Below are 44,590 nucleotides of genomic sequence, written 5' to 3' on the forward strand. Positions count from 1 at the left end.
AGCGTACATTCAGCCAGCGATGATGTGGCTGACACACCGCTTTCGCGAGCAAGCCCGCTCCCACAGGGGGTGTGTGGTGGTCATGGCATCTAAATCACTACGGCACCACGAGCTTCCAACAACTCGCGCAACACCGACCGATGACAATGCGCTTCATCCTCGCAATAACAGCCCACGGCCAGGGACGTCTGATGGGACAACGCGGCCAGCAGATCCAGCATCTGACTGGCAGCAGGCTGGCTCATCTCGGCCTTGAACTTGCGCCGGAACACCTCCCAGGCCTTGGCATCTTGCGCAGCCTTGGCCTCGGCCACCAACTGCGCACTGGGCGACAGCAGCGGCTGCCAGACATCATAAAAGTCCCGACGGGCGAATTCGGCTTTCGGTACGCCACGGGGAGGGCGGCGTACCGTGCCCAGGCGCAATCCTTCGTCGGGCCGACGGGGTGAACCGAGTTGAACGATATGGATCGCCATGGCTACTTGAGCCGCGATTCGTCAAACCACTCCAGCGCCGTGCGCCACAGGCAGATGCCCAGGAAGTATGCCGACATCAGCAGCCACAGCCCCATCACCAAAGGGTTGATCTGCGGATGGTTGAGCACCAGCGACAGGCTGCACAACAACCAGGTGGCCGTCACCGCAATGTTGATCGGCATGAACCGGCGCACGCGAAACGGGTGCAGGAATTTCATCCGGGTCACGGTCAGCAAGGCCAGGCCAATCACCGTGGCGAAGGTGATCCACGGCGACGGGGCGATGATGTACAGGCACAGGGCGACCACGTTCCAGGCGGCGGGGAAACCCTGGAAGTAGTTGTCGGTGCTCTTCATGTTGACGTTGCAGAAGCAGAACAGCGACGACACCAGAATCATCGACACGCTCAGCAGCAAGGTGTAGTCCGGCAACGGGATGTAGCGATAGATGAACAGTGCCGGGATAAACACATACGTCAGGTAGTCGATCACCAGGTCGAGGATCGAGCCATCGAAGCTCGGCAACACTGACTGCACGTTGACCTTGCGTGCCAGTGCACCGTCCAGGCCGTCGACGATCAGGGCGACACCCAGCCACAGCAGGCAATGGGTCGGCTGGTTATCCAGCAGGGACAGGGTGGCGAGGAAAGCGGTGACCACGCCAGTGGCGGTAAAGCCATGGGCGCCCCATGCTTTGAGCCTGGCGATGTACAGGGTTGAAATCACGGGGGCGTTCTCCAGTGAATGAAGCAAGCCAGTTGTCACCCCGCGTACGGGGCGGTGGCAAACCGGGTCGGGTTGCAGGTATCGACCGGGTATCCGGGAATAAGGTTCACCACCTATGAATCTTAGCTGCGCCACAAAGAAATACCCCGGAGCAATCCGCGGTAGCGATGGCGGGTCAGCCCAACGGTGCTGGCACATTCGCCTGCGGGGGCTATCGTTGCCTGACTGGATAAGCACCCTTCAAGAGGACAACCGTCATGAACACCAGCGATCTGCTCGAACAATTACTGCGCGCCGGTCAGGGCTCGATGGCGCAACAGGGTGGCGGTGGCGCGTCGGCCCAGGGCGGGCTCGGCGACCTGGGTGGATTGCTCGGCGGCTTGTTGGGCGGTGGTGCTGGTGCAAGTGGTGGCGGTGGTGGCGCTGGGTTGAGCGGTTTGCTCGGTGGCTTGCTCGGCGGCGGTTCGCCGATGGGCGGTGCACCGCAAAGTCGTTCCGCTGGCGGCACTAATTATGCGGCGCTGGCGTCCCTGGGCATGATGGCGTTCCAGGCGTACCAGGCCTGGCAGCGCAGTCAGGCGTCGGCTCCGCAGGAAACTCCACGGACCGTGGACTTGCTGGCCGGCCCGGAAGTCGAGGAGCATAGCCATGCGATTCTGCGGGCATTGATTGCCGCGGCCAAGGTCGATGGCCGCATCGATGACGCCGAGAAGCAGATGATCAGCACTGAAATCGGCCGTCACACCGACGATCCGCAATTGCAGCAATGGCTGGACGACGAGGTCGCCAAGCCACTGGACGCCAATGAGGTGGCGCAGTCGGCCACCGACCCCGGCATGGCCTCGGAGATGTACCTGGCCAGCGTGATGCTGGTGGACGACCAGCGGGATGCCGAGCGCAACTATCTGGATGAGCTGGCCGCGGCGTTGCAGATCACCCCGGAGCTGCAATTGCATCTGGAGCAGCAGGCCAAGGGTACTGCCTGATCGGGCGCGCCCGCCATAAGCAAAGCTTCGCGAGCAAGCCCGCTCCCACAAGGGATCTCCAGTGTTCACACGGACAATGTGGGAGCGGGCTTGCTCGCGAAGAACGATGACTCGGTCAACCTGCTGAAACACCGGCCGTACCCCGCGCCACGAGTCCGTCCGGGCTTTTTCAACGCCGATTGAATTATTGCGCCGCTCGCTGGCTCTGCTTGATTAGAAGACGTTTGCATTCAACGTCCTGGCGCGAAGCCGGTGAGCCATGCCCCGCAACCTCGATGACGACAACCGCATGCGTGACTTTTCGGCGACCTCCGAGCCCGCCGCCAAGCGCTCACGCCAGGGAAAATCATCGCCTCTGACCGGCGCGCGCAAAGCCAGGCTGCCGGAGTTGCTCAAGCCTGAGTTGGCGACCACCATTTGCGCCTACGCCGTACGTACCCGCGAGGGCATGCCGGTGTCGATGCCGATCTGGCGCGAAGAGGTGGGCGAACTCAAGGGCGCCAATCAATGGAACCTGCACAATGTGCATGAACGTCTGGTTGAAGTCGGGGGATAGGCCCTGGGCGGACATGTCCGGAACCCGGCAGGCGATCACAGCAGAGATGCGCCGGCGGGTGGGGATGAAGATGTGACCGCAATGGTCAGAAAGGAACTCCATGTGGCGAGGGCGAAAGCTCCCTCGCCACAAGAGTGTGTTACTTGAGGAACGCCTGGAAGTCGGTACCCAGTTTGTCGATCGCCGCCTTGAAGTCCTTGGCGGTAATCTGCTGGCTTTCGTTTTTCAGTTCGGTGCCGAACACCTTGCGCACCACTTTGGCTACGGTCTGGTTGCTCTTGGCGTCGACGAACTCGGCTTCGATGAACAGGGTGGTTTCCTGGTCACGGTGACCGGTGGCGGCCTGGGTTGCCCCGACTACGGCCGCGATGGGAACCACTTCATACCACTTCATGCCTTCGTTCTCGGCGTTCACCCCGGTAATCGCCGCGCGCATGATCAGAGGGCGCGAGCCCGCCGGTGCGGATGTGGAATTGGACACTACGCGATACTTCTGACCCAGGGAGGCCTTGGCCTTGCTGGTCATGTAGTTCTGAATGTCGGTCAGCGTCTGCTGGTTGACCCGCTCATCGGGTTTGGGGGCCGGGTAGAGCTCCAGTTTGTTGAACACCACGGTGTCATAGGCATTCGGGTTCCACGAAGGGCTGACCCAGCGCATCGCGGTTCCACCGCTCGGCGTTTCGACTTCCTGCAGGTTGTTGTAGTTGGACAGGAAGCCTGAATATTGCTCCTTCTCAGTCACTTTCGAGGTACAGCCGCCTAGCAGCAGACTGGCCAGCGTGGCGCCGACGAGCAGTTTTCGGGACAGATTCATAGTGGTGTTTACTCCTTGGAAGAAATCTTCGTTCTTTTGTTTACAAGACATCAAAATCGCCAGGTCATGTTCCCGCTCAAGGCTTGAATCCAGGCATTGTCGAATTGACCGGATACTCGATTGCCCGATACGGATTTGGTCTGCTCCACCGGCATGTCGCCGAGCCAGACCATGGCCCAACTGACGTTGACATCGGTGTCCTTGTTCAGAGCATAGGTGGCTCCTGTGGCAATACGCCAGGATTCGTTCATCGGCACCACCACACTGCGGTTGCTGTCCGAGACGGAGCTACTGTCGTAGGCCACGCCCAAGTTCCACAACCACTGCTCGGTGGCCTGGTATTGCGCGCCAAGGGAGAGGTGCCAGGTGTCCTTGAAGCCGGCGTCGACCGTTTTCGATTGCGCTCCAAACGCCGTGGTGTCGACCTCTACGGCGATGTCGCCGAACTTCGACCAGTCCTGCCAGTTGGCTGAAGCCAGCAGCGCCCATTGTCGGTCCAGTTGCTGGAACAGGCTCAGGGTGACGGTTTGCGGCACCTTCATGTCCAGTTCGGTGTTGGTGTTGTTCACGCGGTCCAGCAGACGTCCGTCGCCCTTCACATCGAGCCGGTCCTCGAAGTCCAGGTCGACCTGGCTGGTGTAGGTCAGGCCGATGCGCGTGCCGGGTTGCGGGGCGTAGATCACGCCAACGTTGGCGCCATAGCCCCAGTCGTTGTCGCGGTACTTGTATTGGCCGTCAGCGCGGTCAGTGAAGCCGAAAGGGGAGCGGTCGATGGCGGTGTCGGCCTTCAACATGCCGTACATGGCCTTGATGCCAAGGCCTACCGACCATTGTTCGTTGAAGCGATACGCCACGCTGGGCACCAGCGACAAACCGAGCAGGCTGGAGTTTTGCGCGAAATAGCGGCCGGACCAGTCGTTGTCATAATTGAGCGCCAGGCCGAAGTCACCGTACTGGCCGAAACCGACGCTCCAGTGCTCGTCCAGTTCATGGCTGATGAAGAAGCTGCCACCGGGCATCGGATCGAGAGAATTGCCACTGCCGCTGCCCGGGGTGTTGGTGCCTGCGTCACGGTCGAAGCTCAGGTCACCGTACAGGACCTGCAGGCCGGCGGTGATTTGCGTACCGGGCAGATAGCTCATGCCCGCGGGGTTGCTGGCGATGGTCGAGGGGCCTTGGGCACGGGCGGCGGCACCGGCGTTGGCCAGGCCGGCGTTATCGGTGCCGATTTCATAGAGCATGATGCCACCGGCCCAGGCTTGCTGGCAGCACAGGGCAAGTAGCGCAGAGGTGGGTAGGGCAGCTGTTTTTATTGGCATTGAAATCCCTCGGCAATTGTCCATTTCGAATACGGGTGGACTGCATCAGCCACCCGTGGATTCGGCTGTTACTTGGCCATCTCTGCCCGAGCCGCGGCGATCTTGGCTTTAACCGAGTCGAGGTTGAAGCTCGCGCCTTTTTGCATCGGCGGAAACTCGATCGCTGTTTCTGCCAGTTTGGCCACCTGTTGCTGGACGAACACGAAACGCCAGAACTGGAACTTGAACCAGTCGAAGTACTGTTGCGAACCCTGCGCGGCCTGATTTTCCGGCCAGCCCATGCGCTCGAACGGGTCGAGTCGAAGATTGGTCAGGATCGGCACGTCCACAGCAACTTTAGCCCCCATCCAGCCACCCGGTTGGTCAATGAAGCGATATTTGTAGTCGTCTATGCGCACTGCACCCAAGGCGCTCTCTCCAAAGTAGAAGATCTCATGCCGGTTCGACGGACCTTTTCCGGTGATCATTGGAGTTTGATCATAGCCGTCCAGATGAACTTTGTAGGTGGTGTCGCCCAATTGTTTGCCTTTGAGCAGTTCGGCGGTGATGTTCGGGTTGCCCGCCGCCGCGACCAGGGTCGGGAACCAGTCCATGCCGGACATGATGCCGTTGGCGACCTGGTTGGCCGGCACCTTGCCTGGCCAGCGAATGATCGCCGGCACCCGGAAGCCACCTTCCATGACCGTACCTTTGCCCATGGCGAACGGGGTGGTGCCGCCATCGGGCCAGGTGAAATTTTCTGCCCCATTGTCGGTGGTGAAAATGACGATGGTGTTGTCGTCCATGCCGTCTTTCTTCAGCTTCGCCATGACGTCGCCGACGATGTCATCGAGCTGCGCCATGCCGGCTTCCTGTTCCGACCAGCCATTCTGCGAGTTGCGCATGGCCTGGTACTTGTCGGACAGGTGCGTGACGATGTGCATGCGGGTCGGGTTGAGCCAGACGAAGAACGGTTTGTTGTCCTGTTTGGCCTTGTCGATGAACGAGAAGGCCTTGTCGCGAATCTCCTCGTCGACGGTTTTCATCCGCTCCGGATAGAGCGTGCCGGCGTCTTCGATTTTCTGCTTGCCCACCTTGCCCCAGCGCGGCATCACGGTCGTGTCATCGGTGGTGGAGGCCCAGCTGTGGACCATGTTGCGTGGGCCGACGCTGTCCAGCAGCTCCTTCGGATAATTGGGGTGCGCCGGGTCTTCCATGGCGTCGAGGTGATAGAGGTAGCCGAAGAATTCGTCGAAACCGTGGACGGTGGGCAGGAACTGGTTGAGGTCGCCCAAGTGGTTCTTGCCAAACTGGCCGGTGGCATAACCCATGGCCTTGAGTGCGGTCGCAATGGTGACGGCTTCGGCGGGAATGCCTACGGGCGAGCCGGCCTGGCCGACGGTGGTCATGCCCGTGCGAATCGGCAGTTCGCCGGTGATGAAATTGGCGCGTCCGGCGGTGCAACTGGCTTCGGCGTAATAGTCGGTGAAACGCATGCCTTCATTCGCCAGTTGGTCGAGGTTAGGCGTTCTGCCAGCCATCATGCCCTGGTTGTAGACGCCGATATTCGACCAGCCGATATCGTCGCCCATGATCACCAGGATGTTGGGGGCTTTGTCGGCCGCCAGGGTCTGGTTGGGAAACGCCATTGCAGACAGCAACAGGGGTATCGCAAACATCGAGGATAAGGTTGTCCGGTTCATGTCGAGCTCCTGCGCACTAGCGTGAGTACATCGAGACGAGCCCCCAACCGCCGTTGAAATGCGTTATCCCCCGCGATGAGCGTAGGTTTGAATTGCGAAATATCCAGTAATGAGTAGTCAGGAAGTCAGTGTTTCAGGGGCGTTGCATCGAATTGGCCTTCCGGCGAAGCAGCCGCTCAAGTCGAGCGGCGAGCGATACTCGCCGCCCTCCCTTCGTCATTACCGGTCGGCAGTGGCGGCCAGCAATGGTGCGATTTGCTCATCGGTCAATGCGGCATGCACGTCCATGCTCATCAGGTCGTTCCACTCCAGCACCCATTTCTGAATCGGCACCAAATCACTCGCCTCGGCAATGCCGAAGCCGGCCGAGCTCCCTACAGCGTGCCAGCGCCCGTGCATGGTGACGCCTGCGGGCGGTGCGCCACCGGTCTTGAGAAAACGCGCGATTGCGGCATCACGGTTGTCAGGGCTGATTGTCCAACTGACGATGAATAACATCGGCCACCTCCTGTTGCACCTTGGCACCTGCTGTCTGCGCGTACCTGGCTGGCGCCGGGGCCGAGGCCACGCTTGGGTTTCCAGTTCCGTCCTGGCTGGCTTGCGGCAAAATCTCCCAAGGAAGGCATAGCAGTGCACCGCGATTCATGTATGACCGCTGATCCTGTTCCGGTGCATTTTCGAGGGGGGTAACAGTCGCCTGTTTCACCAGCGCAACATGGGCAGCGGGCGCAGTGGCGAACGGAGCAATTGCCGGGCTGAAAGCTTCATCAGCATCGAGTGAAAACCGTGATCGGGAAAGGTCGACTGCACGGTTTTGATAAAGCTTCGGGGCAAGCCGAAACGCACCAGTCCCAGGGACACATCCACCAGGTCGGCCTGGCGGAAGTGTTCGACACTGTTGGCGTAAGCGCCGCGATACCGGCGCAGCTTGTGATGCTCAAGTATCAACGCGCAGACTTCATCCTTCAGTTCCGGACGTTGTTGGCTGTCGAGATGTTCGGTGGCCAGGGCAATGGACGGCGGCAGGTAGTCGAGGGTGTCATCGGTCCAGATACCCAGGTCATGAAACGCCGCCGCTATTTGTACCGCGTCCGGGGGCAGGCCTTCGGCACCGCACAGGGCGCCATGGAAATTCAGCACCCGGTAAATGTGGTTGCGGTAGCCCTGCAGGTCGGCACCGATGGCCAGGGCGAACGAGGTGAGAATCTCGTCGGTGATGGGGAATTCGAGAATGGGTTTCATCAGGTGTCACGCAACAGGTCGTTGGCATTGAGCAGTTCGTAGGCAATCTCCGGGCGCTTCTCCATGGCTCGGCGAATGGCGGCGGGGATGTTGGCGCGGGTCTTGCGGCACAGCCCCGGCAGTTCGCCAATCTGGATGCCGATGCCGCGCATGGTGCGCACTTCATTGAAGCCGGGGGCGATGTCCACGCGGATGCCCAACTGTTCGAGCATGCGCCGTTGCAGGTGCTCCAGATCGCTCAGGCTCTGCAGGTTTTCCAGGCGTTCGATCAGGCGTTTTTCTTCGTTGCGGGTCAGAAACAGAATGCGCAGGTCTGCCCCTGGTGTTTCCAGCAGCGGGTCACGCCCGCAGTCGCAGGCGCCGGGCGGGCAGGGTGAGCGGATCGCAGCGGTGGTGGTCATGGGGATCAATCATAGAGCGCTGTGATCGAATTTGCCCATAGGGATTTGGTGTGAAGGCGATCTAAAAATGTGGGAGCGGTGAAACTGCGTGACTTATTTCAGTACCAGCATCCGATAAACGCCATCCTCAACCTCGATCCCGTGGGTGTCATGGGTGAAGCCGGGGAAGGATTTGTCGAAGGCTTCCAGTGCCTTGAGATACGCCAGCAACGGACCGTCCGCAGGCCCTGCGTTCTCACCCGGCATGAGCAGCGGGATGCCTGGCGGATACGGCACGATACCGGTCGCGGCAAGACGCCCGGCGGCTTCGTTGAGCGTCACCAGCTCGATGTCGTTGCGCACCAGTTTTTCGTAGGCCTCCACCGGGCTGAACTCGGCTTTTGGCAGGGTGCCGAAGGCCTGGGACATGTTGGCGGTGGTCTTGTGTTTCTTCATGGCGGCGAAGATTTCGTCGGCCAGATCCTTCAGGCCCATGCCGGCATAGCGATGCTGGTTGGCGTTGTACAGGTCGGGCAGGCACAGCTCGAGCTCGGCGTTGTCGTCGTAGTCACGCTTGAAGTCGAGCAAGGCGTTGAGCAGCGTGCCCCACTTGCCTTTGGTGATGCCGATGGAGAACAGGAACAGGATGGTGAAGTCAGTGGTTTTCTCGACCACGATACCCTGACGGCCCAGGTACGCCGTGACCACGCAAGCGGGGATACCGGAGGCGAGCAGGTTGCCGTCGTCGCCCATGCCCGGGCTGAGCACCGAGACCTTGATCGGGTCGAGCATGCAGTAGCCGTCTTCGATGTCGCCGAAGCCGTGCCATACCGCGTTCGGGTGCAGGACCCAGCAGTTCGGGTCGGTTTTCAGCGTGGCCGGGTCGACCTCATGGAACGGCACGGTCGCTGCGCCAACCTCTACGGTCGGCGGCTGCCAGCAGGTGAAGAACCAGTCATCCTTGCTCTGCATCTCGTTGTGCATGCGCGAGAGGACCTGGCGGAAGCTGATGGCTTCTTCAATCGACTCGTTGGTGAGGATCTGCCCGCTCGGTGCTTCCATCATTGCCGAGCTGACGTCACAGGACGCCATGATCGCGTAGTTCGGCGAGGTCGAGGCGTGCATCATGTACGACTCGTTGAAGCGCGCATGTTCGATCGGGTTACGGCCGTCGCGCACGTGGATCATCGAGGCCTGGGACAGGGCGGCCAGCAACTTGTGGGTCGACTGGGTGGCGAACACGGTCGGCTTGGACTTGTCGTGATCGGCCGGGTTGCCGTGCATGGCATGGCGTCCGCTGTACAGCGGGTTGAAACGCGCATAACCGTACCAGGCTTCGTCGAAGTGCAGACGGTCAACGCTTTCGCCCAGCAGGTCTTCGACGCGGGTGACGTTGTAGGTCAGGCCGTCGTAGGTGGAGTTGGTGACAATGGCGTGCACCGGCGTCGGGTCGATGCCTGGCTTGACCAGCGGGTTGTTGGCGATGGCGGCTTTCACGCCTTCGGCACTCAGGGTCTGCGGCAGGATCGGGCCGATGATGCCGTAGCGGTTGCGGGTCGGCACCAGGTAGGTCGGAATCGCCCCGGACAGGGTCATCGCATGCTCGGCGGACTTGTGGCAATTGCGGTCGCACAGGGCAATCTGATTGCGCGTGACGCTGGCCATGAGGATGACGCGGTTGGACATCGACGAGCCGTTGGTCACGTAATACGTGCGGTGGGCGCCGAAGACCTTGGCGGCATAGCGTTCGCCCTGGCCGATAGGGCCGCTGTGATCGAGCAGCGAACCGAGTTCGCCAACCGAGATCGACAGGTCGGAACGCAGCAGGTTCTCGCCGAAAAACTCGTAGAAGGCCCGGCCTGCGGTGCTTTTCAGGAACGCGGTGCCGCCGGCATGGCCGGGGGTGTGCCAGGAGTATTCATAGTTGCGGGCAAACTTCACCAGCGCGCCGAACATCGGCGGCAGGGCGGCCTGGCGATAGCGTTCGATGGCCGCCAGGATGCGTCCGCTGAGGAAACGGGAGGTGTCCTCGGGCAGCCAGATGAAGTCGTCGGCGTGTTGCATGACCAATAACGGAATGGTCGACGCGGTGGTACGGTCGCTGATCAGGAACACCGGCACCCGGGTGTTGCGCTCGCGCAGCTTGACCAGCAGTTTGGTGCAGTCGGCGTGGCCTTCGCTGGTGTCCATTTCCCATCGGATGAGCACGCATTGAATGGCCGGGTCCGAGCGCAGGATCGAGGCGGCATCGGTGAGGCTTTCCGAGGCCAGTACGCTGACACCACGTCCCTCTACGTCGTGGACCAGTTGATCCAGGGCGCGGCCAAACACCGTTCGTTTGTCCGGCGGACTGCTGACCAGTAGCGCCAGCATGCCCAGCGAGTGTTTATATTCCGTCATGCTTGAACCTCCATAGTGGCTGTATTCAGATTATTCACCGGCACTGGCTCGGCAGTGAGGTGCTGCGCGCTGACGGTTTGCGTCGGTACGCTGTTGTTGAGTGCTTCGAGGCGGATCAGGCGGTTGTTGACGAAACCGAACAGGGTGTAACCAACGATCGTGGCCACGCCGCCCAGCATCAGCGCCTGCTCACCGGAACTGTACAGCGCCAGATAGCTGTAGGCCGCCGCGATCAGAGCAATGACGTTGGTCACCAGTGCCTTGCCTTCCGGCACGTTGGAGACTTTCTGCATGGTCATCAGCGCGGCCATGGACAGGATGTACGGCACCAGGTTGGTCACAACTGCGAGATTGACCAGGGTATCGAACTGTTTGCTCAGGTCGGGGCTGATGGTGAGCAGGGCCAGCGCGGTCTGTGCCGCCAGCAGCACCAGCATGCCGACAATCGGCGTTCCCGCTTTGTTGCCCTTGGCGAAGATCGACAGGAAGTAGCCGGTGTCGGCCGAGCTTTTGTACACCTGGGCGATGGTGAACTGCCAACCCAGCAGCGAGCCGATGCAGGCGAGCACCATGGCCGCCATCACGATGTCGCCGACCATTGGGGTGAACATCTTGGCGAACACCAGGCCGAACGGCGCGGTGGACGCGACCAGTTCTTCGTTGCCGACGATACCGAAGATGACGTTGGTGGAGACGATGTAGATCACCGCTGCCCCCAGGGTGCCGCCCAGCACCGCAATCGGTACGTTGCGCTCAGGGTTTTCCACCGCGTCGGTGTTGGCGCAAGCCGATTCCAGACCGAGGAAGGCCCACAGGGTAATGGCCACCGAGGCGCCTGCCGCTTCGAACCAGCCCTTGTCGTGGGGGTTCCAGCCAGCGGCGTATACGCTGCTGTCGAACCAGAACCAGCCCACCGTGGATACCAGTACCACCGGTGCAATCACACCCCAGACCGTGACCGCGCCGATCCGGCCGGTAATGCTCGCACCGCCAAAGTTGGCGAAGGTGGTGATCCACAACAGGGCAATAGTGGCCAGGCCTACTTGCAGTGAGTCGAGTTTTATCCCGAACAACACCTGGATATAGCCGACCGCGGTAATACTGATCGCCACGTTGGCAATCAACAGCGAGAGACCGTAGGTGTAGTTGGTGATGTAGTTACCTGCTTTACCGAAGGTGTATTCGGCGTAACCGCCCATGCCGCCGGTCTTGCGGCTGAGCATCCCGCATCGCGCAAAGGCATAGGCCAGAGCGAGGGAGCCGGTGGCCGTTATCAGCCAGGAGAGGATCGAAATCGCACCGACTTCCGCGAGTTTCGTCGGTAGCAAAATAATTCCTGAGCCCAACATGTTGACGGCGGTCAACATTGTCAGTTGCCCCACACTCATTTTCTTTGCGACTGACATTCCGTTGCCTCACTTAGTTGGCGATTGAGAACCTTAGCTATAGCAAAGGTTTGAAATCTCGCAAGAAATTGACGACCCCCATCCCGCTTTTTCATTTATTTGCAGAAAAGGCAGGATGCTGGCCCCCAAGTTTCAAAGTTCTCTGCAAAATTACTTTGTTTTCAGTCGGTTAGATAGGTCGAAATGCGCAAGATATGGATCGCGTTAATCCCGCTAATAGTTGCGGGTATAGCCAACTCGGCTCAAGCAAAAGAACTGGCCGCCAAAGATCAGTACATGTGCAGTTGGGGCGCGGGCACCGCTGCAAGGGCACAGGAACTCAAGCTTTCAGGCGTTTCCTTGTATGCCGCCCGGCAGAAAATCCAGGTCTACAAGTTCGCCAAGTCCTGGATGCGCATGATGGCTCTTGGCATTACAGAGCAAACTTATGACAGTCCGTCGCGATTCAAACCGACTGCTGTACGCCAGAGCTTTTATGAAGACTGCGTCAGGTACAAGTTGGCGCGTAAATAAAGAAGAAGCGGGCGCCGGTCGGATCGACTGCGGTGTGGGGCTGCGGCGTCTATATTGATTGACCATCCCAGCGACCCGATGGGGTGTAGAACCGGTTTCTTACAACTCAATCAGGAGGTCACCATGAACCAGATCGATAAAGTGTTGTACACCGCCCAAACCCACACCACCGGCGGGCGTGACGGCGCGTCCCGCAGCTCCGACGGGATCCTCGACGTGAAGCTTTCGTCCCCGGGCGCGGGCGGCGGTGGGACCAATCCGGAGCAACTGTTCTCTGCCGGGTGGTCAGCCTGCTTCATCGGCGCCATGCAGGTTGCGGCCAGGGAAATGAAAGTGGCGCTGCCCAAGGATGTGGCCGTCGATGCCGAAGTCGACCTGGGCACCAATGAAGGTGGCTACCTGCTGCAGGCGCGGCTCAATGTCAGCCTGCCGGGGCTGGACCGTGAGACGGCACAAAAAATCGTCGACACCGGGCACCAGTACTGCCCGTACTCGAAAGCCACGCGCAACAACATCAACGTCGTGCTCAAGCTCGTTTGAGTTGAAATGAAAAGGTCTTGGCGAACGACATGGGTTGTCGCCAAGACCTGAATTGCTCGTCGCCAACAATTACCTGACCCAAGGTGAGTCGCAGACGTTGAAATTGTCGGTGACGGTGGATTTCTGAGGGCTGTTACTTGGGCAACTCCTGTGGGAGCGAGCTTGCTCGCGATGGCGGAGTGTCAGGCGACATCGATGTCGAATGTGCCGGCCTCATCGCGAGCAAGCTCGCTCCCACAGGTATTGTGGCCGATCGCGGGACTCGCATTCACTGAAGATCAAAACTGTGGGAGCGAGCCTGCTCGCGATGGCGGAGTGTCAGGCGACATCGATGTCGAATGTGCCGGCCTCATCGCGAGCAAGCTCGCTCCCACAGGTTCTGTGTTTTAACTGACGGAGCAATCAATTCATCTTGCTGTGATCGTGCATCATCGTGCCGTGATCCATAGTGCCAATCGCCTTGGCGACGGCTTCAACCTGAATCGACTCTTTCTCGCCCTTGGCGTCTTCGACGGTCAGGGTCAGTGGCACCTTGTCGCCTTCCTTGATCTGACCTGTGAGGTTCATCAGCATGATGTGATAGCCGTTGGGGTCGAGACTCACCGGCTTGCCGGCTGGCAGAGCCACGGAGTCCACCTGCTGCATCTTCATCACGTCGTCTTTCATGCTCATTTCATGAATCTGCACCAGCTTGGCAACCGGCGTTTGCACGCTCAGCAACTTGCTGTCGCTGCTCGCGGTGACAGTCATGAAGGCGCCGCTTGACGGCTGGCCGGCCACGGTGGCGCGGACCCAGGCGTCGTCGACCCGGGTTTGTGCCGACACCTGAAAGGCCACGCCAACCAGGGACAGGCCCAGTGCCAGTTGCTTGCAGCGTTGCACGAAGCGGTTTTTAGTCTGCGGGGCATTCATTTCAGCAAACCTCCATCACGGTGAGCAGGTCTTCTGCGCACTCTTTGGCCGTCAGGGACGCGGACAGTCCCAGGCGCAGATTGCCCCGGGAGTCGAAGACATAGCTGGTCGCGGTATGGGAGAGGGTATAGGTATCGCCGCTCGGGACTTTCTCAAAGAACACGCCGAATTCCTTGGCGGTGGCGGCGGTTTCTTCAAGCGTGCCGTACAGAGCTTCGAAACTCGGGTCGAAAGCCTTGACGTACTTGTCGAGCAACTCCGGCGTGTCGCGTTCCGGGTCCAGGGTGATGAAGATCACCTGCAGCCTTTCGCCGTCGCGGCCCATCAGTTTCTTGGCTTGTGCGGCGCGGGCCAGGGTGGTCGGGCACACGGCCGGGCACTGGGTGAAACCGAAGAACACCATCGGCATCAGGCCGCGATAGCTGCCCAGCATCCTGGTTTCGCCCTCAGGGTTCTTGAGCTTGAAGTTACGTCCCATGATCTTGTCGCTGAGGTCCTTGCCGTAGTTGAACGACAGCTTGCTGCTGTCGTCGCAACCGGCGAGCAGGCCCAGGCTCAACAAGCCCATGCCTTGCAGGACAGTCCGGCGGGTATACAAAGTACTCATGAAAAAAGCATCCTGTTGAACAGGCTGAAATGACAGCGTGATGACTGTACAGACGAAAAATCGCGGGGATGTTAACAAACTGTGCCAGTGCCGGAGGGGCGGATACGACCATTGGACCGGCGCACAGGCGTGACATAGTGTCGCGCCGTCAGGGTGAAAGTGCTCTTGTGGCGAGGGGGCTCGCCACAGGTAATCCCCCTCGCCACAGGTTCAGCGACGCAGCTTCGCGCAATGATCCTGTTCCGGTTGCGCGGCGGTGTACCACACGTAATCCGCACTCTCGGCGGTCACGGTCTTGCCTGCTTCGGCCAGGATCAGCACCACATTCCCTTCACCGGCACCCAGGTCCTTCAGGTGCAGCGGCACCCCCAGATCCTTGCGCACATGGAAGGCACCGGCCAGCAACAGCGCCGGTGTCGGCGCAGCCATCAGGCGCTCGGCCATGCGCCGGTCACGTTGCTGCTGCACGGCGAGCATGGCCGGCATCTGCGCTTCGGGCAGCAGGCCGCAATGAGATTCGCGGATGTCGTCCAGCAAGATCGCCTGCACCTGTGGGGTGGTGGACGCTTGCCCCGTGAGTAGCGGGTGCTGTTTGTAGATCTGCATGATCTGTGCGCGGTCCAGGTTCGCCGCCAGCAGCGGATACGGTTGCCGCAGCGCGTAGGTGACGAGTGCGCCATAAACACTCCAGTCCCAATTGGCCTGCCAGGCCAGTGCCTTGAACGCATCGGCCGGTGGCTGGCCCGCGCGGGTAGCGGCTTGCGTGGCATCGACCCTGGTCTGTTGATCGGGATTGAGCATTTCCATCAGCAGGCTGCCCTGGGCCCGTTGTGCCGCCAGCTCGCGCAGCAGCCACAATTGCAAGGCATGGTGGTCCGGGTTGTCGTGCTGTTCACCGACCAGAACACGTGGCGCGGCGGCCAGGCGTTCGACCAGTTCTTGCGGCGTCAGCGTGCGGCCCGTGGCGAGTTCGCGAATGACCCCAAGGTCGGTGTGATCACGCCCTTGCGGCGCGATCGGCGCCGGCAGTGGTGTGACCTGATGGGTTTGGCAGGCAGCCAACAGGCTGAATGCACAGAGCAACAGAAAGCGCATCGGTTTTCCTTATTGGACAGTTGCCCCATCGATGACAGAGGAGGGGGCGGTATCAGCGCGCGATGATCAACGGGTGGCCGCGTTCCGGGTGTTGGTGAATCAGCACTTGCAACCCATACACCGCCGCCAGCGCTTCGGCGGTCAGCACCTCTGCCGGTGGACCGTAGGCGTGGGGCAGGCCCTCTTGCAACAGCAACAGTTGATCGCAGTAACGTGCGGCCAGGTTGAGGTCGTGCAGGATCACCAGCACCGCCGCGCCACGCTCGGCGAAGTCACGCACGGCTTGCAAAATGGTGTGCTGGTGCAGCGGATCGAGCATCGACGTCGGTTCATCGAGCAGCAGGGTTTGCCCTGCGGCGCCCGGCCAGAGCTGCGCGAGCACCCGCGCCAGATGCACGCGCTGGCGTTCGCCGCCGGACAGGGCCAGGTAACTGCGTTCGGCCAGATGAAGGGCGTCGGCGGCTTTGAGCGCCTCGGCGACGATTTCGGCATCGCGCACCCGACCGCTGGCGTGAGGCAAACGACCCATGCCCACGACTTCATTGACCGAGAACGCAAAGTTCAGGCTCGAACTCTGCGGCAGCACGGCCAGGCGTTTGGCCCGTTCCTGACCCGGCCAGTCGGCGAGTGGACGCTCGTCGAGGCTGACCCTGCCTTCACTGGTCGCCAGCTCACCACACAAGGCCGCGAGCAGGGTGCTTTTGCCGGCGCCGTTCGGCCCCAGCACACCGAGCACTTCACCGGGGCGCAACTCGATATCGATGTTCGCCAGAACCGTGCGGTTGCCGCGACGTACCAGCAAGTTGTTTGCCCGCAGCATCAGGAACGCCCTCGCACCAACAGATATAGAAAGAACGGAGCGCCGATCAGTGCAGTCACGATGCCGATTGGCAATTCGGCCGGCGCCAACAGCAGGCGCGCCGCCAGATCCGCCAGCAACAGCAGGCTGGCACCGGCCAGCAACGACGCGGGCAGCAACACCCGGTGATCCGGACCCACCAGCAGGCGCATCAGATGCGGTACCACCAGGCCGATAAAACCGATCAGCCCGGCCGCCGCGACTGCCGCGCCGACGCCGAGCGCCGTGCACAACACCAGCTCAAGCTTGATCCGCTCGATGTCGAAGCCCAGGTGACGGGCCTCCGACTCACCCAACAGCATGGCATTGAGTGCCGCCGCGCGACGGGGCAACCACAACGCCACGCCCAGGGTGACGATCAGCAACGGCCACAAGCGCGGGTAACTGGCACCGTTGAGGCTGCCCAGGTTCCAGAACGTCAGGGTACGCAAGGTTGCATCATCGGCCAGGTAGGTGAACAGACCGACCCCGGCACCGGCCATCGCCGTCATCGCCACACCCGCCAAGAGCATGGTGGCGACGTCGGTCTGCCCGTTGCGACGACCAAATCGATACACCACTGCCGTGACGATCAAGCCACCGACGAAGGCGCTGACCGACAGCAGGTAGGGCTCGATCGCCGGCGGCAAGCCACCGAGCAGGCTGCCGCCGACGATGGCCAGGGCAGCACCGAGCGCCGCACCACCCGAGACGCCGACCAGACCCGGATCGGCCAAGGGGTTGCGGAACAACCCCTGCATCGCCACGCCGGACAACGCCAGAACCGAGCCCACGGCGATACCGAGCAAGCTGCGCGGCAGGCGAATCTGCCCGAGGATCAACTCCGCCTGCTGCGTGTCGCCACCGTCAAATGGCAACCCGAGCAGGCGCATCCCGCCCAGCAAGGTATCACCCAGCGGCAGGCTGACCGGCCCGAGGGCCAGGGACAGCCAGAACACCAGCACCAGCAACAGCAGTAAAAAGATCAACGTCGGACGCGGCCGAAAAATGGCCGTCATGGGTTGATCCTGGCGGTCTGCGCCGTGGCGTCCGGGTAGAACGCCGTGGCACAGGCCAGCAGTGTCTTGATACGCATCGGGACTATTCCTTAGCCGATCAGAGGGGGGCGGGCATCGAAACCTTCGTAGCGGGTGATGATGCCATCGACGCTCGGCTTACGCACACGCCACGGTTTGGTCATGCCAGAGGTTTTCAGGTGCCAGGTTGGACATTGGGGCGAGCACGTTGAACCCGATATCCATGCAGCGTCGGTTGAGTAGCGCCTACGATCATGAGAAGAACTTGTGATCATCACGATTAAAATGAGTTTGTCTCACTCGCTGGCACTGCGGACAATGGCTCCCATTGAACGCATTGGAGTTATTTGACATGGCTGTGGCCCATTCCCTTGGATTTCCGCGCATTGGTCGCGACCGCGAACTGAAAAAGGCTCAAGAAGCGTTCTGGAAGGGCGAGCTCGACGAAGCCGGTCTGCGCACCGTGGGCCGCGACCTGCGCAAGACCCACTGGGACTTGCAGAAAAACGCCGGCATCGAGCTGCTGCCGGTCGGCGACTTTGCCTGGTACGACCAGGTCCTGACCCATTCGTTGATGTTCGGTGTGATCCCGGAGCGTTTCCGCCCGCACGATGGCAAGGCCAGCCTGCAAACCCTGTTCGGCATGGCGCGTGGTGTGAGCGACAGTTGCTGCGGCGGCGCGCACGCCCAGGAAATGACCAAGTGGTTCGACACCAACTATCACTACCTCGTCCCTGAATTCAGCGCCGATCAGCAGTTCCAGCTCGGCTGGGACCAGTTGTTCGAAGAAGTCGAAGAAGCCCGCGCACTGGGGCATAACGTCAAGCCGGTGATCATCGGCCCGTTGACTTATCTGTGGCTGGGCAAGGCCAAGGGCGCCGAATTCGACAAGCTGGAGCTGCTGGATCGTCTGTTGCCGTTGTACGGCCAGATCTTCCAGCGTCTGGCGGCACAGGGTGTCGAGTGGGTGCAAATCGACGAGCCGATCCTGGTGCTCGACCTGCCACAGGAATGGAAAAACGCTTTTGAGCGTGCCTACAACCTGATTCAGCGCGACCCGTTGAAGAAGCTGGTCGCCACTTACTTCGGTGGTCTGGAAGAGAACCTTGGCCTGGCCGCCAACCTGCCGGTGGACGGCCTGCACATCGATCTGGTGCGTGCGCCTGAGCAGTACCCGACCATCCTCGATCGTCTGCCGGCCTACAAAGTGCTGTCGCTGGGCCTGGTCAACGGCCGTAACGTCTGGCGCTGCGATCTGGAAAACGCTTTGGCCACACTGCAGCACGCTCAAGAACGCCTGGGTGATCGTCTGTGGGTCGCGCCATCCTGCTCGCTGCTGCACTGCCCGGTTGATCTGGGGCGTGAGGACAAGCTCGATGCCGAGCTGAAAAGCTGGCTGGCGTTTGCCGTGCAGAAGTGTGAAGAGGTCGCGGTGCTGGCTCAGGCGGTGAATGAACCGGAAGCGCCGAAGGTGCTTGAAGCGTTGACTCAAAGCCGCGCCGTGCAGGCCAGCCGTGCTGCGTCGCCACGCATTCACAAACCGGCCGTGCAGGCGCGTGTTGCGGCGATCACCGCCAAGGACAGCCAGCGTCACTCGCTGTTTGCCCAGCGTATCGCCAAGCAACGCGCCGGCCTGAACCTGCCGCTGTTCCCGACCACCACCATCGGTTCGTTCCCGCAAACCGCGTCGATCCGTCTGGCTCGCCAGTCGTTCAAGCAAGGCAAGCTGACCGAAGCCGAATACACCGAAGCGATGCACAGCGAGATCCGTCACGCCGTGCAAGTCCAGGAACACCTGGGCCTGGACGTGCTGGTGCACGGTGAAGCCGAGCGCAACGACATGGTCGAGTACTTCGCCGAGCAATTGGACGGCTACGTGTTCACCCGTTTCGGCTGGGTCCAGAGCTACGGTTCGCGTTGCGTGAAACCGGCGGTGATCTTCGGCGACCTGAGCCGTCCGAAAGTCATGACCGTGGAGTGGATCCGCTACGCCCAAGGCCTCACCGACAAGGTGATGAAGGGCATGCTGACAGGTCCTGTGACCATGCTGATGTGGTCGTTCCCGCGTGAAGACGTGAGCCGCGAAGTGCAAGCCCGTCAGCTGGCGCTGGCGATCCGTGACGAAGTGGTGGACCTGGAAGCTGCCGGGATCAAGATCGTGCAGATCGACGAAGCCGCGTTCCGCGAAGGCCTGCCGTTGCGCCAGGCGCAGTGGCAGCACTACCTGGATTGGGCGACCGAAGTGTTCCGCCTGTGCGCCTGCGGTGTGCGTGACGAAACCCAGATCCACACGCACATGTGCTACAGCGAATTCAACGATGTGATCGAGTCCATCGCCGCCATGGATGCCGACGTGATCACCATCGAAACCTCGCGCTCGGACATGGAGCTGCTGGACGCGTTCGAAGCCTTTGCCTACCCGAACGAAATCGGCCCGGGCGTGTATGACATCCACTCGCCACGGGTGCCGGACTCCTCGGAAATGGCCAACCTGCTGCGCAAGGCCGCCAAGCGTATTCCCGCCGACCGCCTGTGGGTCAACCCGGACTGCGGCCTGAAGACCCGCGGCTGGCCGGAAACCGAAGCGGCGCTGGTGCACATGGTCAATGCGGCACGTCAACTGCGTAAAGAATGGGCCTGACGCTGTATTGGGTGCACCACTGAAACCTGTGGGAGCGGGCTTGGTCCGGGCGGCGATCCGACGAAGGCGGAGTGTCAGGCGACTTCGATGTTGAATGTGCCGGCCTCTTCGCGAGCAAGCCCGCTCCCACAGTTGATTTGGGTGGTTCGCAGATTTTGCGTTCAGCCACTGAACCTGTGGGAGCGGGCTTGGTCCGGGCGGCGATCCGACGAAGGCGGAGTGTCAGGCGGCATCGATGTTGAATGTGCCGGCCTCTTCGCGAGCAAGCCCGCTCCCACCATGATTTGGGTAGTTCGCAGATTTTGTGTACAGCCGCTGAACCTGTGGGAGCGGGCTTGCCCGCGAAGGCGGAGTGTCAGGCGGCATCGATGTCGAATGTGCCGGCCTCTTCGCGGGCAAGCCCGCTCCCACAGTTGATTTGGGTGGTTCGCAGATTTTGCGTACAGCCGCTGAACCTGTAGGAGCGAGCCTGCTCGCGAAGGCGGAGTGTCAGGCGACTTCGATGTCGAATGTGCCGGCCTCTTCGCGGGCAAACCCGCTCCCACAGTTGATTTGGGTGGTTCGCAGATTTTGCGTTCAACCACTGAACCTGTGGGAGCGGGCTTGCTCGCGAAGGCGGAGTGTCAGGCGACATCGATGTTGAATGTGCCGGCCTCATCGCGGGCAAGCCCGCTCCCACCATGATTTGGGTGGTTCGCAGATTTTGTGTACAGCCGCTGAACCTGTAGGAGCGAGCCTGCTCGCGATGACGGAGTGTCAGGCGGCATCGATGTCGAATGTGCCGGCCTCTTCGCGGGCAAACCCGCTCCCACAGTTGATTTGGGTGGTTCGCAGATTTTGCGTTCAACCACTGAACCTGTGGGAGCGGGCTTGCCCGCGAAGGCGGAGTGTCAGGCGACATCGATGTTGAATGTGCCGGCCTCTTCGCGGGCAAGCCCGCTCCCACCATGATTTGGGTGGTTCGCAGATTTTGTGTACAGCCGCTGAACCTGTGGGAGCGAGCCTGCTCGCGAAGGCGGAGTGTCAGGCGGCATCGATGTCGAATGTGCCGGCCTCTTCGCGGGCAAGCCCGCTCCCACAGTTGATTTGGGTGGTTCGCAGATTTTGCGTTCAACCACTGAACCTGTGGGAGCGGGCTTGCTCGCGAAGGCGGAGTGTCAGGCGACATCGATGTTGAATGTGCCGGCCTCATCGCGAGCAGGCTCGCTCCCACAGTGATTTGGGTGGTTCGCAGATTTTGCGTTCAACCACTGAACCTGTGGGAGCGGGCTTGGTCCGGGCGGCGATCCGACGAAGGCGGAGTGTCAGGCGACATCGATGTCGAATGTGCCGGCCTCTTCGCGGGCAAGCCCGCTCCCACCATGATTTGGGTAGTTCGCAGATTTTGCGTACAGCCACTGAACCTGTGGGAGCGAGCCTGCTCGCGATGACGGAGTGTCAGGCGGCATCGATGTCGAATGTGCCGGCCTCTTCGCGAGCAAGCCCGCTCCCACAGTTGATTTGGGTGGTTCGCAGATTTTGCGTACAGCCACTGAACCTGTGGGAGCGAGCCTGCTCGCGATGACGACTCGACAGCCAGCAATGAAGTGATTGCCAGACCGCTATCGCGAGCAAGCCTCCAACGGATTTGCATCACTCAGCGCCGTGGCTCGGCCACCAACAGCAATGACTGCGGTACGGGGCTTTGCGGGTGCTGTGGCTCCTGCAAGCCGGCCAGCATAAACCCCGCCATGTCCAGCGCATTGAACCAGCTGGACAGGGTGCGGAAATACCACGGCATGGGCTGCCACTGTCCCTTGAAACCGGCGAAGGTCTCTTCCCGCCAGCCATCCTGATAATCGCCCGCCGCAGCCGCCCACGGGTGCAGCGTCTGGATCACCAGCGCGCCACCCGGGGCGAGCAGGGTGCTCATGGCGGCGAGCAGGGGGATGATGTCCTGATGCAGCAGGGCGAAGTTGGCGCAGATCAGGTTGTAGTCGCGGCCGATGTCGACTTCTGCTTCTGCCAACTGTTCATAGCTCGCCAAATGCACTGGCGCAGCGCCCGCCGTCCGTGCTGCCTCCACCAGCGTCCCATCGCCATCCACGCCGACCGCCTCGATACCCCGGTCTGCCAGCGCACGCAACAACCAGCCTTCACCGCAACCCAGGTCGAGCACACGCTCGGGCTGGCGACCCAGCACCGCCAGCAGGATGGCCTGGTCGGTGACCTTTTGGCGGCTTTCAATGGTGCCCGAGCGGATGGCGTCAATCCAGGCCCGGGCGTTGTGGTGCCAGCTGTCGAGGAGAGTCGTTTCGGGGGCTGACATGGTCGATGTCCGGCGTGATGGGTTGGATGAAAGGATAGGGCAACAGAATATTTACGGTGGAGCCGGTTTTACCCGGCACCACCGATAGCGCAGGGAAGGATGGACCCGTGGCTAGGCGCTTTTGCTGGCTGCCAGATGATAGGCAACCAACGCATTGGCGTGACCATGACCCATACCGTGTTCGGTTTTGAGCCAGGCCACCATTTCCATGTGTTTCTTGTCGCTGACGTTCTTGAGCAGGTTCAGCCAATGGCTGATCGGCTGCCCGTACTTTTTTTCAATGGACGGGAAGTACGAAGCCGGTCCTTTGGTTTTTGTCTCTTCGGTCACGATGCAAACTCCCTTTTCGATTTTCCAGGTTCGAAAACAGCACCGGTTACGTTACTTATTTGCCGTCAACGCGTCCATCGTCCAGATAGTCGAACCTGAACCACGTCGCTCTCAGTAATTCATCCCGTCATCGATCGCGATGCCCTGGGCACGCATGGCCTTGATCAACTCGCTACGGGTACCGGGCAAGTTGAGCATGGTCCTGGCGCGCAACGCGGTGACTTCTTCGGCGGTGTAAGGCTGATAGTCGGCCGGCACGCTTTTGCCCGCCATGCCGTCTTCCCGCATCAGCCAGTTGAGCAAGTCCGCCAGTTGCGCGTTGTTCAGCGCCGACTGCGACATGCCCGGCACCCGCACGAGGAATTCGCGGCCACCGGGGACTTTCAGGAAGTTGCCGACAAAGCCTTTCATCCGTGGTGTGTCGTTGGCAGCGGAACCGCTGCCATCGCCCAGGTGGCAACCGGCGCATTGCAGCTGGTAGTTCACGCCTACGCTGTAACCGGCCTGGGCAATCGGGGTTTGCAGCGATTCATTGCCCGGCGCGTGCTGCTGGTTCGGGTCGGGAATGGCCCGGGCATAGGCGAGCGGGGCGCCAAGGGCGCAGACGAGACCGAGCAATATCAAACTACGCATGTAACCCAACTCCGCTGATGACCGGTTTGGCTCTGGTTCCCTGTAGGCGCGAGCCTGCTCGCGAAGAACTCAAGGGCGACGCGTTAAACCAGATAGCCCGCGTTATCGTTGACGTCCTTCGCGAGCAGGCTCGCTCCTACAGGTACAGAGGACAGCTAAAAAAAAGAAAGGCAGCCACAGAAAAAAAGCGCCGGTTGCGCGAACAACCGGCGAAAAGCGCGTTCTTTAAACGGCGACGCCGCGGATGACCGAAACGGTGCAGTGGTAGATGTGCGATTTGGCGGCCAGGCACCAGTTCACATCGTTGTTGTTGAACGGGCGGTAGGCCGGTTCTTCACTGTCGTTACGGGTGCAGGCGCACTGGGCGCAGCTCTGCTTACCGCAGCAGTCGTTGTACGAAATGATGTAGTCCTTGCCGTCGGCCGGGTTGCGGCAGGTGCCGATCCAGGTCACTTGCGAGGCTTCGGTGCCTGGTGGGCAGGACGTCACCGACCCACCGCAGCAGCTGCACAGAAAACCGTCGATGGAGCAGTAGCGCCAGTAGTCGCAGCTGTTCGGATCACCCGGGTCGCCGGCCTGCGCAGGCTCTGCGGCCAGGGCCTTGCTGGTGCGATCCAGCGGCAGCAGCAGGGGCAGGGCGGCACCGGCCACCATCAGCGAACCCATGCGCGCCAGCAGTTTACGGCGCGAAGTGGTGTCGGCGACACGGCGGGACGAACGCTCAAACAACAGATCCAGCAGTTTCATAAAGGTCTCCCTGCCTTATCAGTGGCTATGGCCGTGGCTGTGGTCGTGATCGTGGGTGTGCGGTTGGGCATTGAGGTACTGCTGCAGCGTGGCGTGCTTCAAATGCTCGACTTCGAACAGGCTGTCCAGGTGCTCGCGGGAGTTGACCAGGCCTTTGGCGCGCAGGGTGCCGGCCTTGTCGATCAGCGCAGCGTACGGCAGCTTGCCGATCTGGTAGGTCATGCCCACTTCCGGGCCGACCACATAAGTCGCGTCTTCGAGTTTGTGTTCGCGGATCAGCGCTTGCTGGGCGTCCATGTCGCCATCGCTGACGAACACCACGTCGAGGCGGTCCGATTGCTCCTTGGCGATGGATTTGATCGCCGGCAGCAGCGACTTGCAGATCGGGCAGGTCGGCGAAAGGAAGAACAGCAGTTGCGATTTCTCGCCGGCATAACCGAAGTTCACCGGACGACCGTGACGGTCGCTGGCGGTGACTTGCGGCGCGGGTTCATTGACCGCCACACCTTTGTCGACCATCAACGCGCCGGCCGGCGCCAGGCGACCGTGCAGCACGCCGATCTGCCGCACCAGGCCCATGACGACAAACGCCACGGCCACCAGCAGCACCCAGAGCAGAACGTTGGAAACAATCAAGCCTTCCATTTCGATTACCTACCAATCAATTTGAGCAGAAGAGGGGAGTTCGCCAGCAAGCCATCGGCCGCGGCGTAGATGAGCAGCGCGACAGCGGCGGCGGCCAGGGTCACGAAGCCATCGAACAAGTTGAGGTCACGGACAACCGGCGCCACGCTGGCCAACAGCGCCAGGGCTACCAGCGCACTGTTGCGCGCCAGCAGTACCGGGCGCAGCGGCTGTGCCTGGTCGGGACCGGCGCAACCGCAGTCGATGTCCGCGCGACCGCGCCACAGGTTGATGCCGATGGCGGCGGCGTACAGGGCCAACAGGCTGGCGGCGCTCAACGCGGCATAACCACGGCTGACCGGCACCAGCAGGGCAAAGGCAATGGCCAGTTCCAGCAACGGCACCAACCGTGCCGTCGGGCGCACCAGCGCCTCGGGCAGCAGTTGATAGTCCGCCAGCTGCCGGGCGAAGCGGGCCGGCGCGCGCAACTTGTGGGTCGCGGCGCTGGCCAGCAACACCGCGATGGCGATGGCGCTGGTTATGATGAAGATCGGATCTGTGTGCATGGCCGAACCTCTTAGTAGCTCAGGACCTGAGTCGCGGTTTTGGCGACTTTCGGCATGCTGCCGGTGAGCTTGTTGGTCTTCAGATCGAAAATTTGCAAACCGCCTTCCACATCGGTGCCGAGCAACAGCGGTTTGTCGTCGCCAGTGGCCTGCATGCTCCACACCGGAACCGGTGCTTCCAGGGTCGCGACTTTCTTGTGGGACTTGAGGTCAAAGGCCCAGATCAGCGGGCTCGGGTCTTCCCACTTCAACGGTTCGTGGGCGTCGTGCATCAGCACGTACAGGCGATCCAGCTTTGGCGCCACGGCCATCAGCTGCCAGCCACCCGGCGCCCAACCGGCTTTCTTTTCCTCGTCGGAAACCAGCGACCAGGAAGGCAGGACTTTCGGCGCATCACCGGCGAAATCCACCGGGCGTACGGTGCCGGTCGTGGTGGTGAAGTAGTAGGTGTCGCCGACGTTGACGGCGCGCTCTACCAGTTTCTCCGCGTTCGGATCAAAGAATGGCGTGCGGCTGCGCGCGGTTTCCTGGCCCTGATCGTTTAGGGTCACCACCTGCAGGCTGCCGTCGCCGCACAGCGAGGCGAAGCGGCGATTGCCGACCGGGTAGTTGAGCACGCAACCGGGGATGGCGATTTCCGTGGCAACGGCCTTGGCCTGGGTGTCGACCACGGTCACCGAAGTCGACGGGGTGAAGTTGTAGACGTAGACGAACTTGTCGTCGCCGCTTGGCTTGAGCGAGTAACGCTGGGTCAACGATTCGGCGCGCTTGTTCGGAATCAGCACTTCCCAGGATGGCGACAGGGTCGAGCTGTCCCACGCAGTGAGCACGTCGGTGCGGGTGCCGCGGGTGCCGCGGGAATACCAGATGTCCGCACTGTAGAGGGTCTTCTTGTCGTGGCTGAGGGTCGACGGCGCAGCAAAACCGGTCGGCACCATACCGAGGATGCGCTTCTGGTCCGGGTCGACCACGGTCACGCGGCCAGCCACGAAGCTGTCGAACTCGACGTCGATGACAAACGCGCGGTGAGCTTCGGGTGGAAACGCCAGAACGGTCTGGCCAATCGTACCGGCGGGCAAGTCCGCGCGGGCACTGTTCAAACCGAGTACAAGCAGGCTCAGGCCTAGCGCTGACTGTACGGAGATCCTGTTTGTTCGCATAAGGGGAACTTCCTGAATTGTTGGTAACGCGGATCGCGGGTGCTTTGGCAGATTTTTACCCTTTGATTCTGCCGTGCCCCGCGATCGGGAGAATTGCCCTGCCTGCCAAGTGTTTGTGTGTCTGTGCCAGTGTCATGAAACTGGCTGCACAAGCTGATAATGCAGGGGTTTTACTGGCGTCAGAGGGGGGAAGGGCGAAGCTGCACTTGTGGCGAGGGGGCTTGCCCCGTTCGGTGGCGAAGCCGCCGCAAATTCAGGAGATTCGGTCTGCCTGTAGGATTGTTGGGGGCCGCTTCGCAGCCCAACGGGGGCAAGCCCCCTCGCCACAGGGTTTGTGTAGATCAGGCCACAGGGGTTGAGTACGTCAGGCGAGGGGAAGGGAAAAGGTAAACACAGCGCCGCACGGCTCGAGGTTTTGCGCCCAGATATCGCCACGGTGGCGGCCGATGATGTTCTTGCACAGTGCCAGGCCAATGCCGTTACCGCTGACCTTGGACGAGAAAAATCCGTCGAACAGTTTCTCCTGCGCCTGGGCCTGGATACCTCGACCGCAGTCTTCGATGCGCACCAGCGCCACGCCGTTGTCGGCGCTGGCATGAATGCGCAGCAAGCGTCGTTCGGTCGGCAAGTCGGCCATTTCCTCAATGGCGTTGAAGGCCAGGTTGAGGATCACCTGGCCGATCAGCACCTTCTCGCAACTCACCCGCAGCGGTTCGGACGCGGTGACGATTTCCACGCGCACCCGGCTCGGATCGGCCCGCAGGCTGATGAAGTAGCGGGTTTCGCGCAGCAGTTCATTAAGGTCGACCAGTTCTTCGGTCTGCTCCAGCTTGACCACGTAATCGCGCACGCTCTTGATGATCACCGAGGCATGCTCGATCTGCCGCACGGCGCTCTGCAAGCCCCAGGCGACGCCTTGATCGGTTTCGCCGGCGTTGCCCAGGCGAATCACTGCGCCTTCAATAAAGTTGCGAGTCGCCGCCAATGGCTGGCTCAACTCGTGGGCAATCGCCACGGCCATTTCACCCATGGCGTTGTAGCGCGCCAGGTATTCGAGCTTCTGCTCGCTGACCCGCCGCGCCTCTTCGGCCTGCACCTGTTCGGTCACGTCGCGGAACAGCAGCAGATGGCCGACCAGATCGTCCTCTATCTCGATGTAGCGGCAGGTTGCGTCATGCCAGCGCCACTCGCCATCGCGGCGCTGCACCTTGTAATGCACGTTGAACGGCGCGTGCTTCGGTCTCTCATGGGCAAGCTGTTGCAACAGGCGCTGGCCGGATGCGTCGTCGCACCAGGCCAGGAAGTTCTTGCCCATCAGCTTGTGCACTTCGCTGTTGAGCAGGTGTGCGCCGGAGTCGCTGATAAAGCGAATGTCGCCCTCGGGGCCGAGCACCGCTACACCTTCGGCCAGGTCCTGCATGAAGGCCTTGAGTCGACTCTCGAAACGCTTGAGGTCGCGCTTGACCTTGTCCTCCTTGGAAATGTCGCGGAACTGCACCATCAACACGTCGCGACCGTCCAGGTGCACCAGGGTCGCCACCGCCTCGGACAGAATCTCCACCCCTTGCTTGGAGCGATAGCACCACTCGATGGCCCGCTGCCCGGTACGCGCGGCACCTTCCAGCCAGCGCAAGCCCACCGAGCGCCGGTACTTCGGTGCGTCGCGGGTCATGTCCGGGGCCTTGAGCGGTGTCAGTTCTTCCAGGGTAAAGCCCAGCGCCGCGAGGGCTGCGGCGTTGGCCCAGAGAATTTCCTTGGTGTGCGCGTCATGAAGAATGATGCACAGCGGCATGGCTTCGATCAGCGCATAAAAGTCGTTCGGTTTTGGCTGGTACATCGCACGGCCCCTGGCGGCAGAGATTTGCAGTATGGCGTTTTATACCTGCTCGCACAGCGGGATGCGCTCAGAGGTAATCGGTGGGGGGCTAGGGGTTTTCTTTAGTGAGGGGGTTGCACGCACCAATAGTTGTGCCGGGACGCGGTTTTTACACTGGACCTCAATGCAAGGGCAACCACGCCTCTTCTCGGTGCCGCCCCACTAACAATAATCAAAACGGAGAACTAGCCCATGCTGCGTTCAGCTGTCGCGCAACAAGACCCTGTGTCCGAACCGGTCGTGCCAATGGTCGAGAGTCAGCTATTCCAGCAAGTGCTGGATGAGGTCCGCCAGCGTCGCGAAGAATTCGACACCGGCTCCCACGTGCCTCGGGACATGATCGAGCGCTTCAAGCAGGTGGGCATTTACCGCGCCGCCACGCCGAAATGCTTCGGCGGCGACGCCCTGGCACCGGCGCTGTTTCTGCAAATGATCGAGCGCATCTCCGAAGCCGACGGCTCGGCGGGCTGGGTGGCCAGCTTCGGTAGTGCCGGGGTCTACCTGGCAGCCTTGCCGCGGGAAACCCTGGCTGAACTCTACGCCGAGAGCCCTGACCTGGTGTTCGCCGGTGGCTTGTTCCCCTTGCAATCGGCCGAGGCCGTAGAAGGCGGCTATCAGGTCAACGGCACCTGGAAATTCGCCAGCGGCTGCAAAGGCGCAGACCTGTTGGGCGTTGGCATCGGCGCCGCTGGCGGCAAGCCGCGCACCGCAGTATTTCGCCCGGAGCAGGTAGACATCGTCGAGAACTGGGAAGTGGTCGGCCTCAAGGGCACCGGCAGCCATGACCTGCGTGTAACCGATAAACGCGTTGATGAGCGCTGGACGTTCATCCGTGGCGGTGCCGCGACCATCGACGAACCGCTGTTCCGCTACCCGTCGATCGCCTACGCCGCGCAAGTGCTGGCGGTGGTCAACCTCGGCCTGGCCCGTGCGGCCCTCGACGAAATCAGCCGTATGGCGGCCGGCAGCGGCATCACCGGCGCGCCGAAACTGTCCGACCGCGCCTACGTGCGCATCGAGATCGCCAAGGCTGAAGCCAAGCTCAGCGCCGCCCGCGGTTTTTTCTACAACGCCACCGAACAGGTGTGGAACTCGATCCTGGCCGGCAACCCGGTCACGCCGGAGCAAACCAGCCTGTTGCGCCTGTCGGCTATTCACGTGTCCCAGGCCGGTGCCGAGGTGGTGCAGAGCGCCTACAGCCTGGCCGGCACCACCGCTATTTACCTGCGCCATCCGCTTCAGCGCTATCTGCGCGATTCGATGGTGGTGACCCAGCACGCCTTCCTCAGCGAAGGCCTGTATGACGGCGCCGGCTCGGTGTTCCTCGGCGTCTCGCCGTTCCCGGGCTACATCTGAATCCCCATTACTTTTTCAAGGAATCTCACCCATGTCGCAAACCACCCAAGAGCCGTTGCGCGTCGTCTTCTGCATCGGCATCACCCAGAACTTTTTCGACCTGCCCACCGGCGAAGGCCTGAGCGTGTGGAAAGGCTTCAGCCAGATGATGGGTGACCTCGGCGCCATGCCCGGCATCACCGTGCTCGGCGCAATGGACGACGACCGCCTGATGGTCGGCCCGTCCACCACCTCGCCCTGGACCGTGTACATCATGGCCGACGTCGACTGCCACCAGTCGGTGATCGACGCCTGCAACCTGTTCCGAACCACGCCGGTCGGCCAGTACAGCCTGTGGCGCTACGCGAAGATCGAAGCGCGCATCGGTCGCCCGTTGACCATTCCTGATGCGGCCAAGGTGTAAGCCATGAACGAGGCCTTGCTGCAGCGTCTGGCGACGCTCGAAGGGGAAAGCGCAGTGCGTCGCCTGATGGCGCGCTACATGGACCTGTGCGATGTGCCGCGGGCGGCGATTCATCAGAGCCAGTTGGCGCAATTGTTCACTGAAGATGCGATCTGGGAAGGCGTTGGTAGCCAGACGGCGCAGACCTTCGGCCAGCATCACGGACGTGCGGCGGTGGCGGCGTTTGTCGGTGGTTATTTGCCGCCGTCCGATCACTTCAAGTTGAACCTGCATTACCTCACCAGCGAGTCGATCGTGGTCGACGGCAAGGCGGCGCAGGGGCAATGGATCATGCAGCAGATCTCGACTTACGCCGATGGCCGCAACGAGTTGTTCGGCACGCGCCTGAACATCGATTTTCGTTGTGTCGACGGCGCCTGGCTGATCGCGCATTTCCGTACGCAGCGTTTGTTCAATACGGAGTTGAGTGCATGAGTACGTTCATCAGCGAATTCCTCCTCGGTGGCAACGGCAAGCGCGTAGCGATCAAGGACTCTATCGACATCGCCGGCCATCCGACCCGCTCGGGCAGCCGCGCATTTGCCGATGCACCGGCGGCGACGAAAAACGCCGAAGTGGTCGATGCGATCCTCGACGCTGGTTGGCAGATCGTTGGCAAGACCAACCTGCATGAACTGGCGTTCGGCGTGACCGGCATCAACGACTGGACCGGCACACCGATCAATCCGCAAGCGCCGGACCGTGTTCCTGGCGGCTCGTCCAGCGGTTCGGCTTCGGCGGTCGCGGCAGGCCTGGCGGACATCGCCATCGGCACCGACACCGGTGGTTCAGTGCGGGTGCCGGCAGCCTGCTGCGGGATTGCCGGGCTCAAGCCGACTTATGGTCGCGTCAGCCGTGTCGGCGCCCATCCGCTGGAGTCCAGCCTCGATTGCGTCGGGCCGTTCGCCAAAAGCATGGACGACCTGATCGCCGCGATGCAGGTGATCTGCCCGGGCTTTGCCGCTCAAGGCCTGCCAAGCGATGGCGCCAGGGTCGGCTTTCTCGAGGTGGCCTGCGATTCGCACCTGCAAGCCAGCCTGGGTGCCGCCGCCGACCGCGCCGGATGGCGTCGCAGCAACCTGCACCTGAGCGAATTCGAAGCGGCGTTCACCGCCGGCCTGACCGTGATCAATTTCGAAAATTGGGCGGCGTTCGGCCACCTGACCGGCAAGGGCCTGATCGGCGCCGATGTGGAAACACGTTTGCTGGCGGCCAGCCGCACCACGCGCCAAGACCTGGCCGAGGCCGAAGCCGTGCGCACAGCGTTCACCCAACAAGTGGACGCGGCGTTGGAAGACTTTGCCGTATTGCTGCTGCCGACGCTGCCGAGCCTGCCGCCGACCCTCAGCGAAGCCCGCGCCGGCAGCAAGGCCGTGGCCGGCATGACTCCGCTGGTTCGGCCTTTCAACCTCAGCGGCCACCCGGCCCTGACGGTGCCGGTGGAACTCGACTGCGGTGGGCTGAAGGTCGGCCTGCAAATCGTCGGGCGCAAAGGTCAGGACGAACTGGTCTGCGCCTTCGGCGCGCAACTGCAACAGAGCATGGCCGGTGAACGGCCTGGCTCTAAAACAAAATCATAAAAAGAAGCCATGAGGAGAACCGCATGAGCACTCATGAATATCAGCTGATCGCAACGTCGAAAAGCCCCGAAGACCTGGTCCAGCATGACCGCGTCGACGTCTCGCTGTACAACGACCCGGCGCTGTTCGAAGCCGAGCTGGACAAGATTTTCTACCGCACCTGGGTGTGGGTTGCCCACGAAAGCGAAGTGCGCAATTCCGGCGACTTCAAGACCGCCACCATCGGCCGTCGCCCGGTGATTGTCGTGCGCGACAAGAAGAACAACATCAACGTGCTGGAAAACCGTTGCCGCCACCGTGGCGCCACCGTGTGCGAGAAGCACAAGGGCAACGCCACCGGTTTCACCTGCCCGTACCACAGCTGGTCCTATGGCCTGGACGGCAAGCTGCGTGCGCTGCCGTATCCGGATGGCTACGAAGGCATCCTGGAGAAATCCGAACTGCCGCTGACCAGCCTGCGCGTCGAGAGCTACGCCGGCATGGTCTTCGCCAGCTACAACGACAAGATCGAACCGCTGGAAGACTTCCTTGGCGGCGCCAAACACTGGATGGACCTGTTCATGAAGCAGGGCGCCGGTTACCCGATCAAGACCCAGGGCGAACACAAATTCAGCTTCAAGGGCAACTGGAAGATCCAGCTGGAAAACACCACCGACGGTTACCACTTCCCGATCGTGCACAAGTCGTTCATGTCGTCGGTGGATGAAGAAACCTCGGAAATGCTCTCGTTCATGACCGACGAACAAGCCGTGACCCACTCGCTGGGCAACGGCCACAGCGTGATGGTGATGGTGCCGGAGCACGTCGATCTCGATCATGACGACGGCACCGAACAGTTGCAGGAGCGCTTCGCCCATGTGACTGAAGAACTGTCGAAAACCATGCCGGCCGATCAGGTCCGTCGCATCGTGCGCTCGCTGCACGGCGCCGGTTTCAACCTGAACCTGTTCCCCAACGTGGCGATGTCGATGTCGTTCTTCCGCGTGTTGCGCCCGGTGTCGGTCAGCGAAACCGAGATCCGCCACGTGGCCCTCGGCATGGACGGCGGCCCGGAAATCGCCAACCGCGAACGCATGCGCATCCACGAACACTTCCAAGGCCCGTTCGGTTTCGGCAGCCCTGACGATGCCGAGGCCTGGGATCGCGTGCAGCGCGGTTCGTACGCCGGCGTCGATGCGCCAATCCTGGTCAACCGCGGCCTGAACCGCGAAATCACCGCTGAAAACGGCGACAAGGTCAGCCACGCCACCGACGAAGGCGGCATGCGCGGTGCCTACGACATGTGGAAAAGGATGATGAGCCAATGAGCAATCAAGACACCCTGAACGGTTTTACCGGTCCCTTGGCCCAGGCCATCGAGTTCATCTGGCGCGAAGCCGAACTGCTCGACCACAAGCACTACGCCGAATGGGCGACCCTGTGGAGCGAAAGCGGCAAGTACATCGTGCCGATCGACCCGGACACCGAAGACTTTGAGGCGACCCTCAACTACGCCTACGACGATGCGCGCATGCGTGACCTGCGCATCGAACGCCTGACCGCCGGCTACTCGCCGTCGGCGGTGGATGCGGCGAAAACCATCCGCACGATCTCGCGTTTCCGCCTGGTGGAAGCGGCCGGCGACATCGTCGAAGTCAACTCGGCGCAGTTGCTGTACGCCTACAAGCGCGGCGTACACACGCCGTTCGTGGCTGATTTGAACCACCGCATTCGCTTCACCGATGGCGTGCCGACCCTGGAGCGCAAAGTGGTGCGTCTGATCAACTCCACCGACAGCCTGAGCGCGCTCGGCTTCCTTTTGTGAGGGCAACATCATGAGTCGAGTAGCCCTTGTAACGGGTGCCTCGCGCGGACTGGGCGAGTGCATCGCCCGTCGTCTGCATGCGGCGGGTTATCGCGTCGGCCTGGCGGATGTGCGCCTCGATGGCGTGCGGCATCTGGCCGCCGAGCTGGATGGCAGCGGCTCCACGGCCGTCGCCATCGAGCTGGATGTGCGCAGCAAGGCCGACTTCCAGCGCGCCCGCGACCTGCTCGCTGCCCATTGGGGCGGCACTGACATTCTGGTGAACAACGCCGGTGTGTCGAAAGTCGCCGCGCTGATGGACATCACGCCGCAAGAGTTCGACGAGTCGATGGCGATCAACCTGCGCGGCACCTTTGTTGCCTGCCAGGTGTTTGGCGCGCACTTTGCCGAGCGCGGCTTCGGTCGCATCGTCAACATCGCATCCCTGGCCGGACAGAACGGCGGCACCGCCACTGGCGCGCATTACGCGGCGGCCAAGGGCGGCGTGGCGACACTGACCAAGGTTTTTGCCCGTGAATTGGCGCCCCAAGGCGTGACGGTCAACAGCATCTCGCCGGGTCCGCTGGACTTGCCGGTGGTGCGTGAAACCGTGGCTCCGGAGCGTCTGGAGCAGATCCTGAAGATGATCCCGGCCGGCACCCTCGGTGACCCCGAGTTCATCGCTGACAGCGTGTTGCTGCTGGTCGCCGACAACGCGACCTCCGTGACCGGCGCGTGCCTGGACGTCAACGGCGGCTTGTTCATGCGCTGATTGGCGCGCTGGCAAAGAACAGGGTGCCTGGACTACAGGCGCCCGCGTTAATAGAAATAACTCAAGTTTCAGGTGATGCAATGATGAAGGTGAAGATCGAAAGGATCGTCGACGAAGCGCTGGATATCCGTTCCTTTCGCCTCGTGCGCAGTGACGGCCAGCCGCTCGACACCTATGAACCGGGTGCCCACGTCGACCTGACCGGGCCGACCGGGGTGACCCGCCAGTATTCGCTGTGCAGCCCGCCACAAGATCGCCGCGCCTACCTGGTGGCGGTGAAGAAAGAAGCGCAGTCGCGCGGTGGCTCACTCGCGCTGCACGAGCAAGTGGAAGAGGGCATGGAGCTGGAAATGGGTGCGCCGCGCAACCTGTTCCGCCTCGATGAAACGGCCAGCGAGCACGTGCTGTTCGCCGCCGGTATCGGTGTCACGCCGCTGCTGAGCATGGCCTACAAATTGGCGGAAAGCGGCCAGCCGTATCGCCTGCACTATTTCGCCCGCTCGGCGCAGTACGCGGCGTTTACCGAGCTGTTGGCAACGAACTTTGCTGAGTCTGTGGAATTTCACTACGGCGTGGAGCCCGCGGATCTCGACGCAGCGTTGAGCGAATGCCTGGAGCGTGCCGGCAGCGCCGCCCACGTCTATACCTGCGGCCCGGCACCCTTCATGAACAAAGTGGTGGAAGTGGCGTCCCGCACCCGCTCGAATGATGCCATTCACCTGGAGCACTTTGCAGCAGACCCGGCCGCCAACAGCGCCCCGGCCGGTACGTTCGAAGTGGAACTGGCCAGTTCCGGCGTGGTGCTGCAAGTGCCGGCCAACGCCAGCCTGGTCGACGTGTTGCAGGCTCACGGTTGCGACATCGACACCGAGTGCCGCGAAGGCATCTGCGGCACCTGCATCGTCGAGGTGCTGGACGGCTTGCCGGAGCACCGTGACAACTGTCTGTCGAACAAGGAAAAGGCGTCCAACAAGCAGATTTGCGCGTGTGTATCACGGGCGCTTTCCGCTCGTCTGGTATTGGACCTTTAACAGAAAGTCGACTGGAAAGCTTGGGCCGGAGCCTGTTGAATGGGCGCCCGGCGGCCGTCGAGGGAGGCGATGGCTACAGAAACAACCGTTTTGACGAACCGCTCGATGAAGCGGTCGAAAAATAACAACAAAAACCTGAGGCTTGCGGACATGATTACAGCATCGACGGTGCGCAACGAGGCGTTCGAAAGTTGGTTGAGCCAGGTGAACCAGGCCTGTGGGCGTTTCGATGCCCGGGCGCTGGACACCGATTTCTACGGCGAACTGGCGGAATTTCGCAGCGGTGCGATCAACCTGAGTGTGGTCGACATGGCGCACGTGCATTTGTACCGCACCAGCAAGGACGTCAGCACCAGCAGCGACGGCCACTACTACGCGGTGTTCCAGCTGCGGGGCAGCTCGCAACTGGAGCAGGGCGACAACCGCGCGCAACTGGGCTGTGGCGACATTGCCCTGATCGACGCCAGCCGTCCGAGCGACATGATCTACAACGACGATTGCCGACAACTGTCGCTGATTTTGCCGCGCCAGGTGGTCGAGCGCGGTTCGCACTTCAATGCCGTCAACTGCGCCACGCGCATCGCGGCCGGCAGCCCCCTGGCGGCGATGGCCAACAAGCTGGTGCTGGACACCCGCCAGCAGGAAGGGCTGGACATGCAGGAAAGCGAGGCCGTGCTCGATGCCCTGGCCAGCCTCTTGCTGCCGGGCATCAGCGCCCGCGACTGCGGTGCAGACGCCCATGAGCGGCAATTTCGCAAGATCATCGCCTTCATCGACGCGCACCTCAGTGACGAAGAACTGTGCCCCGAGCTGATTGCCCGTGAAGTCGGGATTTCCGTGCGCGGCCTGTACCGGATGTTCTCCAAGCGCGGCCTGGTGGTGGCGCAGTACATCAAGCACCGCCGCCTGGACTTCTGCGCGGAAAACCTGCGCCGGGCCGATGTCGAGCAGAAGCTTTCGGCGCTGTGTTATGCGTGGGGCTTCTCGGATTCGAGCTACTTCTCGTCGGCCTTCAAATCGCGCTTTGGTGTGTCACCGGGTGCTTATCGCAAGCGCTATAGCCAGATCTGACACCCGCGATTGATGTTGAATCTGCCGGCCTCTTCGCGAGCAAGCCCGCTCCCACATTGAATCTCCGGTGAACACAAAGTCTGTGTACGACCGGGACCAACCTGTGGGAGCGGGCTTGCTCGCGAAAGCGGTGTGTCAGTCACCATCCATGTTGAATGTGTCGGCCCCTTCGCGAGCAAGCCCGCTCCCACATTGAATCTGCGGTGAACACAAAGTCTGTGTCCGGCCGAGATCAAAATGTGGGAGCGGGCTTGCCCGCGATGGCGGCCTGACGGCAAATACAGGAGGCTCAGTGCCGCGCCGGCTCATCCACCGGCAAGTGCAGCACCTCGCGCACCAGCATGGCGATGCTGCTCACGCCCATCTTCTCCTTGATCTTGGTGCGGTGCACATCAACGGTCTTCACGCTGATGTTCAGCTCCCGGGCAATCACCTTGCTGGCCTTGCCATCGATCACCAGCATCAACACTTCCCGCTCACGGGTGGTCAGCAGTGCCAGCTTGCCTTGCAGGTTCTGACGCTGCTGCTGATCGGCCTGGGCGTGTACGGCGGTCTTCAGCGCGGCCTGGATGCGGTCGATCATCTGCTGCGGGTTGTAGGGTTTCTCGACGAAATCCAGCGCGCCGTTCTTCATCGCCGTGACCGACATCGGAATGTCGCCATGGGCCGAGACGAAAATGGTCGGCAAGGTGCTGCCGCGCTGGTTGAGGATTTCCTGCAACTGGAAACCGCTGGTCTCCGGCATGCGCACGTCGAGCACCAGGCAGGCGGGCTGCTTGGGGTCGTACTGGCTGAGGAACTCTTCGGCGCCGGCAAAGCACTGCGCCTGCACGCTGACCGACTCCAGCAACCAGGCCAGCGAGGTTCGCAGGTCTTTGTCGTCGTCAACGATATAAACAATCGGTTTACGGATTTCCATCGGGGCTGCCACGAAAGTTTTCTAATTATTGTTTTCGCACGGGAACATGCGGCACGCATTGGCTCATCTTTCTGGAACCAGTATGCAGAATACCCACTGTGGCCGGCCCTTGCGATAAAGAAACCACCTAGTCGACTAGCGGAAAGCCAACCTCGCCATGGGGATCGTCAGAATGGTTGCGGCGCGCCCACAGCCTTAGTCTTGTTCCATCACCTACGGGCCGCAAGATAGCGGCCCTCCTGAAGGAAGGGGCATCGACATGGCCGACCTGAGCCAGCAGCAAATCGACTTTCGCAACGCCATGGCGCAGCTGCCTGCCGCGGTGAACATCATCACCACCAACGGCCCCGGCGGACGTTGCGGCATCACCGCCAGCGCCGTGTGCTCGGTGACCGATTCGCCACCCACCGTGCTGGTGTGCGTCAACCGCAACAGCGCCACCCACGACGTGTTCCGCACCAACGGCCACTTGTGCGTCAACGTGCTGTGTGGCGAGCAGGAAGAACTGGCCCGGCATTTCGCCGGCATGACCAAGGTGCCGATGGACGAACGCTTCGCCTGGGACCTGTGGGACGACGGTGCCGCCGACGTACCGGTGCTGCGCGATGCCCTGGTGCAGCTCGAAGGGCGGATCAGCGAGTGCAAGGAGGTGGGCTCGCACTCGGTGATGTTCGTGGAGCTGACGAAGGTGGGCGTGCGCGAACCGCGCGACAGCCTGGTGTATTTCAACCGGTTGTTTCATCGCGTTGAGCATGCCGGGGCGCATTGCTGACAGACCGCGTTATCGTTCAATCGCGAGCAAGCTCGCTCCCACAGGAATCTCTAGTGAACACAAAGTTTGTGTACGGCTGAGATCAACTGTGGGAGCGAGCTTGCTCGCGATGGCGGTGTGTCAGTCAACGATGATGTTGGATGTGATGGCCTCTTCGCGAGCAAGCCCGCTCCCACAGGGATCTCTGGTGAACGCAAGATTTGTGTATGGCAAAAATCCAGTGTAGGAGCGGGCTTGCTCGCGAAGGCGGAGTGTCAGGCGGCAGCGATGTTGGATGTGATGGCCTCTTCGCGGGCAAGCCCGCTCCCACAGGGAGTTTTGGTGAACACAAGATTTGTGTATGGCAAAAATCCAGTGTAGGAGCGGGCTTGCTCGCGAAGGCGGAGTGTCAGGCGGCAGCGATGTTGGATGTGATGGCCTCTTCGCGAGCAAGCCCGCTCCCACAGGGATCTCTGGTGAACACAAGATTTGTGTATGGCAAAAATCCAGTGTGGGAGCGGGCCTGCTCGCGAAGGCGGTGTATCAGGCACTGCAAATCTCAGATACGAAAGCTCCCCACCAACTGATTCAACTTCCACGTTGGCAACGACAACGCCGTTGCCCATAGCCGAAATCAGAAACCGGTGGCGAACACCACCTGGGCGTAGACGTTCCTGTCGTTGTTACCCAGTTGGGTACCACCGTCTTCGGCGCTCTTGTCCGGTTGGTAGATGCCCACCAGTGGCATCACGGTCAGGTGGTCGTTGACGTGCCATTCGGCGTACAGGTCGACTTCGTGGCCATCGGTGTTGCCCAGGTTGCGGTCGATGGTGTCGAAGTTGAAGTACATCGCGCCGACGGTGAGGTTCTCCAGTGGCGAGACTTTCAGCGTGACGTTCTGGATGCGCGAATTGCTGTTGAATGGCCCGGCGTAGTTGCCCGCCACTTCACCCTGGAACCAGGTGCCGTAGCCACGGCTGAAACCGTAGAACAGGGTGTCGTAGCCTTCCGAGAAACGGCTGTAGCGGTAGCTGGCGCTAGGCGTCCAGACCGCGTCGGAGAAGGTCCAGCCGGCTTCCAGGTACCAGGCGTCTTCGCTGGAGGTGTTGGGTTTGTCCTGCTTGGCGTATTCACCGGACAGGAACAGGTCTTTCACCCCGGCGTTGCCCGCCGCACGCAGGCTGTAGGTCTTCATGCCGTCGCGTTCGAGCTGGATCGGCGAGGCGTACTGTTCGTCGATGTCGGTGGTCTTGATGTAGGTCAGGCCGACCGTGCCGGCCTCGGCTACGTGCTCCAGGGTGCCGACGTACATTTCGGTCTTGGCCTGGGCGCGGTTGTCGGATTTGAGCCACATCAGGTCGCTGCGCCAGCCTTCCTTGCCGCCCAAACGTAACACGGCGGTTTCGTCGAAGGCCTTGCGTGCTGCCAGGTAGTAGGCGCCGCCACGATTGAACTCGCCGTCGGCCAGGCCTTTGCCCATGTTCAGTGCATCGCCGTCGATCAGGAAACCGTCGCCGACCACAATGTTCTGACGACCGAAGGACAGGTCGACGCCGTCACTGCCCAACGCACCGAACAGATCGGCCGAGCGCCAGCCGAGGTAGGCGTCTTCGAACTTGGTGGTGCGTTCCGAGCCATCTGAAAAGCCGGCGGCATCGCCATCGCCCCAAGTGCCGGAGCTGAGCATGTTCCCCGCGCCGTACGCGGTACCCACACCGCCCAGGCCTTGATCGAAGCTCAAGCCGTATTTGATGTAGCCCTCGCGCCACGACGAGCTGCCTTCATTCAGGCGGCCGGACAGGGCGTAGTTTTCCTGGCTGTGGAAAATGCCGAACACTGCTTCGAGGGTAGCGTTCAGGTGGCTGTCGTCATCGGCGTAGAGTTCATAGGCACCGGCATTGCCGGCACTGATCATCAGCGCGAGCGTCGAGAGACGAAGCAAGGGGGACTTGAGCATGGTGTGGCATCCGTTCTTGTTCTTGAGCGCAGGTTTGCGGTCTGTCCGGATACTAAGGCGCGACTTTCGTTTGCCCTTTTCCCTGTTTGCCAATTAGTTGGTTGTGCATGCCAGATTGCCCGGTTTGGCAGCCCGGCCAACACAACTGGCACGCAGGGCAAAACCTGCGTGCCGACGACCACCGACAATCCCTACCAACCTGCCGAAGCACCGTTGCCTCGGCATTTTCAGTGTTGGCGTTCGCTTGCTGGCGGGCGCGTGGATTTTCAAGGTCGTTTTCTTATGTTCACTTCGCTGCGTTTGCCCTTGATCGGTTTGCTGTCCTTCACCCTGGTTCAGGCGGTGTCTGCCGCCGAGTGCGCCCCGGACACGCGCCGTGGTGCCGAAGTGTTTGCCACCGAGTGCAGCGTCTGCCACGCGGTGACCAAGGGCACCACCGGCATGATGGGGCCGAACCTGTCTGGTGTGTATGGGCGCAAGTCCGGCTCGCTGGCGGGCTTCAGCTACTCCCAGGCCATGCGCGACAAGGACGTCGACTGGCAGGCCGAGAACATCACGCAATTGATCACCCAGCCCCAGGCCTTCGTGCCGGGCACCTACATGCCCTACATGGGCCTGGCTTCCGCCGACGACCGCCAGGCGGTCGCGTGCTTCCTCAAAGAACAACACTGATCAGGCCGGATTGGCGCCTGAACAACTCGTCTGAATGAAAGGTGAATTATGAGCAACGTTGAAATCCTGCCCCAGGTTGCTGCATTCCTCGAACGTCGCCACGGCTGCTTCATCGATGGCCAGTGGGTGCTTGCCGAGGGCGACAGCATCGCCGTGGTCAACCCGGCCACCGGGCAAACCCTGTGCGAAACCCTGGATGCGCCGCTGGAACTCGTCGAGCGCGCCGTGCAGTCGTCCCACAAGGCGTTCAAGTCCGGCGTGTGGTCGAGCCTGCGCCCGGCCGACCGTGAACGCATCCTGCTGAATTTCACCCGCCTGGTCGAAGAACACGCCGAAGAACTGGCCCAGCTGGAAACCCTGAGCCAGGGCAAGTCGATCAACATGGCCCGCGCGCTGGACCTCAACGCCACCGTGGAATTCATGCGCTACATGTCCGGCTGGGCGACCAAGATCGAAGGCCAGACCTTCGATGTATCGATACCGCTGCCACCGGGCGCGAAGTTCACCGCGTTCACCAAGCGCGAGCCGGTGGGCGTGGTGGTCGGCATCGTGCCGTGGAACTTCCCGCTGCTGATCGCCGCCTGGAAGCTGATGCCAGCCCTGGCCACCGGTTGCACGGTGATCATCAAACCAGCCATGGAAACCCCGCTGACCGCCATGCGCCTGGCCGAACTGGCGCTGGAAGCCGGCATCCCGGCCGGCGTATTCAACGTGGTCACCGGTGGCGGCGCTTCCGTTGGCGGCGTGCTGACCGCGCATCCTCTGGTGAGCAAAGTGTCGTTCACCGGTTCCACCGCCGTGGGCAAGAGCGTCGGCGTGGCGTGCATGGAAAACATGACGCGCTTCTCCCTGGAGCTGGGTGGCAAGAACCCGATGATCGTACTCGCCGATGCCGACATCGAAAAAGCCGTGCAAGGCGCGATCCTCGGCGGCTTGCTGAACAACGGCCAGGTTTGCGCCGCGGCTTCGCGCTTCTACGTGCACCGTTCGATCCACGATCAATTCGTCGAGGCCCTGGCCGCCGTCGTCTCCTCGATGCCGATTGGCGCCGGCATGAATTGCGACGCGGCAATCAACCCGCTGGTGTCGCGCAAGCAACAACAAAGCGTGCTCAAGCACATCGAACTGGCCCGCCAGCAAGGTGCGCGGGTGGTGACTGGCGGCGAGTTGCTGGAGGGTGATGGTTTCTTCGTGCAGCCAACCATTCTGGCGGACATCGACCACAGCATGGCCGTGGCCCGCGAAGAAGTGTTCGGCCCGGTATTGGGCGTGATGCCGTTCGACGACGAAGACGCCGTGATCGAACTGGCCAACGACAACCGCTACGGCCTGGCCGCCAGCCTGTGGACCAACGACCTGGGCAAAGCCATGAACCTGGTGCCGCGCATCGAAGCCGGTACGGTGTGGGTCAACGCCCACGTGCTGCTCGACCCGGCGATGCCGTTCGGTGGTGTCAAGCAGTCGGGCATGGGCCGCGAGTTCGGGCGTGCGGTGATCGAGGCTTACACCGAGCTCAAGTCGGTGTGTATCGCTCATTGATGCAGCGACCGCCTGCCGCGTGATCGAACATCACGCGGCAGGCGATCTCGCCAGTTCAATCCCGGCAGCACCCAGCCGCTTGAGAATTTCAAACAGCAGCTCGCTTTTGATCGCGCCGACCGTGCGTGGGCTGCCGACATAACCGGTGACGGTCAAGGTGATGCCTTCGGGTTTCAGCTGACTGAAGCGCAGGAACGGTGCCGGTTTGTCCAGGATCGATTCGTGTTCGGTGTAGGTGTCCATCAGCAGGTTCTGCACCAGCTCCGGATCGATGTTCAGCGGGAACATCAGTTCGAGTATCACCACGCCCTGGGCGCTGCCGCCGAGGGTGACGTTGCGCAGGTTCTGGGAAATCAGGTGGGAGTTGGGCACGATCATGATCGAGCGGTCGGCCAGTTGTATTTCCGTGGCCCGCACGTTGATCCGGCGAATGTCGCCTTCGACGCCGCTGATGCTGATCAGGTCGCCGACCTTCACCGGGCGCTCGGTGAGCAGGATCAGGCCGGAGATGAAATTCTTCACGATCTCCTGAAGGCCAAAGCCGATACCCACTGACAGGGCACTGACGATCCAGGCCAGGTTGGTCCACTTGATCCCAAGCGACGCCAGTGTGAGCAGGACGACGGACACGTAGCCGATGTTGGCAAACAGGGTGCTGAGCGAGGCGCACATGCCCGGGGCCATCTCGGTTTTCGGCAGGAACTCGTTATCCAGCCAGCGGCGCAGCGTGCGTATCAGGTAGACACCGATCATCAGTGTCAGGAGGGCATGCATCAAATTGTCCGGGACGATGTTCAGCTTGCGCAGCCCTTCACCACCGAGAATGGCCACGGTGCCGGTGACCAGTTGCCCGAGCGTCGTCCCCACGCCGCCGACGAACAGGGCAATGACGCCGATCAGCATCAGGATGGCGCGGCCAGCCCCGGACATGACGGTGCAGATCTGCTCCAGGCGTGGATTGCCGATGCCCAGCAGTTGTTTGATCGCCTTGCCGGTGGGTTGCCGGGGTGAAAAAACGTAGTCGCAGGTGTCCTGGTAGACCTGTGCGAGCAGGTAGAAGCCGGCGAAGATGATGAATATCCAGACCAGTTCATAGGTGATGAACCGGGCCATCGTCACGTAGCCGATCAGCAGGGCGAACAGGGACACCACCACGGCCGCGCCGGTGAAGGTGTAAATCAGACCGGCGAAGGTGGTGACGCCTTCGGGATTTTCTCCGGCCGATATCAGGTCGCGGCGAGTCTTGTTGACGCGCAACAGCAGCGCACCGATCACCAGTGCCACGACCAAGGCCACGATGCCCCGACCGAACAACACCACTTCGGCGCTCATGCCGGTGACATTGCTCATCTGTACCAGGGTTACCAGCACCAGCAGCAGGCTGGCCAGCAACCGCGGATAGGGCTCCATCGCCAGCGCCACCCGATCGGCAATATCGGGCAGGCGCCATGAAGGATGTTTGGTCGACAACAACGCGCGACTCAGCCCGGTGATCAGCACGCAGGTATAGGCCAGCTTTTCCAGATATTGGGCCAGGTCGTCCAGCTGGGGGGGGTAGGGCAGTTGCCGGGTCCCGGCAAAATGCAGCAGTTGCAGGGCGATGCCGGCGGTCAGCAGCGTCGCCATCACCGACGCCAGCGCAAGGGAGCTGCGCCGCAGCCGGCCTGCAGGCATTCGATGAAAGCACAGCCACGCCAGGACTCGGCCGGCGAGGTTTCGCCCCACGGTCCATATGACCAGGGCCAGCAACAGCAGGGTGGCCGTGATCCCGCGTTGTCCGGGTTGCCAGGCGGCCCGGTGCGTGACCTCGAGTTGCTCGATGAGGGCGCTGAAACGTTGGCGGTCCTCGATTGGAAGATTGAACAATGGCGACCAGAAACCCGGGTTCAGGATACTGCTGGTCTGCTGGGTCACCTCCGCTTCCAGCAGGCTGCGCCGAATGCTGCCAATCTGGGTGATCAACTCGGCGGCACTTGTTTTAAGCGCGGCCAGGGTTTTGAGTTGGCTATCGATCTTGTTTTTTTGCTCGCTGAGGGTGTCTCGTTGGCTGGTAATGGCAGTCGTCACCTGTGCGTTCTCGTCAAGCGGCACTGGCCCCAGCACGTTCAGTTGCGCCTGCAATTGCGCCTGTCCAGGCAGCAGTGATGTGGACAGGCGTTCAATCTCCTGAATCAGTACTTGCATCTGGTCCTGTGAGTTTTCCAGCTGGGTGTGATTGGTGGCCTGGGAAACCTGCTGCTTGAGGCTGTTGAGCTGGTTTTGCACCCCCAGCAGTTCGCTGTCGGAGATGCTGATGATCGGGGC

The 44,590-nt window shown here is 61.6% G+C and carries 43 protein-coding genes and 2 pseudogenes; 17 read left to right on the top strand and 28 right to left on the bottom strand.

Annotated elements, in window-relative coordinates:
* Window positions 1-89: 89 nt before the first annotated feature.
* Together KGB28_RS19505 and pcsA are read right to left on the bottom strand one after the other, a co-directional pair.
* A complete protein-coding gene (locus KGB28_RS19505) occupies window positions 90-476 on the bottom strand; it encodes a DUF488 domain-containing protein (RefSeq protein ID WP_223447223.1) in 387 nt (128 codons plus the stop codon).
* A gap of 2 nt (window positions 477-478) precedes the next feature.
* Window positions 479-1,201, bottom strand: coding sequence for a phosphatidylcholine synthase (gene pcsA, locus KGB28_RS19510; RefSeq protein WP_223447225.1), 723 nt, complete (start codon window positions 1,199-1,201; stop codon window positions 479-481).
* A 257-nt stretch (window positions 1,202-1,458) separates the two neighbouring features.
* Between pcsA and KGB28_RS19515 the strand changes: the two genes are divergently transcribed.
* Together KGB28_RS19515 and KGB28_RS19520 are read left to right on the top strand one after the other, a co-directional pair.
* Window positions 1,459-2,187, top strand: coding sequence for a tellurite resistance TerB family protein (locus KGB28_RS19515; RefSeq protein WP_223447227.1), 729 nt, complete (start codon window positions 1,459-1,461; stop codon window positions 2,185-2,187).
* A 406-nt stretch (window positions 2,188-2,593) separates the two neighbouring features.
* Window positions 2,594-2,819, top strand: a pseudogene (locus KGB28_RS19520) (DNA ligase D); the annotation flags it as partial.
* 63 nt (window positions 2,820-2,882) lie between these two features.
* On the opposite strand, the gene KGB28_RS19525 reads toward KGB28_RS19520, so the two are convergent.
* The 8 genes from KGB28_RS19525 to potE all read right to left on the bottom strand — a co-directional run bounded on the left by KGB28_RS19525 (window position 2,883) and on the right by potE (window position 11,986).
* On the bottom strand, window positions 2,883-3,557 hold the full coding sequence (locus KGB28_RS19525) for a DUF3313 domain-containing protein (protein WP_223447229.1): 675 nt from the start codon (window positions 3,555-3,557) through the stop codon (window positions 2,883-2,885).
* A gap of 50 nt (window positions 3,558-3,607) precedes the next feature.
* The gene (locus KGB28_RS19530) at window positions 3,608-4,876 is read right to left on the bottom strand and encodes an OmpP1/FadL family transporter (protein WP_223447231.1); all 1,269 of its coding nucleotides are present in this window, start codon (window positions 4,874-4,876) and stop codon (window positions 3,608-3,610) included.
* 68 nt (window positions 4,877-4,944) lie between these two features.
* Window positions 4,945-6,558, bottom strand: a complete 1,614-nt coding sequence (locus KGB28_RS19535) for an arylsulfatase (protein WP_223447233.1) — start codon at window positions 6,556-6,558, stop codon at window positions 4,945-4,947.
* Window positions 6,559-6,777: 219 nt separating this feature from the next.
* Window positions 6,778-7,056 carry a DUF3303 domain-containing protein gene (locus KGB28_RS19540; protein WP_057398488.1) on the bottom strand — a complete coding sequence of 93 codons (279 nt, stop codon included), beginning with the start codon at window positions 7,054-7,056 and terminating at the stop codon, window positions 6,778-6,780.
* Between the two features lie 204 nt (window positions 7,057-7,260).
* Complete coding sequence (locus tag KGB28_RS19545; RefSeq protein WP_223447235.1) at window positions 7,261-7,800, bottom strand: HD domain-containing protein; 540 nt, start codon at window positions 7,798-7,800, stop codon at window positions 7,261-7,263.
* A complete protein-coding gene (locus KGB28_RS19550; protein ID WP_223447236.1) occupies window positions 7,800-8,201 on the bottom strand; it encodes a hypothetical protein in 402 nt (133 codons plus the stop codon). The genes KGB28_RS19545 and KGB28_RS19550 overlap by 1 nt, the downstream gene beginning before the upstream one ends.
* Before the next feature lie 93 nt (window positions 8,202-8,294).
* Window positions 8,295-10,580 carry an Orn/Lys/Arg decarboxylase N-terminal domain-containing protein gene (locus tag KGB28_RS19555; RefSeq protein WP_223447238.1) on the bottom strand — a complete coding sequence of 762 codons (2,286 nt, stop codon included), beginning with the start codon at window positions 10,578-10,580 and terminating at the stop codon, window positions 8,295-8,297.
* Window positions 10,577-11,986 (bottom strand): putrescine-ornithine antiporter, encoded by a 1,410-nt coding sequence (potE, locus tag KGB28_RS19560; RefSeq protein WP_223447240.1) that lies wholly within the window; start codon window positions 11,984-11,986, stop codon window positions 10,577-10,579. Before potE ends, KGB28_RS19555 begins: the two co-directional genes overlap by 4 nt.
* A 183-nt stretch (window positions 11,987-12,169) precedes the next feature.
* On the opposite strand from potE, the gene KGB28_RS19565 reads away from it, so the two are divergent.
* Together KGB28_RS19565 and KGB28_RS19570 are read left to right on the top strand one after the other, a co-directional pair.
* A complete protein-coding gene (locus tag KGB28_RS19565; protein WP_223447242.1) occupies window positions 12,170-12,499 on the top strand; it encodes a hypothetical protein in 330 nt (109 codons plus the stop codon).
* Between the two features lie 123 nt (window positions 12,500-12,622).
* The gene (locus tag KGB28_RS19570) at window positions 12,623-13,039 is read left to right on the top strand and encodes an organic hydroperoxide resistance protein (RefSeq protein WP_150725279.1); all 417 of its coding nucleotides are present in this window, start codon (window positions 12,623-12,625) and stop codon (window positions 13,037-13,039) included.
* A 402-nt stretch (window positions 13,040-13,441) separates the two neighbouring features.
* Here KGB28_RS19570 and KGB28_RS19575 read toward each other — a convergent pair whose 3' ends face one another.
* The 6 genes and pseudogenes from KGB28_RS19575 to KGB28_RS31830 all read right to left on the bottom strand — a co-directional run.
* Complete coding sequence (locus tag KGB28_RS19575) at window positions 13,442-13,951, bottom strand: copper chaperone PCu(A)C (RefSeq protein ID WP_223447243.1); 510 nt, start codon at window positions 13,949-13,951, stop codon at window positions 13,442-13,444.
* Between the two features lies 1 nt (window position 13,952).
* Window positions 13,953-14,558, bottom strand: a complete 606-nt coding sequence (locus tag KGB28_RS19580; protein ID WP_223447245.1) for an SCO family protein — start codon at window positions 14,556-14,558, stop codon at window positions 13,953-13,955.
* 210 nt (window positions 14,559-14,768) lie between these two features.
* Window positions 14,769-15,653 carry a ChaN family lipoprotein gene (locus KGB28_RS19585; RefSeq protein ID WP_223447247.1) on the bottom strand — a complete coding sequence of 295 codons (885 nt, stop codon included), beginning with the start codon at window positions 15,651-15,653 and terminating at the stop codon, window positions 14,769-14,771.
* A gap of 52 nt (window positions 15,654-15,705) precedes the next feature.
* Window positions 15,706-16,473: a heme ABC transporter ATP-binding protein gene (locus KGB28_RS19590; RefSeq protein ID WP_223447249.1), complete on the bottom strand. Its 768-nt coding sequence runs from the start codon at window positions 16,471-16,473 to the stop codon at window positions 15,706-15,708.
* Entirely contained in the window at window positions 16,473-17,456 is a 984-nt protein-coding gene (locus tag KGB28_RS19595; protein WP_223447293.1) for a FecCD family ABC transporter permease, read from the bottom strand. The genes KGB28_RS19590 and KGB28_RS19595 overlap by 1 nt, the downstream gene beginning before the upstream one ends.
* 149 nt (window positions 17,457-17,605) lie before the next feature.
* A pseudogene (locus tag KGB28_RS31830) lies at window positions 17,606-17,750 on the bottom strand (hemin-degrading factor); the annotation flags it as partial.
* A gap of 130 nt (window positions 17,751-17,880) precedes the next feature.
* Here KGB28_RS31830 and metE point away from each other — a divergent pair.
* On the top strand, window positions 17,881-20,169 hold the full coding sequence (metE, locus tag KGB28_RS19600; RefSeq protein WP_223447251.1) for a 5-methyltetrahydropteroyltriglutamate--homocysteine S-methyltransferase: 2,289 nt from the start codon (window positions 17,881-17,883) through the stop codon (window positions 20,167-20,169).
* A gap of 1,636 nt (window positions 20,170-21,805) precedes the next feature.
* Here metE and KGB28_RS19605 read toward each other — a convergent pair.
* The 8 genes from KGB28_RS19605 to KGB28_RS19640 form a co-directional block, all read right to left on the bottom strand.
* Window positions 21,806-22,477, bottom strand: a complete 672-nt coding sequence (locus KGB28_RS19605) for a class I SAM-dependent methyltransferase (protein ID WP_223447253.1) — start codon at window positions 22,475-22,477, stop codon at window positions 21,806-21,808.
* A 111-nt stretch (window positions 22,478-22,588) separates the two neighbouring features.
* Entirely contained in the window at window positions 22,589-22,807 is a 219-nt protein-coding gene (locus KGB28_RS19610) for a DUF4287 domain-containing protein (RefSeq protein ID WP_223447255.1), read from the bottom strand.
* Between the two features lie 111 nt (window positions 22,808-22,918).
* Window positions 22,919-23,440 (bottom strand): cytochrome C, encoded by a 522-nt coding sequence (locus KGB28_RS19615; protein ID WP_223447257.1) that lies wholly within the window; start codon window positions 23,438-23,440, stop codon window positions 22,919-22,921.
* A gap of 225 nt (window positions 23,441-23,665) precedes the next feature.
* On the bottom strand, window positions 23,666-24,187 hold the full coding sequence (locus KGB28_RS19620; protein ID WP_008050506.1) for a methylamine dehydrogenase light chain: 522 nt from the start codon (window positions 24,185-24,187) through the stop codon (window positions 23,666-23,668).
* An 18-nt stretch (window positions 24,188-24,205) separates the two neighbouring features.
* Window positions 24,206-24,832 carry a methylamine dehydrogenase accessory protein MauD gene (mauD, locus tag KGB28_RS19625; RefSeq protein ID WP_090454794.1) on the bottom strand — a complete coding sequence of 209 codons (627 nt, stop codon included), beginning with the start codon at window positions 24,830-24,832 and terminating at the stop codon, window positions 24,206-24,208.
* 5 nt (window positions 24,833-24,837) lie between these two features.
* Window positions 24,838-25,377, bottom strand: a complete 540-nt coding sequence (locus KGB28_RS19630) for a MauE/DoxX family redox-associated membrane protein (protein WP_223447259.1) — start codon at window positions 25,375-25,377, stop codon at window positions 24,838-24,840.
* An 11-nt stretch (window positions 25,378-25,388) separates the two neighbouring features.
* Window positions 25,389-26,537, bottom strand: coding sequence for an amine dehydrogenase large subunit (locus KGB28_RS19635; RefSeq protein WP_223447261.1), 1,149 nt, complete (start codon window positions 26,535-26,537; stop codon window positions 25,389-25,391).
* Window positions 26,538-26,901: 364 nt separating this feature from the next.
* On the bottom strand, window positions 26,902-28,374 hold the full coding sequence (locus tag KGB28_RS19640; RefSeq protein ID WP_223447263.1) for an ATP-binding protein: 1,473 nt from the start codon (window positions 28,372-28,374) through the stop codon (window positions 26,902-26,904).
* A gap of 231 nt (window positions 28,375-28,605) precedes the next feature.
* Between KGB28_RS19640 and KGB28_RS19645 the strand changes: the two genes are divergently transcribed.
* From KGB28_RS19645 to KGB28_RS19680, 8 genes are all read left to right on the top strand, one after another.
* Window positions 28,606-29,769 carry an acyl-CoA dehydrogenase family protein gene (locus KGB28_RS19645; RefSeq protein WP_223447265.1) on the top strand — a complete coding sequence of 388 codons (1,164 nt, stop codon included), beginning with the start codon at window positions 28,606-28,608 and terminating at the stop codon, window positions 29,767-29,769.
* A 31-nt stretch (window positions 29,770-29,800) separates the two neighbouring features.
* Window positions 29,801-30,172 carry a hypothetical protein gene (locus KGB28_RS19650; protein ID WP_057715413.1) on the top strand — a complete coding sequence of 124 codons (372 nt, stop codon included), beginning with the start codon at window positions 29,801-29,803 and terminating at the stop codon, window positions 30,170-30,172.
* A gap of 3 nt (window positions 30,173-30,175) precedes the next feature.
* Complete coding sequence (locus KGB28_RS19655; RefSeq protein ID WP_223447267.1) at window positions 30,176-30,646, top strand: nuclear transport factor 2 family protein; 471 nt, start codon at window positions 30,176-30,178, stop codon at window positions 30,644-30,646.
* A complete protein-coding gene (locus tag KGB28_RS19660) occupies window positions 30,643-31,791 on the top strand; it encodes an amidase (RefSeq protein ID WP_223447269.1) in 1,149 nt (382 codons plus the stop codon). Before KGB28_RS19655 ends, KGB28_RS19660 begins: the two co-directional genes overlap by 4 nt.
* Window positions 31,792-31,814: 23 nt before the next feature.
* Window positions 31,815-33,098, top strand: a complete 1,284-nt coding sequence (locus KGB28_RS19665) for an aromatic ring-hydroxylating oxygenase subunit alpha (RefSeq protein WP_223447271.1) — start codon at window positions 31,815-31,817, stop codon at window positions 33,096-33,098.
* Complete coding sequence (locus KGB28_RS19670) at window positions 33,095-33,595, top strand: aromatic-ring-hydroxylating dioxygenase subunit beta (protein ID WP_223447273.1); 501 nt, start codon at window positions 33,095-33,097, stop codon at window positions 33,593-33,595. Before KGB28_RS19665 ends, KGB28_RS19670 begins: the two co-directional genes overlap by 4 nt.
* 10 nt (window positions 33,596-33,605) lie before the next feature.
* Window positions 33,606-34,346, top strand: coding sequence for an SDR family NAD(P)-dependent oxidoreductase (locus KGB28_RS19675; RefSeq protein WP_223447275.1), 741 nt, complete (start codon window positions 33,606-33,608; stop codon window positions 34,344-34,346).
* Window positions 34,347-34,426: 80 nt separating this feature from the next.
* Window positions 34,427-35,377 carry a PDR/VanB family oxidoreductase gene (locus KGB28_RS19680; RefSeq protein ID WP_223447277.1) on the top strand — a complete coding sequence of 317 codons (951 nt, stop codon included), beginning with the start codon at window positions 34,427-34,429 and terminating at the stop codon, window positions 35,375-35,377.
* Here KGB28_RS19680 and KGB28_RS19685 read toward each other — a convergent pair.
* Window positions 35,374-35,529: a hypothetical protein gene (locus KGB28_RS19685; protein ID WP_223447279.1), complete on the bottom strand. Its 156-nt coding sequence runs from the start codon at window positions 35,527-35,529 to the stop codon at window positions 35,374-35,376. The two genes, KGB28_RS19680 and KGB28_RS19685, sit on opposite strands and share 4 nt — an antisense overlap.
* Here KGB28_RS19685 and feaR point away from each other — a divergent pair.
* Window positions 35,528-36,448, top strand: coding sequence for a transcriptional regulator FeaR (feaR, locus tag KGB28_RS19690; RefSeq protein WP_223447281.1), 921 nt, complete (start codon window positions 35,528-35,530; stop codon window positions 36,446-36,448). The two genes, KGB28_RS19685 and feaR, sit on opposite strands and share 2 nt — an antisense overlap.
* Window positions 36,449-36,737: 289 nt before the next feature.
* Here the strand turns inward: feaR and KGB28_RS19695 are convergent, their stop codons facing one another.
* Window positions 36,738-37,367, bottom strand: a complete 630-nt coding sequence (locus KGB28_RS19695; protein WP_046040364.1) for a response regulator transcription factor — start codon at window positions 37,365-37,367, stop codon at window positions 36,738-36,740.
* 259 nt (window positions 37,368-37,626) lie between these two features.
* Between KGB28_RS19695 and hpaC the strand changes: the two genes are divergently transcribed.
* Window positions 37,627-38,139, top strand: a complete 513-nt coding sequence (gene hpaC, locus KGB28_RS19700; RefSeq protein WP_223447283.1) for a 4-hydroxyphenylacetate 3-monooxygenase, reductase component — start codon at window positions 37,627-37,629, stop codon at window positions 38,137-38,139.
* A 613-nt stretch (window positions 38,140-38,752) separates the two neighbouring features.
* Here the strand turns inward: hpaC and KGB28_RS19705 are convergent.
* Window positions 38,753-40,075: an alginate export family protein gene (locus KGB28_RS19705; RefSeq protein ID WP_223447285.1), complete on the bottom strand. Its 1,323-nt coding sequence runs from the start codon at window positions 40,073-40,075 to the stop codon at window positions 38,753-38,755.
* Window positions 40,076-40,357: 282 nt separating this feature from the next.
* On the opposite strand from KGB28_RS19705, the gene KGB28_RS19710 reads away from it, so the two are divergent.
* Window positions 40,358-40,747 (top strand): c-type cytochrome, encoded by a 390-nt coding sequence (locus KGB28_RS19710; RefSeq protein WP_223447287.1) that lies wholly within the window; start codon window positions 40,358-40,360, stop codon window positions 40,745-40,747.
* 48 nt (window positions 40,748-40,795) lie between these two features.
* Entirely contained in the window at window positions 40,796-42,286 is a 1,491-nt protein-coding gene (locus KGB28_RS19715) for an aldehyde dehydrogenase family protein (protein WP_223447289.1), read from the top strand.
* A gap of 30 nt (window positions 42,287-42,316) precedes the next feature.
* Here KGB28_RS19715 and KGB28_RS19720 read toward each other — a convergent pair.
* Window positions 42,317-44,590: DUF3772 domain-containing protein (locus KGB28_RS19720; RefSeq protein ID WP_223447291.1), on the bottom strand; the 2,274-nt coding region annotated here is incomplete at its 5' end.

Origin of the sequence: Pseudomonas sp. BF-R-19 (assembly GCF_019956445.1) — a bacterium.
Taxonomy (GTDB): domain Bacteria; phylum Pseudomonadota; class Gammaproteobacteria; order Pseudomonadales; family Pseudomonadaceae; genus Aquipseudomonas; species Aquipseudomonas fluorescens_BH.

Bases quoted from the DNA above. Each gene is read 5' to 3' on its own strand.
- KGB28_RS19505 (WP_223447223.1), bottom strand. From the start codon at position 476: ATGGCGATCCATATCGTTCAACTCGGTTCACCCCGTCGGCCCGACGAA.
- KGB28_RS19515 (WP_223447227.1), top strand. From the start codon at position 1,459: ATGAACACCAGCGATCTGCTCGAACAATTACTGCGCGCCGGTCAGGGC.
- KGB28_RS19525 (WP_223447229.1), bottom strand. From the start codon at position 3,557: ATGAATCTGTCCCGAAAACTGCTCGTCGGCGCCACGCTGGCCAGTCTG.
- KGB28_RS19530 (WP_223447231.1), bottom strand. From the start codon at position 4,876: ATGCCAATAAAAACAGCTGCCCTACCCACCTCTGCGCTACTTGCCCTG.
- KGB28_RS19535 (WP_223447233.1), bottom strand. From the start codon at position 6,558: ATGAACCGGACAACCTTATCCTCGATGTTTGCGATACCCCTGTTGCTG.
- KGB28_RS19540 (WP_057398488.1), bottom strand. From the start codon at position 7,056: ATGTTATTCATCGTCAGTTGGACAATCAGCCCTGACAACCGTGATGCC.
- KGB28_RS19545 (WP_223447235.1), bottom strand. From the start codon at position 7,800: ATGAAACCCATTCTCGAATTCCCCATCACCGACGAGATTCTCACCTCG.
- KGB28_RS19550 (WP_223447236.1), bottom strand. From the start codon at position 8,201: ATGACCACCACCGCTGCGATCCGCTCACCCTGCCCGCCCGGCGCCTGC.
- KGB28_RS19555 (WP_223447238.1), bottom strand. From the start codon at position 10,580: ATGACGGAATATAAACACTCGCTGGGCATGCTGGCGCTACTGGTCAGC.
- potE (WP_223447240.1), bottom strand. From the start codon at position 11,986: ATGTCAGTCGCAAAGAAAATGAGTGTGGGGCAACTGACAATGTTGACC.
- KGB28_RS19565 (WP_223447242.1), top strand. From the start codon at position 12,170: ATGCGCAAGATATGGATCGCGTTAATCCCGCTAATAGTTGCGGGTATA.
- KGB28_RS19570 (WP_150725279.1), top strand. From the start codon at position 12,623: ATGAACCAGATCGATAAAGTGTTGTACACCGCCCAAACCCACACCACC.
- KGB28_RS19575 (WP_223447243.1), bottom strand. From the start codon at position 13,951: ATGAATGCCCCGCAGACTAAAAACCGCTTCGTGCAACGCTGCAAGCAA.
- KGB28_RS19580 (WP_223447245.1), bottom strand. From the start codon at position 14,558: ATGAGTACTTTGTATACCCGCCGGACTGTCCTGCAAGGCATGGGCTTG.
- KGB28_RS19585 (WP_223447247.1), bottom strand. From the start codon at position 15,653: ATGCGCTTTCTGTTGCTCTGTGCATTCAGCCTGTTGGCTGCCTGCCAA.
- KGB28_RS19590 (WP_223447249.1), bottom strand. From the start codon at position 16,473: ATGCTGCGGGCAAACAACTTGCTGGTACGTCGCGGCAACCGCACGGTT.
- metE (WP_223447251.1), top strand. From the start codon at position 17,881: ATGGCTGTGGCCCATTCCCTTGGATTTCCGCGCATTGGTCGCGACCGC.
- KGB28_RS19605 (WP_223447253.1), bottom strand. From the start codon at position 22,477: ATGTCAGCCCCCGAAACGACTCTCCTCGACAGCTGGCACCACAACGCC.
- KGB28_RS19615 (WP_223447257.1), bottom strand. From the start codon at position 23,440: ATGCGTAGTTTGATATTGCTCGGTCTCGTCTGCGCCCTTGGCGCCCCG.
- KGB28_RS19620 (WP_008050506.1), bottom strand. From the start codon at position 24,187: ATGAAACTGCTGGATCTGTTGTTTGAGCGTTCGTCCCGCCGTGTCGCC.
- mauD (WP_090454794.1), bottom strand. From the start codon at position 24,832: ATGGAAGGCTTGATTGTTTCCAACGTTCTGCTCTGGGTGCTGCTGGTG.
- KGB28_RS19630 (WP_223447259.1), bottom strand. From the start codon at position 25,377: ATGCACACAGATCCGATCTTCATCATAACCAGCGCCATCGCCATCGCG.
- KGB28_RS19635 (WP_223447261.1), bottom strand. From the start codon at position 26,537: ATGCGAACAAACAGGATCTCCGTACAGTCAGCGCTAGGCCTGAGCCTG.
- KGB28_RS19640 (WP_223447263.1), bottom strand. From the start codon at position 28,374: ATGTACCAGCCAAAACCGAACGACTTTTATGCGCTGATCGAAGCCATG.
- KGB28_RS19645 (WP_223447265.1), top strand. From the start codon at position 28,606: ATGCTGCGTTCAGCTGTCGCGCAACAAGACCCTGTGTCCGAACCGGTC.
- KGB28_RS19650 (WP_057715413.1), top strand. From the start codon at position 29,801: ATGTCGCAAACCACCCAAGAGCCGTTGCGCGTCGTCTTCTGCATCGGC.
- KGB28_RS19655 (WP_223447267.1), top strand. From the start codon at position 30,176: ATGAACGAGGCCTTGCTGCAGCGTCTGGCGACGCTCGAAGGGGAAAGC.
- KGB28_RS19660 (WP_223447269.1), top strand. From the start codon at position 30,643: ATGAGTACGTTCATCAGCGAATTCCTCCTCGGTGGCAACGGCAAGCGC.
- KGB28_RS19665 (WP_223447271.1), top strand. From the start codon at position 31,815: ATGAGCACTCATGAATATCAGCTGATCGCAACGTCGAAAAGCCCCGAA.
- KGB28_RS19670 (WP_223447273.1), top strand. From the start codon at position 33,095: ATGAGCAATCAAGACACCCTGAACGGTTTTACCGGTCCCTTGGCCCAG.
- KGB28_RS19675 (WP_223447275.1), top strand. From the start codon at position 33,606: ATGAGTCGAGTAGCCCTTGTAACGGGTGCCTCGCGCGGACTGGGCGAG.
- KGB28_RS19680 (WP_223447277.1), top strand. From the start codon at position 34,427: ATGATGAAGGTGAAGATCGAAAGGATCGTCGACGAAGCGCTGGATATC.
- feaR (WP_223447281.1), top strand. From the start codon at position 35,528: ATGATTACAGCATCGACGGTGCGCAACGAGGCGTTCGAAAGTTGGTTG.
- KGB28_RS19685 (WP_223447279.1), bottom strand. From the start codon at position 35,529: ATGTCCGCAAGCCTCAGGTTTTTGTTGTTATTTTTCGACCGCTTCATC.
- KGB28_RS19695 (WP_046040364.1), bottom strand. From the start codon at position 37,367: ATGGAAATCCGTAAACCGATTGTTTATATCGTTGACGACGACAAAGAC.
- hpaC (WP_223447283.1), top strand. From the start codon at position 37,627: ATGGCCGACCTGAGCCAGCAGCAAATCGACTTTCGCAACGCCATGGCG.
- KGB28_RS19705 (WP_223447285.1), bottom strand. From the start codon at position 40,075: ATGCTCAAGTCCCCCTTGCTTCGTCTCTCGACGCTCGCGCTGATGATC.
- KGB28_RS19710 (WP_223447287.1), top strand. From the start codon at position 40,358: ATGTTCACTTCGCTGCGTTTGCCCTTGATCGGTTTGCTGTCCTTCACC.
- KGB28_RS19715 (WP_223447289.1), top strand. From the start codon at position 40,796: ATGAGCAACGTTGAAATCCTGCCCCAGGTTGCTGCATTCCTCGAACGT.